The organism is Sphingomonas degradans (genome assembly GCF_053502645.1).
Genome location: NZ_CP177172.1, coordinates 4,409,179 through 4,466,849, shown reverse-complemented (window position 1 = coordinate 4,466,849; position 57,671 = coordinate 4,409,179). Strand labels below are relative to the sequence as shown.

The 57,671-nt window shown below is 68.3% G+C and carries 43 protein-coding genes (2 of these 43 only partly in view); 37 read left to right on the top strand and 6 right to left on the bottom strand.

Translation table 11 applies throughout. The features are described from left to right. The 3 genes from ACG3SL_RS20475 to ACG3SL_RS20465 form a co-directional block, all read left to right on the top strand. Positions 1-672, top strand: partial view of an efflux RND transporter periplasmic adaptor subunit gene (locus ACG3SL_RS20475; protein WP_448662985.1) — the 3' portion only. It extends 519 nt beyond the left edge of the window; only the last 672 of its 1,191 coding nucleotides appear in the window; its start codon lies off the left edge, out of view; the stop codon is at positions 670-672. Between the two features lie 12 nt (positions 673-684). Next, positions 685-3,831 (top strand): efflux RND transporter permease subunit, encoded by a 3,147-nt coding sequence (locus tag ACG3SL_RS20470; RefSeq protein WP_448662984.1) that lies wholly within the window; start codon positions 685-687, stop codon positions 3,829-3,831. 88 nt (positions 3,832-3,919) lie between these two features. Beyond that, complete coding sequence (locus tag ACG3SL_RS20465) at positions 3,920-5,125, top strand: DUF445 domain-containing protein (protein ID WP_448665188.1); 1,206 nt, start codon at positions 3,920-3,922, stop codon at positions 5,123-5,125. Between the two features lie 7 nt (positions 5,126-5,132). Here the strand turns inward: ACG3SL_RS20465 and ACG3SL_RS20460 are convergent, their stop codons facing one another. Together ACG3SL_RS20460 and ACG3SL_RS20455 are read right to left on the bottom strand one after the other, a co-directional pair. Beyond that, a complete protein-coding gene (locus tag ACG3SL_RS20460) occupies positions 5,133-5,603 on the bottom strand; it encodes a pyridoxamine 5'-phosphate oxidase family protein (protein WP_448662983.1) in 471 nt (156 codons plus the stop codon). Positions 5,604-5,673: 70 nt separating this feature from the next. After that, entirely contained in the window at positions 5,674-6,345 is a 672-nt protein-coding gene (locus ACG3SL_RS20455; RefSeq protein ID WP_448662982.1) for an HAD family hydrolase, read from the bottom strand. Between the two features lie 82 nt (positions 6,346-6,427). On the opposite strand from ACG3SL_RS20455, the gene ACG3SL_RS20450 reads away from it, so the two are divergent. The 9 genes from ACG3SL_RS20450 to ftsH all read left to right on the top strand — a co-directional run bounded on the left by ACG3SL_RS20450 (position 6,428) and on the right by ftsH (position 17,337). Beyond that, positions 6,428-7,537: an MlaE family lipid ABC transporter permease subunit gene (locus ACG3SL_RS20450; RefSeq protein WP_448662981.1), complete on the top strand. Its 1,110-nt coding sequence runs from the start codon at positions 6,428-6,430 to the stop codon at positions 7,535-7,537. Further along, a complete protein-coding gene (locus tag ACG3SL_RS20445) occupies positions 7,534-8,343 on the top strand; it encodes an ABC transporter ATP-binding protein (RefSeq protein WP_448662980.1) in 810 nt (269 codons plus the stop codon). The genes ACG3SL_RS20450 and ACG3SL_RS20445 overlap by 4 nt, the downstream gene beginning before the upstream one ends. 7 nt (positions 8,344-8,350) lie before the next feature. After that, positions 8,351-9,319, top strand: coding sequence for an MlaD family protein (locus ACG3SL_RS20440; protein WP_448662979.1), 969 nt, complete (start codon positions 8,351-8,353; stop codon positions 9,317-9,319). 8 nt (positions 9,320-9,327) lie between these two features. Next, positions 9,328-9,906, top strand: coding sequence for an ABC-type transport auxiliary lipoprotein family protein (locus tag ACG3SL_RS20435; RefSeq protein ID WP_448662978.1), 579 nt, complete (start codon positions 9,328-9,330; stop codon positions 9,904-9,906). Positions 9,907-9,963: 57 nt separating this feature from the next. Further along, positions 9,964-12,240 (top strand): phosphoenolpyruvate--protein phosphotransferase, encoded by a 2,277-nt coding sequence (gene ptsP / locus ACG3SL_RS20430; protein ID WP_448662977.1) that lies wholly within the window; start codon positions 9,964-9,966, stop codon positions 12,238-12,240. Positions 12,241-12,352: 112 nt separating this feature from the next. Continuing rightward, positions 12,353-13,258, top strand: a complete 906-nt coding sequence (locus tag ACG3SL_RS20425) for a helix-turn-helix domain-containing protein (RefSeq protein ID WP_448662976.1) — start codon at positions 12,353-12,355, stop codon at positions 13,256-13,258. 92 nt (positions 13,259-13,350) lie between these two features. Next, positions 13,351-14,295 (top strand): hypothetical protein, encoded by a 945-nt coding sequence (locus tag ACG3SL_RS20420; RefSeq protein ID WP_448662975.1) that lies wholly within the window; start codon positions 13,351-13,353, stop codon positions 14,293-14,295. Between the two features lie 4 nt (positions 14,296-14,299). Next, on the top strand, positions 14,300-15,304 hold the full coding sequence (tilS, locus tag ACG3SL_RS20415; RefSeq protein WP_448662974.1) for a tRNA lysidine(34) synthetase TilS: 1,005 nt from the start codon (positions 14,300-14,302) through the stop codon (positions 15,302-15,304). A gap of 68 nt (positions 15,305-15,372) precedes the next feature. Next, positions 15,373-17,337, top strand: coding sequence for an ATP-dependent zinc metalloprotease FtsH (gene ftsH, locus ACG3SL_RS20410; protein WP_448662973.1), 1,965 nt, complete (start codon positions 15,373-15,375; stop codon positions 17,335-17,337). 87 nt (positions 17,338-17,424) lie between these two features. On the opposite strand, the gene ACG3SL_RS20405 is transcribed toward ftsH, so the two are convergent. Continuing rightward, entirely contained in the window at positions 17,425-18,480 is a 1,056-nt protein-coding gene (locus ACG3SL_RS20405) for a DUF3667 domain-containing protein (RefSeq protein WP_448662972.1), read from the bottom strand. Positions 18,481-18,529: 49 nt separating this feature from the next. Here ACG3SL_RS20405 and ACG3SL_RS20400 point away from each other — a divergent pair, with 49 nt between their 5' ends. The 9 genes from ACG3SL_RS20400 (at position 18,530) to ACG3SL_RS20360 (ending at position 25,342) form a co-directional block, all read left to right on the top strand. Continuing rightward, positions 18,530-19,789 (top strand): glutamate-5-semialdehyde dehydrogenase, encoded by a 1,260-nt coding sequence (locus ACG3SL_RS20400; protein ID WP_448662971.1) that lies wholly within the window; start codon positions 18,530-18,532, stop codon positions 19,787-19,789. Continuing rightward, positions 19,786-20,409 carry a nicotinate-nucleotide adenylyltransferase gene (locus ACG3SL_RS20395; RefSeq protein WP_448662970.1) on the top strand — a complete coding sequence of 208 codons (624 nt, stop codon included), beginning with the start codon at positions 19,786-19,788 and terminating at the stop codon, positions 20,407-20,409. Before ACG3SL_RS20400 ends, ACG3SL_RS20395 begins: the two co-directional genes overlap by 4 nt. An 8-nt stretch (positions 20,410-20,417) precedes the next feature. Further along, complete coding sequence (gene rsfS, locus ACG3SL_RS20390) at positions 20,418-20,795, top strand: ribosome silencing factor (protein WP_448662969.1); 378 nt, start codon at positions 20,418-20,420, stop codon at positions 20,793-20,795. A 24-nt stretch (positions 20,796-20,819) separates the two neighbouring features. Further along, entirely contained in the window at positions 20,820-21,242 is a 423-nt protein-coding gene (locus ACG3SL_RS20385; RefSeq protein WP_448662968.1) for a 23S rRNA (pseudouridine(1915)-N(3))-methyltransferase RlmH, read from the top strand. A gap of 3 nt (positions 21,243-21,245) precedes the next feature. Then, positions 21,246-22,433, top strand: coding sequence for a murein hydrolase activator EnvC family protein (locus tag ACG3SL_RS20380; protein ID WP_448662967.1), 1,188 nt, complete (start codon positions 21,246-21,248; stop codon positions 22,431-22,433). Positions 22,434-22,519: 86 nt separating this feature from the next. Further along, positions 22,520-23,860: a S41 family peptidase gene (locus ACG3SL_RS20375; protein WP_448662966.1), complete on the top strand. Its 1,341-nt coding sequence runs from the start codon at positions 22,520-22,522 to the stop codon at positions 23,858-23,860. A gap of 3 nt (positions 23,861-23,863) precedes the next feature. Next, the gene (locus tag ACG3SL_RS20370) at positions 23,864-24,346 is read left to right on the top strand and encodes a disulfide bond formation protein B (RefSeq protein ID WP_448662965.1); all 483 of its coding nucleotides are present in this window, start codon (positions 23,864-23,866) and stop codon (positions 24,344-24,346) included. Next, positions 24,343-24,876, top strand: a complete 534-nt coding sequence (locus ACG3SL_RS20365; RefSeq protein ID WP_448662964.1) for a demethoxyubiquinone hydroxylase family protein — start codon at positions 24,343-24,345, stop codon at positions 24,874-24,876. The genes ACG3SL_RS20370 and ACG3SL_RS20365 overlap by 4 nt, the downstream gene beginning before the upstream one ends. Positions 24,877-24,934: 58 nt before the next feature. Then, the gene (locus tag ACG3SL_RS20360) at positions 24,935-25,342 is read left to right on the top strand and encodes a hypothetical protein (RefSeq protein ID WP_448662963.1); all 408 of its coding nucleotides are present in this window, start codon (positions 24,935-24,937) and stop codon (positions 25,340-25,342) included. Positions 25,343-25,349: 7 nt separating this feature from the next. Here ACG3SL_RS20360 and ACG3SL_RS20355 read toward each other — a convergent pair whose 3' ends face one another. Then, the gene (locus ACG3SL_RS20355; RefSeq protein ID WP_448662962.1) at positions 25,350-26,549 is read right to left on the bottom strand and encodes a hypothetical protein; all 1,200 of its coding nucleotides are present in this window, start codon (positions 26,547-26,549) and stop codon (positions 25,350-25,352) included. A 90-nt stretch (positions 26,550-26,639) separates the two neighbouring features. On the opposite strand from ACG3SL_RS20355, the gene ACG3SL_RS20350 reads away from it, so the two are divergent. From ACG3SL_RS20350 to nagE, 8 genes are all read left to right on the top strand, one after another. Further along, a complete protein-coding gene (locus ACG3SL_RS20350) occupies positions 26,640-27,887 on the top strand; it encodes a putative DNA modification/repair radical SAM protein (protein ID WP_448662961.1) in 1,248 nt (415 codons plus the stop codon). A gap of 32 nt (positions 27,888-27,919) precedes the next feature. After that, positions 27,920-28,402, top strand: a complete 483-nt coding sequence (locus ACG3SL_RS20345) for a hemerythrin domain-containing protein (protein ID WP_448662960.1) — start codon at positions 27,920-27,922, stop codon at positions 28,400-28,402. Positions 28,403-28,537: 135 nt separating this feature from the next. Beyond that, on the top strand, positions 28,538-29,917 hold the full coding sequence (locus ACG3SL_RS20340) for a UdgX family uracil-DNA binding protein (protein WP_448662959.1): 1,380 nt from the start codon (positions 28,538-28,540) through the stop codon (positions 29,915-29,917). Positions 29,918-29,991: 74 nt separating this feature from the next. Further along, entirely contained in the window at positions 29,992-30,735 is a 744-nt protein-coding gene (locus ACG3SL_RS20335; RefSeq protein WP_448662958.1) for a copper homeostasis protein CutC, read from the top strand. A 56-nt stretch (positions 30,736-30,791) separates the two neighbouring features. Continuing rightward, complete coding sequence (locus ACG3SL_RS20330; RefSeq protein WP_448662957.1) at positions 30,792-31,838, top strand: SIS domain-containing protein; 1,047 nt, start codon at positions 30,792-30,794, stop codon at positions 31,836-31,838. Continuing rightward, a complete protein-coding gene (gene nagA, locus ACG3SL_RS20325) occupies positions 31,835-32,965 on the top strand; it encodes an N-acetylglucosamine-6-phosphate deacetylase (protein WP_448662956.1) in 1,131 nt (376 codons plus the stop codon). The genes ACG3SL_RS20330 and nagA overlap by 4 nt, the downstream gene beginning before the upstream one ends. A 97-nt stretch (positions 32,966-33,062) precedes the next feature. Beyond that, positions 33,063-35,546: a phosphoenolpyruvate--protein phosphotransferase gene (gene ptsP / locus ACG3SL_RS20320; protein ID WP_448665187.1), complete on the top strand. Its 2,484-nt coding sequence runs from the start codon at positions 33,063-33,065 to the stop codon at positions 35,544-35,546. Then, positions 35,543-37,249 (top strand): N-acetylglucosamine-specific PTS transporter subunit IIBC, encoded by a 1,707-nt coding sequence (gene nagE / locus ACG3SL_RS20315; protein WP_448662955.1) that lies wholly within the window; start codon positions 35,543-35,545, stop codon positions 37,247-37,249. The genes ptsP (ACG3SL_RS20320) and nagE overlap by 4 nt, the downstream gene beginning before the upstream one ends. A 26-nt stretch (positions 37,250-37,275) precedes the next feature. Here the strand turns inward: nagE and galA are convergent, their stop codons facing one another. Further along, entirely contained in the window at positions 37,276-40,185 is a 2,910-nt protein-coding gene (gene galA, locus ACG3SL_RS20310) for a beta-galactosidase GalA (RefSeq protein ID WP_448662954.1), read from the bottom strand. Positions 40,186-40,238: 53 nt separating this feature from the next. Beyond that, a complete protein-coding gene (locus ACG3SL_RS20305) occupies positions 40,239-40,976 on the bottom strand; it encodes a GntR family transcriptional regulator (protein ID WP_448662953.1) in 738 nt (245 codons plus the stop codon). A gap of 247 nt (positions 40,977-41,223) precedes the next feature. On the opposite strand from ACG3SL_RS20305, the gene ACG3SL_RS20300 reads away from it, so the two are divergent. From ACG3SL_RS20300 to ACG3SL_RS20265, 8 genes are all read left to right on the top strand, one after another. Then, on the top strand, positions 41,224-43,545 hold the full coding sequence (locus ACG3SL_RS20300; RefSeq protein ID WP_448662952.1) for a beta-N-acetylhexosaminidase: 2,322 nt from the start codon (positions 41,224-41,226) through the stop codon (positions 43,543-43,545). Continuing rightward, complete coding sequence (locus ACG3SL_RS20295; RefSeq protein WP_448662951.1) at positions 43,542-46,136, top strand: beta-mannosidase; 2,595 nt, start codon at positions 43,542-43,544, stop codon at positions 46,134-46,136. The genes ACG3SL_RS20300 and ACG3SL_RS20295 overlap by 4 nt, the downstream gene beginning before the upstream one ends. Further along, positions 46,133-48,697 (top strand): glycoside hydrolase family 3 C-terminal domain-containing protein, encoded by a 2,565-nt coding sequence (locus ACG3SL_RS20290; RefSeq protein ID WP_448662950.1) that lies wholly within the window; start codon positions 46,133-46,135, stop codon positions 48,695-48,697. The genes ACG3SL_RS20295 and ACG3SL_RS20290 overlap by 4 nt, the downstream gene beginning before the upstream one ends. Next, positions 48,694-50,118 (top strand): glycoside hydrolase family 125 protein, encoded by a 1,425-nt coding sequence (locus ACG3SL_RS20285; protein WP_448662949.1) that lies wholly within the window; start codon positions 48,694-48,696, stop codon positions 50,116-50,118. Before ACG3SL_RS20290 ends, ACG3SL_RS20285 begins: the two co-directional genes overlap by 4 nt. Then, on the top strand, positions 50,115-52,433 hold the full coding sequence (locus ACG3SL_RS20280; RefSeq protein WP_448662948.1) for a GH92 family glycosyl hydrolase: 2,319 nt from the start codon (positions 50,115-50,117) through the stop codon (positions 52,431-52,433). Before ACG3SL_RS20285 ends, ACG3SL_RS20280 begins: the two co-directional genes overlap by 4 nt. A gap of 14 nt (positions 52,434-52,447) precedes the next feature. Then, complete coding sequence (locus tag ACG3SL_RS20275) at positions 52,448-54,364, top strand: alpha-L-fucosidase (RefSeq protein ID WP_448662947.1); 1,917 nt, start codon at positions 52,448-52,450, stop codon at positions 54,362-54,364. Between the two features lie 298 nt (positions 54,365-54,662). Beyond that, positions 54,663-55,661, top strand: a complete 999-nt coding sequence (locus ACG3SL_RS20270) for a N(4)-(beta-N-acetylglucosaminyl)-L-asparaginase (protein ID WP_448662946.1) — start codon at positions 54,663-54,665, stop codon at positions 55,659-55,661. Positions 55,662-55,690: 29 nt separating this feature from the next. Next, positions 55,691-57,671, top strand: partial view of a TonB-dependent receptor gene (locus ACG3SL_RS20265; RefSeq protein WP_448662945.1) — the 5' portion only. Its footprint extends 773 nt past the window's final position; the window shows 1,981 of its 2,754 coding nt (coding positions 1-1,981); its start codon is at positions 55,691-55,693; its stop codon lies beyond the right edge, outside the window.

The following is a 57,671-nucleotide window of genomic DNA, read 5'->3' as shown; positions in this document are numbered from 1 at the left end:
GATATCGACCGCAAGACCGCGGCCCGCGACCAGGCGCTGGCGCGCGTCCGCGTTGCCCAGGCACAGCTTTCCGAAACCTCGGCGCGCAATCGCCGCCTCGACATCCGCGCCCCCGCCGCCGGGCTGGTGCTGACGCGCGGCGTCGAGCCGGGCCAGATCGTCAGCTCGGGGTCGGGCGTGCTGTTCCGTCTTGCCCAGGGCGGCCAGATGGAATTGCGCACCCAGCTCGCCGAGGCCGACCTGCAACGGATCCGGGCCGGCGTTCCCGCCGACGTGACTCCCACCGGCACCACGCAATCGTTCCGCGGCGAAGTGTGGCAGGTGTCGCCGGTCATCGATCCGCAGACGCGCCAGGGCATTGCCCGCATCGCGTTGAACTATGATCCGGCACTGCGCCCCGGCGGCTTCGCGAGCGCGCGGATCGTCGCCGGATCGGTCACGGCGGTCATCCTGCCGCAATCGGCGGTGCAGAGCGACACCAACGGCAATTTCGTGTACACGCTGAACGACAAGAACGAGGCAGTGCGCGTTGCCGTGAAGACCGGTGAAGTCTCCGAATCGGGCGTTGCCATCGCAAGCGGGCTGAGCGGCAACGAACGTGTCGTGCTGACCGCCGGTGCCTTCCTCAACCCGGGCCAGAAGGTCATCCCCAACCTTCAGAAGCAGAAATAAGGGATACGCGCGATGAGCTTTCGCAACATCTCGGCCTGGTGCATCCGGAATCCGGTTCCGCCGATCGTATTGTTCATCGCGCTGACGATCGCGGGGCTGGTCAGCTTCGCGCGCATGGACGTCAACAACAACCCGGACATCGACTTCCCGATCGTGTGGATTTCGATCTCGCAGCCGGGCGCCGCGCCGAGCGAGCTCGAAACGCAGATCACGCAGAAGGTCGAAGCGGCGATCCGCAGCCTGCAGGGCATCGACCAGATCGATTCCACGGTGAGCGAAGGCAACAGCCAGACCGTCATCCAGCTGGCGATCGGCACCCCGATCGATCGCGCCGTCACCGACGTGCGCGATGCGATCGCGCAGATTCGCGGCGACTTGCCCGAAGGCATTCTCGAGCCGCAGGTCGGCCGGGTCGACAGCGCCTCCGATAACGAAGTCGCCAGTTTCACGGCGATCGCCACCGACATGACGATCGAGGATCTCAGCTGGTACGTCGATAACACGGTGGCGAAGGACCTGCTGGGCATTCCCGGCACCGCCAGCGTCAGCCGCAACGGCGGCGTCAAGCGCGAGATCCGCGTGATCGTCGATCCGGCCAAGCTCCAGTCGCTCGGCATCACCGCCAGCCAGATCAACCAGCAGCTGCGCCAGGTCAATCTGAACGCCGCCGGCGGCAAGGCCGAGATTTCGGGTTCCGAACAGTCCGTGCGCGTGCTGGGCAACGCCCGCAGCGCCTATGACCTGGGCCAGACCCAGGTTTCGCTGGGCGGCGGCCGCACCACGCGGCTGGCCGACATCGCCGAGGTCAAGGACCTCTATGCCGAGCAGACCTCGTACGCCCGCTTCAACGGCAAGCAGGTCCTGAGCTTCGACGTCACCCGCGCCAAGGGCGCGTCGGACGTGACCATCTATCACGCCGTCGAAAAGCGGCTGGCCGATCTCGAAAAACGCTATCCCAAGGTGCATTTCGAACTGCTGTCGGCATCGACCAGCAAATATGCCGAAGCCCAGTATCACTCGGCGATGGAAGCGCTGTTCGAGGGCGCGGCGCTGGCGGTGCTGATCGTGTTCCTGTTCCTGCGCGACTGGCGCGCGACGGTGATCTCGGCGCTGGCGATCCCGCTGTCGGCGATCCCGTCCTTCTGGTTCATGGAAATGATGGGCTTCACGCTCAACCAGATGACGCTGCTCGCGCTCAGCCTGGTGGCGGGCGTGCTGGTCGACGACGCGATCGTGGAGATCGAGAATATCGTCCGCCACATGCGGATGGGCAAATCGGCCTATCAGGCATCGATCGACGCCGCCGACGAAATCGGCCTGGCGGTGCTCGCCACCACCATGTCGATCGTCGCAGTGTTCCTTCCCGTCGGCCTGATGCCGGGCATTTCGGGCCAGTTCTTCAAGAATTTCGGCCTCACCGTCGTCGCGGCGGTGCTGATGAGCCTTGCGGTCGCCCGCATGCTCACGCCGATGATCGCCGCCTATTTCCTGAAGGCCAAGGGGCATGCCGAGCATGGCGGCGGCTGGCTGATGGACGGCTATATGGCGGTCCTGAAATGGACGATGATCCATCGCTGGTCGGCGATCGTCGCCGGGGGCGTCGCGTTCGGGCTCACCATCTGGCTGTTCGCCACGCTGCCCTCGACCTTCCAGCCGACGCAGGACCAGGACAGCGTCCAGGCCAATATTGAAATGGTGCCCGGCACCACGCTGGAGCAGACCGATCGCGTCGTCACGCACGTCGCCGAAATCCTGCGCGAGCAGCCGATCGTCGCCAATGTCTATGCCCGCACGTTCGTGGGCAATGGCCGCGTCACTGCGCTGCTCAAGGACAAGCGCGACATGACGAGCGACGCGTTCCAGAAATCGCTGGCCAAGACGCTGGCAGCGATCCCCGATGCGCGCGTGTCGTTCCGGTCGCAGGGCGGCTGGGGATCGTCGGGACGTGACGTGTCGATCGTGCTGGGCGGTGAGGACCCCGAACTGCTGGCGCGCACGGCGAACCAGCTGGTCGGCGAAATGGCGAAGCTCAGCACGCTGGTCGCGCCGCGCGTCTCGGGCGATCTCAACCGGCCCGAAATCGTCATCACGCCGCGCCTCGATCTCGCCGCCAGCATGGGCGTGACTACCCAGGCGCTGAGCAGCGCGATCCGGATCGCGACGCTGGGCGATATCGAGCAGAACAGCGCCAAATTCTCGCTCTCCGATCGCCAGATCCCGATCCGGGTATCGATCAACGAGGACGCGCGCGCGCGGCTTTCGACCATCCAGAACCTGGCCGTCGCCACGCAAAGCGGCGGATCGGTGCCGCTGCGCGTCGTCGCCGATATCAGCTTCGGCGCGGGGCCGACTAAGATCCAGCGGTTGAACCAGCAGCGTCGCCTGGTGGTGGGCGCAGACTATGCCGTCGATCCGAAGACCGGCAAGCCCTATGTCTCGGGCGTGGCAATGGAGCAGATCGCCAATCTGCCGCTGATGAAGAACCTGCCGATGGGCGTGCAGGAACTGAAGGTCGGCAACGCCAAGTGGCAGGCCGAGATGATCCAGAACTTCATCATCGCGGTCATATCGGGCGTGTTCCTGGTCTTTGCGGTGCTGGTCCTGCTCTATCGCCGCTTCGTGTCGCCACTGGTCAACATGGGATCGCTGCTGCTCGCGCCGCTGGGTGGGCTGCTGGCGCTGTGGGTGACGGGCGATCCGGTCTCGATGCCGGTCTATATCGGCATCCTGATGCTGCTGGGCATCGTCGCGAAGAACTCGATCCTGCTGATCGACTTCGCGCTCGAGGAAATGGACAAGGGCGTGCCGAAGATCGTCGCGATCATCGATGCCGGGCACAAGCGCGCCCAGCCGATCGTGATGACCACCGTGGCGATGGTGGCGGGCATGGTGCCCACCGCGATCGGTTCGGGCGATGCGTCGTGGCGCGCGCCGATGGGCATCACCGTGATCGGCGGGCTGTTGCTCTCCACGGTGCTGACGCTGGTGATCGTGCCGGCGGCGTTCAGCCTCGCGCTGGGGCTGGAACAGTGGCTGGGGCCAAAGCTGTCGCGCCGCCTGCTCACTTACCGCCCCGGCGACGACGGCAAGCTGATCGCCGCGCACGGTCCCGCGATCGAGCACCGCCCCGGCGACGACGCGCCGCAACCGGCGGAGTGAACTTCGCGCGATTTGAGGTATTGGGGAGCATGTGACCCTAGCACGTGCTCCCCACCCCGCCGAACCCGTCGCCCCCGGCCTGCGCCGCATGCGGCTGATCGCCACCGGATTGCTGGTCGTGATGGCCGCGCTGTTCCTGGCGGCGCGCTATTTCCAGCCGCTCCATCCCGCGATCGGCTATCTCCGCGCCTTTGCCGAGGCGGCGATGGTCGGCGGGCTGGCGGACTGGTTCGCGGTGACCGCGCTGTTCCGCCACCCGCTCCACCTGCCGATCCCGCACACTGCGATCATCCCGCGCAACAAGGATCGGATCGCCGGCACGCTCGCCGCCTTCCTGCGCGACAATTTCCTGATTCCCAGCGTCGTCGCGCGCCGGATGCGCGGCGTGGACGTGGCCGGAGCGGCCGGCCGCTGGCTCGCCAACCCGCCCGAGGCCAATGGCCGAATCGGCAGCGGCGCCGCGCGCCTCGCCGCCGACATGCTCGAGGCGCTCGACCAGGAACGGCTGGGCGGCATGGCCAAGGGCGCGATCGCCGCCCGACTGCGCGCGATCGAAATCGCCCCGCTGCTGGGACAGGCGCTTACCGCCGCGATGGCCAATGATCGCCATCTGCCGCTGCTCGACGGCATGATCCGCTGGGCCTCGCGCACGCTGGAGGCCAATGAGCATCTGATCCGCGAGATCGTCCATTCGCGCGCCGGATCGGTGATGCGCTGGACCGGGCTGGACGAGACGCTGGCCAAGAAGATCATCGAGGGCCTGCACAAGCTGATTACCGAAATGGCCGAGGACCCCGCGCACCCGCTGCGGATCAAGGCCGAAGAGGGGCTCGCGCGCTTTGCCGACGACTTGCAGAACAAGCCCGAACTCCGCGCCAAGGTGGAGGCATTCAAGACCGAGATGCTCGAGAACCAGGCGTTCCAGCACTGGATCGACGGGCTGTGGGAATCGAGCCGGGCGGCACTGTTGCGGCTTGCCCGCGATCCCGAACGCGCGCTGGGCGGGCGCTTCGGCGAGGCGCTGAAGCAATTCGGCGCGACGCTCCAGACCGACCGGCGGCTGGCCGAGACGATCAATCGCTTCGCCCGCCGCACCGCCGTGGGCGCGGCGTCCGATTATGGCGACGGCATCGTCCGGCTGGTGTCGGACACGATCCGGGGATGGGACGCCAGAACCGTGACCGGACGGCTGGAGAACGCGGTGGGGCGCGACCTTCAGTATATCCGGATCAACGGCACGCTGGTCGGCGGGCTGGTCGGCGTGGCGATCCACGCCGTAGACCGCCTGCTTTAACTCCGCCTCAGCCGGTCGGCGTCGCCATGCTCGTGGCCCCGGCGCCCTGAAGCACCAGCTCGCCCTGTTCCTCGCCGTCCCAGTAATGCGCGCGGACGCCATGAACCTGGATCAGCGTCAGGCCCGGCGTGTCGATGCCCTGCTCGAACCAGCGATCCAGGTCGCTGTTCCAATGCTCGGCAAAGCGCGCCTTGTCGCGGATCAGCGCGGCGCGCCCTTCGATCGAGAGGAACACCGGCTTCATGCCCAGCAGTCCGCCCTTGCCCTGGAAGCCCAGGTTCACGTTCGCATCGCCCTCGATGTCGCGCACCAGCCGGGTGTTCCCGTCGGCGAAGAACCAGTTGTCGCCAGCATAATCGACATCGCGATTGTTGCTCATCGGGCGCGCCGCGATGGTGCCTCCGTCGCTGTGCGTGGACAGCATCGCGAAATCGATGTCGCGCATCATTTCGGCCAGATCGGCAAGCGACTTCGTCATGGGAGAACCTTTCCGTCGGGGTGGGTCCGGATAACGCCCCGCCTCCCGGTTGGTTCGATCCGCCGGCGGGTCAGCGCCAGTCGAGCTGCGGCCACCCCTTTGCCGTGGCCAGCCGCTTCAGCGGGCCATGCGCGTTGACGGCGAAGGGCGCGTCGGCCCATTCGAGCAGCGGCGCGTCCGAAACATGGTCCGAATAGGCGCGGATATGGACGCCCGCCCGCGCGATCCCCTGCTCCGCCATCCAATTTTCGATCATGCGGAGCTTTACGGGCCCGTAACAGTTATACCCCTCGATCAGCGAAAGAATCTTGCCTTGCCCGTCTCGCCTTGCCTGCGTTGCGACCACATCGTCGAAGCCCAGCCGCCGCGCGATCCCGGCGGCGTAATAGCCATGCGACGCCGTCGCCATCACCAGCCGGCACCCCGCCGCCCGATCCGCGGCGATGCAGTCGCGCGCGCCCTGAAGCACGCCCTGTTCGACTTCGTGCTCGGCAAAGCTCTCGGCGACCCGCTCGAGCGCATCGGGCGAGAGCGCGCCGCCGAGCAGCAGCCGCTGGGCGAACTGCTTGAGCGTGCCGCGATCGATCGCCTTGACGAAATAGGCCAGCCCCGCCGCCCCCGCCAGCGGCAGCAGCGCCAGGCGCCACGGCGCGCGGCACCGGGCGGCGTGGATCAGGAAGCGCGTCCAGGTGGGCGCGGCCGTGATCGTCTTGTCCATGTCGTAGATTGCAAGATTTTCCATTGCGGTATCTAGGCCAGCGGTATCCCCGCGTGCCAGAGCGAATCCTTGCCGTATCCGGCAGAATCGCGGAAAGGTGGCCCGCATGAGGGGAAGCGCAGATTTCGAGAAGGTCGATTCCGGGGGTGCAGCCACGCTGCGCTTCACCGGAAACCTGTCGCTAGCCTGCCTGCAGGACCTGCCGCAGCGGCTCGACGCCGTCGAGGGCAAGATCGACAGGCTGGACCTGAGCGACGTCGAACGGATCGATACGGTCGGCGCGTGGCTGATCCATCGGTTCGCCCGCGACCATGAAGCGACTGTCGATGGGCTGGAGCCCGACGAGCAGCATTTGCTCGATCAGGTCGCCGCCGCCGAGCATCCGATATCGATGCCCGCCAGGCCGGCCAATCCGCTCACCCGGATGCTGGGCGAAGTCGGCGATGCCGTGTTCGTTGCCGCGCATACGATGTACGGGCTGCTGGGATTCCTGGGCGCGACGCTGATCGCCTTCTGGAACGTCGCCACGCATCCGCGCCGGTTCCGGTTCAACGCCACTGTGCAGCGCTTCGAAGTCGTCGGCGTGTCGGCGCTGGGCATCATCGGGCTGATGAGCTTCCTCATCGGCATCGTGATCGCACAGCAGGGCGCGGTGCAGCTCCGCCAGTTTGGCGCGGAAGTCTATACGATCAACCTGGTCGGCCGCATCACGCTGCGCGAACTGGGCGTGCTGATGACCGCGATCATGGTCGCGGGCCGCTCGGGCTCGGCCTTTGCCGCGCAGATCGGCACGATGAAGCTCACCGAGGAAATCGACGCGATGCGCACGATCGGCGTATCGCCGATGGAGGCGCTGGTGGTGCCGCGCACGCTGGCGGCGGTGCTGATGATGCCGCTGCTCGGCTTCTATGCCTCGCTGCTGTCGATCATGGGCGGCATGCTGCTGTGCTGGGTCAGCCTGGGCATCACGCCGGTCACCTTCATCCAGCGCATCCGCGAAGTCGTGCCGCTCACCGATCTGTGGGTCGGACTGGTCAAGGCGCCGGTGTTCGGCCTCATCATCGCGGTGTCCGGCTGTTTCCAGGGGATGCTGGTCGAATCGGATGCCGAACAGGTCGGCCGCCGCACGACCACTGCCGTGGTCCAGGCGATCTTCCTCGTGATCGTGCTCGACGCCTTTTTCGCCGTATTCTTCAGCGAAGTGGGCTGGATATGATTACGCGCCGCAAGCGAGACTATGAAAACGTCATCACGGTGCGCGGGCTGCGCAACGGCTTTGGCGAGCAGGTGGTGCACGAGGACCTCGACCTGGACGTGCGCCGGGGCGAGATTCTGGGCGTTGTCGGCGGATCGGGCACCGGCAAGTCGGTGCTGATGCGCTCGATCGTCGGGCTCCAGACGCCGCTGGCGGGCCAGATCGAAGTGTTCGGCGAGAACATGATCGGCCGCGAGGCGACCGAGGCGACCGCGATCCGCAAGCGCTGGGGCGTGCTGTTCCAGGGCGGGGCGTTGTTCTCGACGCTGACCGTGTCCGAGAATGTCCAGGTCCCGATCAAGGAATTCTATCCCAGGATCGACGCCGCGCTGCTCGAGGAAATCGCGGCGTACAAGGTCGTGATGAGCGGCCTGTCGCCCGAGGCGGGGCCCAAATACCCCTCCGAACTGTCGGGCGGCATGAAGAAGCGCGCCGGGTTGGCCCGCGCGCTCGCGCTCGATCCCGAATTGCTGTTCCTCGACGAACCGACTGCCGGGCTCGACCCGATCGGCGCCGCCGCGTTCGACGAACTCACGGCGTCGCTGCAAAAAACGCTCGGGCTAACGGTGTTTCTCATCACGCACGATCTGGACACGCTGTACGCGATCTGTGACCGCGTCGCCGTGCTCGCCGACAAGCGCGTGATCGCGGTCGGCACGATCGACGAGTTGCTGGCACTGGACCACCCCTGGATCCAGGAATATTTCAAAGGGCCGCGCGGTCGCGCCGCGGTGGCCAGCGCCGAACGGGCGCAACCGAGGACATGAGGCCCTGATGGAAACGCGATCGAACCATGTACTCGTCGGCGCCGTGGTGCTGATCCTGCTCGCCGTGCTGGCGCTGTTCATCGTCTGGCTTGCCCAGCTGAGCGGCGGCAACGAGCGCGAGTACGACATCTTCTACAAACAGTCGGTCGACGGACTCAGCCGGGGGTCGCAGGTGACCTTCTCAGGCGTGCCCTCGGGGCAGGTCAAGGACATCGCCTTCTGGCAACCCGATCCCAGCCTGGTGCGCGTGCGCATCAGCGTGCAGGAACAGGTGCCGATTCTGGAAGGCACGACCGCGTCGATCCAGGGCAGCTTCACGGGCCCCAGCACGGTCCAGCTCGACGGCGCGGTCAAGGGTGCGCCGCCGATCGTGTGCCCGCGTGAGAATTCGCGGGCGTCGTGCCCGCTGGGCGTGCCGGTGATCCCGACCAAGACCAGCGGCCTCGGCGCGCTGCTCAGTTCGGCGCCGAAGCTGCTCGAACGCATCTCGACGCTGACCGAACGGCTCGGCAACCTGCTCGACGACAAGAACCAGGCATCGATTTCGGGCATCCTCGCCAATACCAACCGGCTGACCAAGTCGCTGGCGGATCGCGGGCCTGAAATCGCCGCGACGCTGGCGGAGACGCGCACCGCGATCCAGCAGTTCGGCACCGCGACCGAACAGATCGGCCAGCTTGCCGCCACCACCAACGGCGTGGTGACCGAGGATATCAAGCCGACGATCGCCAATCTGAACAAGACCATCGCGTCGGCCCGCAAGAGCATGGAGACGCTGGATTCGACGATCGGCGCGGCACAGCCCGGCATCCAGGTGCTGAGCAAGAAGACGATCCCAGAGATCGGCCAGCTGGTGCAGGACCTGCGGATCATGTCGACGTCGCTCGCCTCGGTCGCCGAAAAGCTCGATCAGGGCGGCGCGTCGAGCCTGATCGGCTCGCCCAAGCTGCCCGACTACAAGCCAAAGAAGAAGTGAGGCCCCCGATGAAGACGCTCGCCCTGCTCCTCGCGGTCCCGCTGGCCGGTTGCATCTCGATCGGCGCGAAGCCGCCCGAGAACCAGCTGACGCTGTCGTCCACCAGCACTGTCGCGGTCGGTGAATCGCAGCGCTCGAACGTGGCGGCGACGATCACCATATCGGTCCCCTCGGTGCCCCAGGAACTGGCGGCATCACGTATCCCGGTGCACGCCAGCGATACGGCCATCGCCTATGTGAAGGGCGCGCAGTGGGTCGAGCGCCCGTCGCAGCTGTTCCAGCGGCTGTTGTCCGATACGGTGACCGCACGCACCGGCCGACTGGTGTTGAGCAGCCGCCAGTCGCAGCTCGATCCGGGTGCCTATCTGTCGGGCGAACTGCGCCGGTTCGGCGTGGATGCCGGCACCAGCGAAGCCGTCGTCACCTATGACGCGGCGCTCATTCGCGGGTCCGAGGCGGTGGTCGAGAAGCGCCGGTTCGAGGCGCGGGTTCCAGTCGCGCAGGTGGAAACCGGCCCGGTCGGCACGGCGCTGAACCAGGCCGCAAACCAGGTGGCGGACCAGGTCGCGGACTGGATCGGCAAGTAGCCGCTTGCCGGGCCACGACGATGGCGCCCGCATGCGCAATCTGGTAGCGACCCAGTCATGGCCCTGACTGCCGTCGCCTCCGCCCGGGAAATCCTCACCCGCCTCCACGATGTGATGGCGCGGCGCCTGCCCGCGCAGTCCAAACTCAATTCGGTGGTCGAGATCATCGGCAGCACGCTGAACAGCGAAGTCTGCTCGATCTATCTGCTGCGCGAAGGCGTGCTGGAACTCTATGCCACGCGCGGGCTGAAGCAGGAGGCGGTGCACGTCACCAAGCTGGCGCTGGGCGAGGGTCTGGTCGGCACGATCGCTGCGAATGTCGAGACGCTCAACCTGGATGAGGCGACCAGCCACCCCAATTTCGTCCACAATCCGGAAACCGGCGAAGAGCGCTTCCACAGCTTTGCCGGCGTGCCGATCATCCGGCGCGAGCGCGCGGTGGGCGTATTGTCGGTCCAGCATACCGATCAGCGCCGCTATGCCGATGTCGAAATCGAAGCGCTCCAGACCGTGGCGATGGTGCTGTCCGAACTGATCGCCAATGCCGAACTGATCGACGCGACCGGCGGCACCTCCACCCGCCTGCAATCCACCGCCGCCACCCGCACCGCCGGCTTCAAGCTGGTGGAGGGCATGGCGAAGGGCGTGGCAGTGTTCCACCAGCCGCGCATCACCATCGAACACACCGTTGCCGAGGATACCGAGGCCGAGCGTCACCGCGTCTATGCCGCGTTCGACAAGATGCGCGAGCAGATCGAGCGCATGGCCAGCCAGGCCGAATTCGGCGGCGGCGGCGAGCATGACGAGGTGCTCGCGACCTACAAGATGTTCGCCTATGACGAAGGCTGGAGCCGCCGCATCAACGAGGCGATCGATTCCGGGCTGACCGCAGAGGCGGCGATCGAGCGCGTCCAGCAGCGCACGCGGATGCGGATGCGCGAGATCGACGACGCGCTGCTGCGCGATCGGATGCACGATCTGGAGGACCTGTCCAACCGGCTGATCCGCATCGTATCGGGCCAGCTCGGCACGGCAGCGCAGATGGGTCTGCGGCAGGATTCGATCCTGATCGCGCGCAACCTCGGCCCCGCAGAACTGCTCGAATATGACCGGCGGCGGCTGAAGGGCGTGGTGCTGGAGGAAGGTTCGCTGACGGCACACGTCACGATCGTCGCGCGGGCGATGGGCGTGCCGGTGCTGGGCCGGGTACGCGACGTGCGCAAGATGATCGCCGAGGGCGACATGCTGTTGCTCGACGTCGGCGAGGAAAGCGTGTTCGTCCGCCCCACGGCGGCGATGCAGGAAGCGTTCGAGGCAAAGCTGGCGCTCAGCCAGAAGCGCCGCGCGGCCTTTGCCCGGCTGAAGGGTGCGGTGCCGATCACGCGCGACGGGCATCGGGTGCAGGTGATGGTGAATGCGGGCCTGCGCGACGATCTGGCCGCGCTGGACCTGACCGGGGCCGACGGGATCGGGCTGTTCCGCACCGAATTCCAGTTCCTCGTCTCCGCCACCCTGCCCCAGCGCGAGGCGCAGCGGCGGCTGTACAAGGATGTGCTGGAGGCGGCAGGCGACCGCCCGGTGACGTTCCGCACCGTCGATATCGGCGGCGACAAGGCGCTGCCCTATCTCAACCACGACGCCGAAGGTGACGAGGAAAATCCCGCCATGGGATGGCGCGCGCTGCGCCTCGCGCTCGAACGCGACGGGCTGATGAAGGCACAGGCCCGCGCGCTGATCGAGGCGGCGCCCGGCCGCACGCTCAACGTGATGTTCCCGATGGTCTCCGAACCCTGGGAGTTCGACCAGGCGCGCGACCTCTTCGAAAGCCAGCGCGCATGGCTGGCGTCGCGCGGGCGCAAGATGCCCAGCGAAATCCGCTACGGCGCGATGCTGGAAGTGCCCGCGCTCGCCGAAGTGCTCGACCTGTTGCTGCCCAAGCTCGATTTCCTGTCGATCGGCACCAACGACCTCACCCAGTTCCTGTTCGCCGCCGACCGCGCGCATCCCAAATTGGCACTGCGCTATGACTGGCTGAGCCCGTCGATCCTGCGCTTCATCAAGCGCGTGGTGAACGAAGCGCAGGCGGCGGGGGTGCCGGTGGGCATCTGCGGCGAGATGGGCGGCCGCCCGCTGGAGGCGATGGCGCTGATCGGGCTGGGCATCGATCGCCTGTCGATCACCCCGGCGGCGGTGGGGCCGATCAAGGCGATGGTGCGATCGCTGGACCGCGCGGCGCTGGTCGGCACGATGCAAACGCTGCTCGCCGACCCGCGCGAGCCGCTGCGCGCGGCGCTGACGGCGTGGGCGGCCGAACATTCGGTTGAACTGGACTGATCCATCGGCAGATTCCCCGGCTGCGCCGTTGACAGCGCGGGCCCCGTGAGGGACACCCCCGCCCGAGAGGCGGGAGTTAACAAGGGCGCAACCCTTCCGCCGGAGGCGATGCATGGAAGGCGATACCGCCGACAACCCGACGTTGTTTCCCACATCCGTGGGAGAAAAACTGCGTGCGGCACGCGAGGCTCAGGGGCTCGACATCGTCGAGATCGCCAGCCGTACGCGTATCCCGCAACGCCATCTGGAGGCGATTGAGGGCTCCAATTATACCGGGCTCCCCTCGATCACCTATGCGCTGGGTTTTGCCAAGGCGTATGCGCGCGCCGTCGGTGCCGACGAAGTGGCCATCGCGCGCGACCTGCGCGCCGAACTGGGCGACAATCCCGAACGCGCCGCGCCGACCCCGTCCTACGAGATGGACGACCCCACGCGCGTGCCGCCACGCGGCATCATGTGGGCGGGGCTGATCGTCGCGCTGCTCGCGCTGATCGGCGTCGGGCTGTGGTATGGCACCGGCCTGTTCCGGGGCACCGCCCCCGCGACCGAAAGCCTGATCCCGGTGGAGGAAACGAACGCCGCCGCCGACAATGCGGCCGTTGCTGCTGTCGCGCCGGCCGCACCCGTCACCGGCGGGCAAGTGACGCTGGTCGCCATCGATTCGGTGTGGCTGCGCGTTACGGACGCGAGCGGCAAGCGCCTGTTCGAAAAGGAAATGGCCCCCGGCGAACGCTATGACGTGCCGGCAGACGCGGATCGCCCCCATGCCCGCACCGGACGCCCGGACAAGGTCCAGGTGCTGATCAACGGATCGCAGGTGGCACCGCTCGGCACGGGCGCCGTCACCGTCGATGCCGATGTCAGCGCCCAGGCGCTCCAGGCGCGCGCTGCGCCGGGCGCCACGCCCTCGCCCACCGCGACGCCAGCAACGTCCACGCGCCGTCGCACGCGATCGTCGGTAGACGCGAGCCCTGCCGACACGCCCCCTGCCCCCGAAAACAGCCTGGCCACGCCTTGAGCGCTGGCGGCGAGGGTTAGCGCTCTGTTATGCACGTTTTTCGTTTTCCTGCCTCATCTGCACCGGGGGGTGTTCATAGCATGCGTATCGTAATGGCAGCCGCGGTCCTGACCGCCACGCTGGGAGTAACCGGCACCGCCCAGGCGCAGACCAGCGCCGTGGAGGGCCGCGTCGACCGGCTGGAGCGCGAGATGCGCGCGGTGCAGCGCAAGGTGTTTCCCGGCGGCGCGGGCCAGACCGTCGAGGCCCAGATCACGCCCGAAGTGAACACGACGATCCCCGGCGCGCCCGCCAGCACGCCGATCACCGATCTTACCCAGCGGGTCGTCGCACTGGAGAGCCAGGCGACGTCGCTCACCGGCCAGATCGAGCAGGACCAGTATCGCCTGCGCCAGCTCGAGGACGCGTTCAACGCCTATAAGCGCTCCACCGACGCGCGGCTGAAGGCGCTCGAGGAAACCGCGAGCACCATCGGCGGCGGACAGGGGCCGGCAATCGATCCGGGACCCACCGGCGACACGACGCCCGGCCGCCCGACACCCAGGCCCGCCAAGCCGGGCCCGACGCCGCCGCCGATCGCGGCGGACAAGCCCAATCCGGCGCGCGCGCAGCAAGTCGCGGCGGTCGAGAAGCCGTCGAGCGGCGATGCCGCCGAGGACGGCTATCTCTATGGCTATCGCCTCTGGTCGGCGAAGCTCTACCCGGAGGCGCGCAAGGAGCTGGAGGCGGTCGCCACCAAATATCCCAACCATCGCCGCGCCAGCTATGCGCAGAACCTGCTCGGCCGCGCCTATCTCGACGCCGGCGCGCCCAGTCTCGCCGCCGTCGCGTTTTACGAGAACTACAAGAAGAACCCCAATGGCGACCGCGCGCCCGACAGCCTCTATTATCTGGCGCAGGCGCTGACCAAGCTGAAGAAGCCGTCGAGCGAGATCTGCAAGGTCTATGGCGAGCTTACCCAGCTGTATGGCGACCGCCTGTCCGAGGAAATGAAGACCGGCGTCGCCGAGGGGCGCTCCGCACAGAAGTGCAAGTGACGCGATGACTGCGCTGCCGGAGGCTGCGGTCGCGCGGTTCCGGCAGGATATGCTGGTGCTGGCGCCGGAGGCCGCAGCGCCGGACTGGCGGCTGGGCCTGGCGGTATCCGGCGGGGCGGACAGCATGGCGATGCTGGTGCTGGCCCGCGCCGCTTTTCCGGGGCAGGTCGCGGCGGCAACCGTCGATCACCAGTTGCGCGCCGCCGCCGCCGCCGAAGCCGCGATGGTCGCCCGGCACTGCGCGGTGCTCGGCATTCCCCATGCGACGCTGCTCCCCGACGCCCCCATCATGGGCGCGAGCATCCAGGCACAGGCGCGCGCGGCGCGATACCGCCTGCTGGCGCACTGGGCGGGCACCCACGGCATATCCGCCCTCGCCACCGCGCACCATGCCGACGACCAGGCGGAGACCTTCCTGATGCGCGCCGCGCGGGGATCGGGCGTGACGGGCCTGTCGGGCATCCGCGCTCGCGCCGTGCTGGCGGAGGGGCCGCCCGCCGTCGCGCTGCTCCGCCCGCTGCTGGGCTGCCGCGCGGCGGCGCTGCGGGCGCTGGCCCATGCGACGGGAACCCCGTTCGTCGACGACCCGAGCAACGCCGACCCGCGCCACGATCGCACGCGGTTCCGGCAGATGCTCGCCGCCAACCCCGATCTCGACGTCATGGGCCTTGCCGCTTCCGCTGCCTTTGCGGTCGAGGCGGAGGCGGCGCTGGCCGCGCTGGCCGATCGCTATTGGTCCGATAATGCGCAGATCGCGCGGGATGCGGTGCGCTTGGCGCTGCACGCGCCTGCCACCCGCGACACGCTGCGCCGACTCGCGCGCCGGGGAATCGGCGAAACGCGCCGAATACTCGCCATTGCCGAGCCGGCATGGAGCGATTCGGCCAATGTCGAGCCGCTGCTCGACGCGCTGGCCGAGGGAAAATCGGCGACCCAGGCGGGCGTGCTTGTCTCCCCCGCCTACAATATATGGGATTTCCGCGGGGCACCGCCGCGTCGATCACACTGATCGGCGTTGTTCCATTGCCATTAACCGGCGCACGCCTATCTTGGGTGGCTGAAAGGTATCATGCGCACATGAACGACAACGACAAGCAGCAGGGCCCGGAGAACGGGGGCGGTAATCCCTGGATGAAAAGCCTGCTGATCTGGGTGGGCATCCTCGCGGCGCTGGCGCTGTTCGTCTCGCTGTTCGGAAACGGCGCGACCCCGGCAACCGGCACGACCGTGGCCTATTCGCAGTTCCTCGACAAGGTCGAGTCCGGCGAGGTCAAGGATGTGAGCCTGCCTGCGGGCGCGGGCGCCGTCACGGGCACTTTCACCAATGATTCCAAGTTCCGCACGGTCAATCCCGGCGACCCCCAGCTCGTCCAGCGGCTGCGCGCCAAGGGCGTGACGATCAATGGCCGGGCCGAGGAATCGCCGTCGATCTGGTTCTATATCCTGTACCAGTCGCTGCCGTTCCTGCTGCTGATGGGCGTGGCGTTCTTTGTCGTGCGTCAGATGCAAAAGAACTCCGGCTCGGGCGCAATGGGCTTCGGCAAGTCGCGCGCGCGGCTGCTGACCCAGAAGGAAGGCCGGGTCACGTTCGACGACGTCGCCGGCATCGACGAGGCCCGCGAGGAATTGCAGGAAATCGTCGAGTTCCTGAAGGACCCGACCAAGTTCGCGCGACTGGGCGGCAAGATTCCGAAGGGCGCGCTGCTCGTCGGCTCGCCGGGTACCGGCAAGACGCTGCTCGCCCGCGCCATCGCGGGGGAGGCGGGCGTGCCGTTCTTCACGATTTCGGGCTCGGATTTCGTCGAGATGTTCGTGGGCGTCGGCGCCAGCCGCGTGCGCGACATGTTCGAACAGGCCAAGAAATCGGCACCGTGCATTCTCTTCATCGACGAAATCGATGCGGTCGGTCGCTCGCGCGGCGGCGGCATCGGCAACCAGAATGACGAGCGCGAGCAGACGCTGAACCAGCTGCTGGTCGAAATGGACGGGTTCGAGGCGAACGAAGGCATCATCATCATCGCGGCGACCAACCGCCCCGACGTGCTCGACCCCGCGCTGCTGCGTCCGGGCCGCTTCGACCGCCAGGTCGTGGTGCCCCGCCCGGACATCGAGGGCCGCGTCAAGATCCTCCAGGTCCATATGAAGAAGGTGCCGCTGGCGCCCGACGTCGATCCGCGCACGATCGCGCGCGGCACGCCGGGCTTTTCGGGCGCCGACCTGGCCAATCTGGTCAACGAGGCCGCGCTGCTCGCCGCCCGTCGCGGCAAGCGCCTGGTCGCGATGAGCGAGTTCGAGGACGCCAAGGACAAGGTCATGATGGGCGCCGAGCGCCGCTCGATGCTGATGACCGAGGACGAGAAGCGGATGACTGCCTATCACGAGGCAGGCCATGCGATCGTCGCGATGCACCAGCCGGCATCCGATCCGATCCACAAGGCGACGATCATCCCGCGCGGCCGCGCACTGGGCATGGTGATGAGCCTGCCCGAACGCGACCAGCTCAGCATGCATCGCGACCAGATGTACGCCAATCTGGCGATGTCGATGGGCGGCCGCGTCGCCGAGGAACTGATCTTCGGCTATGACCGGGTCAGCTCGGGCGCCGCCGGCGACATCCAGCAGGCAACGCGCCTGGCGCGCGCGATGGTGACACGCTGGGGCATGTCCGAAGCAGTCGGCCCGCTCGAATATGCCGACAGCGAGGAAAGCTATCTCGGCTATGGCATGTCCCGTCCGGCGCAGATGTCGAACGAGACGGCGCAACTGATCGATGCCGAGATCAAGAAGCTGGTCGAAGGCGGACTGGACCGCGCCAAGCAGGTGCTGAGCGAGCATATCGATCAGCTCCACGCACTGGCACAGGCACTGCTCGAATATGAAACGCTGACCGGCGAGGAGATCAAGCGGCTGATCGCGGGCGAGGACATGGGTCGCGACGATCCGGGCGCAAAGGCGGCGCCGGTTCCGGCCGGCGGCACGTCGATCCCCAAGATCCGCCGGCCCAAGGGTCCGTTCGGCACCCCAGCACCCCAGGGCGCCTGATCCACCCCACGGACAGAGCCATAAGGTAAAAAGCCCTCCCCCGACCGCTCGGGGGAGGGCTTTTTGCTGGCACCGATGCGACGGGCCTCAGCCGGTGATGCCGAGCAGCAGCAGGATCAGCAGGAAAATCACCAGCACCACTTCGATAAAGACGGCCAGTATCACCGCCCGCAGGATCGCGTAGCGCCAACGCAGCCGATAGGCCTGTTGCAGCTGGCGCGTGATATGGACGAACGGGACCACGCTGGCGGCGAAGGCGAGCACGGTGCTGCCCACGCCCAGCGACGCGCCGATGGTGATCGCGATGAACAGCATCGACATGAACGCGATCGAATAGGTGATGAACACCGTGTGGTCGTAGAGCTTGTACTGCCGCTTCCAGAAGAACAGCAGCCAGACGAACGGCAGCGACAGCGGGATCAGCAGCCACGAGAATTTATATCCCGAAGACTGCAGCTTGTAGATCATCAGCGAAGGGTTTTTCTTCCACTTCTCGACCCCGTGATCCAGCGTTTCCCAGCCGGTATGCGGGTCCATGGAAACGCCCGGGTCCTGCTTGAGCTGCGCCTGGGCGAGGTCGAGCGCCTTCAGCCGCTCGTCGGCCTCGCGGATCGCCGTCACTGCTTCGGCGCGATCGGCCGCATCGACTCCGGCCTTGTCGCGCGTCTTGATGTCCTTCGCGCGCTCCTCGAGCACATGCTCGCGCTCGGCCTTGATCGCCGCCACCGGCAGGTTCGCCGGCCCCTGCATGTCAACGGGCGGCCCGATCCCCGCCCAGGAAAACACCGCGAACATCGCAAAGATCGAGAACAGGAAAATCGCCATGGGCGACACGAACCGCATCCGCTCGCCCGCGATGTAGCGGCGCGTGAGCACGCCCGGCCGCCACACCAGCATCGGCAGCGTGCGCCACAACTTGCCCTCGAAATGCGCGACGCCGTGCAGGATTTCATGCCCGATCGCCCCCAGCGATCGGTGGACATGCGCCGCCTGCCCGCATTCATAGCAATGCGGCCCGATCAGCGCCGTCCCGCAATTGAGGCAGATTGCCTCTGTCCCATGCCCCGCACCGCCACGCGGCTCGACCGCTCGGCCAAGCAGCGCACCGGTCATGAATTCGCCCGCTGCGTCGATTTCCCCCATGGGCCCATGGCTCTACCAGCTTGCGGCAAGTCGTGCTAGCGGGTCGCACATGGCCGATGCTGACCCTTCGATGCTGATCGCCGACATGGGCGCGCGCGCCCGTGCCGCCGCCAATGCCCTCGCCGCGATGACCACGGCACAGAAGCGCGCTGCGCTGCTCGCTGCCGCCGATGCCTTGCGCGCCGCCAGCGACACGATCGTAGCTGCCAACGCCCTCGACATGGAGGCAGGGCGCGCATCCGGGCTGACCGCCGCGCTGCTCGATCGCCTGCGGCTCGACGCCGGACGCGTCGAGGCAATGGCGGCGGGGGTCGAGGCGGTGGCCAACCTGCCCGATCCGGTCGGCGACCGGATCAGCCGCGACGTCCGCCCCAACGGGCTGGAGCTGACGCGCGTGCGGGTGCCGATCGGCGTGATCGGCATCATCTACGAAAGCCGCCCCAATGTGACCGCCGATGCCGGTGCGCTATGCGCGATGGCGGGCAATGCCGCGATCCTGCGCGGCGGTTCGGAGGCGATCCGCAGCAACCGCGCGATCCACGCCGCACTCTCCGCCGGGCTGCAAGCCGGTGGCATGCCGGCGGATGCCATCCAGCTGGTCCCCGTCACCGATCGCGCCGCCGTGGGCGCGATGCTGACCGCGGAAGGGGCGATCGACATGATCGTGCCGCGCGGGGGCAAGAGCCTGGTCGCGCGCGTCCAGAGCGAGGCGCGCATTCCCGTGCTCGCCCATCTCGACGGGCTGTGCCACACCTATATCGATCGCGCCGCCGCGCCCGACATGGCGCGCGCGCTGGCGCTCAATGCAAAGATGCGCCGCACCGGCATTTGCGGATCGACCGAGACGCTGTTGATCGATCGCGGCTTTGCCGACCCCGCCCCCGTGCTGGCCGCGCTGGCGGACGCCGGGTGCGAGCTGCGCGGCGATGCCGAGGTCCAGGCAATCGAACCGCGCGCCGTGCCCGCCAGCGATGCCGACTGGGACACCGAATATCTCGACGCGATCCTCTCGATAAAGCTGGTCGACGGCGTCGATGCGGCCATGGCGCATATCGCGGCCCATGGATCGCACCACACCGACGCGATCCTGACCGAGGACGCCGCCACGGCCGAGCGCTTCCTGAACGGCGTCGACAGCGCGATCGTGATGTGGAACGCCTCCACCCAGTTCGCCGATGGCGGCGAATTCGGGCTGGGCGCGGAAATCGGCATTTCCACCGGCCGCCTCCACGCGCGCGGGCCCGTCGCGCTCGAAGGGCTGACCACCTATAAGTGGCAGGTGCGGGGGACCGGACAGGCGCGGCCTTGAAGCGCATCGGCCTGCTCGGCGGCTCGTTCAATCCCGCGCACAAGGGGCATCGCCAGCTTTCGCTCCACGCGATCCGGGCGCTGGGGCTCGACGAAGTGTGGTGGCTGGTCTCTCCCGGCAATCCGCTCAAACCGGTCAAGGGCATGGCGCCCTTTCCCGCGCGGATGGCATCGGCGCGGGCGATGGCGCGCCACGCGCCCATCCGCCCCAGCGCGATCGAGCTGCGGCTCAAGACGCGCTACACGGCGGATACGCTCACCAAATTGCCGCGCCTCTATCCCAAACACCGCTTCATCTGGCTGATGGGGGCAGACAATCTGGCCCAGTTCCATCGATGGGAACGGTGGCGCGATATCGCGCGGCAGGTTCCGATTGCGGTTATCGCGCGTCCAGGCTATGATAGCGATGCTCACGCAAGTCCTGCGATGGGTTGGCTGCGGCGCGCTGTGCGGCCCGCAGGCCAGGCAAAGAACTGGACGCGATGGAGATTGCCGGCCCTCGTGCTGCTGCGCTTTCGCCCCGATCCGACTTCTGCGACAAGCCTTCGGGCTGCCGATCCCGCCTGGCATCGACGTTTTGCGTCGTCCCCACAAAACAGCACAACCTTAGTCAAACCCTAGGAGGCCCCTTGGCCACATCCCCTGCCGTCCAGCGCCCGACCGACCCCGATGGGGTAGAAACGCTGCACCAGATCATCCTGACCTCGCTCGATGACGATCAGGCGGTGGAAGCCGTGTCGATCCCGCTCGCGGGCAAGAGCAGCATCGCCGACTATATGGTCGTCGCCTCCGGCCGCTCGACGCGGCAGGTCGCGTCGATGGCGATGAAGCTGGCCGAGAAGATCAAGGCCGAATCGGGCCGCAGCCCGCGCGTCGAAGGTCTGCCGACCGCCGACTGGGTGCTGATCGATGCCGGCGACATCATCGTCCATCTTTTCCGCCCCGAAGTTCGCAGCTTCTACAATCTCGAACGGATGTGGTCGTTCGGCGAAGCCGGCCAGGCGTGACGGCACAGCGGCGCTAGCGACACGATGCTGCTTCATATCGTTGCGCGCGGCCGCATCGGGCGCAGCCCCGAGGCCGATCTGGTCGACCGCTATCTGAAGCGCGTCACCTGGCCTACGCGCGTCACCGAACTGCCCGACACCGGCGGACGCGTGCCCGAGGTGCAGGGGGCGACGCGCATCGTCGTCCTCGACGAGACCGGCGACAGCCTGCCCTCGCGCGTGCTGGCGGAGCGGCTGGGCGCCTGGCGCGACGACGGGGTGCGCGAAGTCCGCTTCCTGATCGGCGCCGCCGACGGATTCGGCGATGCCGAGCGCGCGCAGGCCGACCTGCTGCTGTCGTTCGGGCGCGCCACCTGGCCGCACATGCTGGCGCGGGCGATGCTCGCCGAACAGCTTTGGCGGGCGGCGTCGATCCTCGCCAACCACCCCTATCACCGCGAAGGCTAGGCCATGGGCCCGGGGCGTGGCGCCGCGCTGACGCTGGCGCTGGTGGCGATGCTCGCACTGGGCACGCTCGCCCGCGCCCAGGCGCCGGACGCCGCCCGGCAACAGGCCCGGCTGCGCGCCGCCGATGCCGCATCGAAAGCCGCGCAGGCGCGCGCCGACCAGCTCGAACGCGCCGCCGCCGCCGAGCGCGACCAGGCGGCACAGGCCCGCGCACAGGAAGCCGCCGCCGCCGAACGGATCAAGGCAGCCGAAGCCGACATTGCCGCCGCGCTGGCCCGCATCGCGCTGGTCGATCGGCAACTGGCGGATCGCCGCGCCGAACTGGGCATGCGGCAGGCCCCGATCCTCCGGCTGATCGCGGCGCTGCAATCCATGGCGCGCCGCCCGCCGGTGCTCGGCCTCGTCCAGCCCGGCTCGACCGAGGACATGGTCCACGTCCGCGCGGTGCTCGCCACTGCCGCGCCGGTCATGGCCGCGCGCACCGCCGCTGTGCGCAGCGAACTGTCGCGCGTCCGGCTGCTCCGCGGCATGGCACAGGATGCCGTGGCGAGCCTGCGCGCCAGTCGCGCCCGGCTGGAGACCGAGCGCGTGGCGCTGGTCAAGCTGGAAGCCGCGCACCGGCTGCGCTCGACTACGCTGGGCCGCAGCGCGCTCGCCGAATCGGACCGCGCGCTGGCGCTGGGCGAGCGTGCCCGCGCGATCGTCGACCAGATGGAAAGCGCCGGCGATGCCGCACAGGTGGGCGCCGCACTGGCCGCGCTTCCCGGCCCGCTGCCCCGCCCGGCAATCACCGGGGACGCCACGCCCGCCCCAACGGATCGCCGCCCCCCCGCCTATCGCCTGCCGCTGGCCGGCCCCGTGCTGACGGGCATGGGCGAGCTTTCCGACAACGGCGTGCGTGCGCGCGGCGTGACGCTGGCGGCGGCGCCCAACGCCCCCGCGATCGCCCCGGCGGCAGGGCGCGTGCGCTATGCCGGTCCGTTCCGGGCCTATGGCGGCGTCGTGATCCTCGATCACGGCAAGGGCTGGACCACCCTCGTCACCGGGCTGGGCGGTATCGCCGTGCGCGTCGGTGACCGCGTAGCGCAGGGCGCAGTGATCGGCCGCGCGGGCAGCGGCGAGGGGCCGCGCGTCACGGTGGAGCTGCGCCGTCACGGCCAGCCGATGGACCTCGCCCAGTTGCTGGGATAACGCTAGGCGGGTTGCTTTGCTACGCCGTGTAAATGCCGCTATCGCTTACTACCTTGCGCGTACCGCTCTTCCCGGAAAGTCGTTTGATGCTTCGTTCGTTTCTGCAGGTTACCGCCGCCGTCAGCGCGCTGGCACTCGTTCCCATCGCATCGGGTGCCATGGCGGGGGTCGACACGAGCAGCTATCGCGAACTCGACACCTTCATGGAGGTGTATAACCAGGTGAAGGCGAATTACGTCGACAAGGTCGACGACAAGACGCTCGTCGAAGGCGCGATCCAGGGCATGCTGGCCGCGCTCGATCCGCACAGCAGCTTCGCCGACGGGCTCGAATTCGACAATCTGAAGATCCAGACCGATGGCAATTACGGCGGGCTGGGGCTGACCGTGACGCAGCAGGACGGCGCGGTGAAGGTCATCGCCCCGACCGAGGACAGCCCCGCCGCGCGCGCCGGCATCAAATCGGGCGATTTCATCACGCATCTGGACGGCAAGTTCATCGTCGGCGGCAGCCTGGACGAAGCGATCGAGCAGATGCGCGGCCAGCCGGGGACCAAGATCACGCTGACGGTTGTGCGCCCGGGCGCCGAAAAACCGCTCCAATTCACGCTGACGCGCGAAGTGATCGTGCAGAAGCCGGTGAAGTGGGACGTCAAGGACGGCGTCGGCATCATCAACATCAACACTTTCACGGCGCAAACCGGCGCGGACACGATCGCGGCGATCCAGGCGATCGACAAGAAGCTGGGCCACAAGCCGATCGGCTATATCGTCGACCTGCGCGAAAATGGCGGCGGCCTGTTGAGCGAGGCGATTGCCGTGTCCGACGTCTTCCTCACCCGGGGCGAAATCGTCTCGCAGCGCGGGCGCGAAAAGACGGATATCGAGCGCTATTATGCCGAATCGATGGTGCCGGGCGATCTGGCGCGCGGGCTGCCGGTGATCGTGCTGGTCGATGCGGGCACGGCCTCCGCCTCCGAAATCGTCGCCGGCGCGCTTCAGGATCATCACCGCGCGCTGGTGATGGGCGTGCGCAGCTTCGGCAAGGGATCGGTGCAGACCATCCTGCCGATGGGCCCGCGCGCCGCGCTGCGGCTGACGACCGCACGCTATTACACGCCGTCGGGCCATTCGGTGCAGGAAGGCGGGATCAAGCCCGACCTGATGGTGCCGCAGATTTCGGACCCCGATTACAAGGATCGGCCGGTGCTGCGCGAGGCCGACCTGCGCCGCCATCTGATCAACTCCGAAAAGACCGACGACGCCGTGCTCGAGGAAGATACCCGCGCCGATCCGCGCTTCGCGGCAACGGCGGAGCAGCTGAAAAAGCAGGGCATCGACGATTTCCAGCTCCACTATGCGCTCCAGACGATCGCGCGCGTCGGGCCGGGGTCGCCGCTGCTCGCCACCACGGCAAAGGGGCGCTGAGCGATGCACCGGGACCGTCTTCGCGCCGCACAGTGGATCGCGCTGCTTCTCCCCGCCGCGCTGGTCGGAGGGGCACTGTTCTCGCAGCTGTTCGGACTTATCCCGTGCGAGATGTGCATGTGGCAACGCTGGCCGCACTATAGTGCCATCGCCGTCGCCGCGCTGTCGTTCGTCGTGCCGTGGCGCCCGGCCCGGCTCGCGCTGGTGGTCATCGCCGCGCTGCTGGTCGCGGTGAGCGGCGGGATCGGCATCTTCCACGCCGGAGTCGAATATCATTGGTGGCCGGGCATCACCGCCTGCACTGCGCAATCGACCGTCGCCGATCCGATGGAAATGCTGAACGAAGCGCTGCGTCGGCCGTTGATCCGGTGCGACGTTCCGCAATGGACGTTGTTCGGCATCAGCCTGGCGGGGTTCAACGCCGTGTTCTCGCTCGTCGGGGCGGCGGTTATCCTGGGGTTTGCAGCGAAAGGAACACGGCGATGAGCTGGAAACCGGGCGACCCGCGCGAGGCGATGCACACCATGGTCCGCGTCGACCAGGCGGGCGAATATGGCGCCACGCGCATCTACGCCGGGCAGTTGGCGGTGATGGGCGACCGTACGCCCGCCGCGCGCCAGATCGCGGGCATGGCGATCCAGGAAGAGCGCCACCGCAAATTCTTCGACGCGATGCTCGCCAACCGTGGCGTGCGCCCGACCCTGCTCTCGCCCTTCTGGGACGTCGCCGGCTTCGCGCTCGGCGCGGCGACCGCAGCGATGGGGCCGGAGGCGGCAATGGCCTGCACCGCCGCGATCGAGACTGAAATCGATCTGCATTATCAGCAGCAGCTGGCCGAGCTCGACGACAGCGACCCCGAGCTTCGCGACGCCGTGGCCGAGTTTCGCGACGAGGAACTGGAGCACCGCGACACCGCTTTCGCATCGGGCGCGGAGCAGGCGCTGGGCTATCCGGTGCTGGCGGGCGCGATCCGGCTGGGGTGCCGCGCGGCCATTGCGCTGTCCAAACGGATATGACAGGCCCCGTTCAGCGTTGAACGCGCAGAGAGGCGCAAATCGTGGTGGAGGAAATGGCGTGAGGATCAAGACGATCGCATTGGGCGCGGTGCTGGCTGCAGCCCCCCTGGTGGCCCCTTCTGCCGCACAGGCACAGAACGCCGCCCAGAACGGCGTGCTGCTGATCTATGGCAACGACAAATGCCCCACCAACGACAATGGCGAGGAAATCGTCGTGTGCCAGCGGCTCGACGAAGCCGAGCGGTTCCGTATCCCCAAGACGCTGCGCGAGCAGCCGGTCCAGCCGCGCAACCAGAGCTGGGCGGTGCGCTCGCAGGACGCGCTGGAAGCGGGTCAGACCGGCACCGGCAGCTGCTCCACCGTCGGCGCGGGCGGCCAAACCGGATGCTTCGTGCGCCAGGCGACGCGGGCCAAGGCCGATGCCAAGGCGCGCAAAAAGGCCGAGACCGACCTGCCGCTGCCCTGAGGCGCGGCTATCGCTGCGGCGCGGTCACCCATCCGGGGGCGTCCCGCCGCACGCAATCGACGATGATCCACAGCATCGCCGCCGCCCGGAACGTGGCGGCAAAGGCGATGGCGGTCGGCGTGGCGCTGGGCCAGGCGCCTTCCATGCCGGCAAGCCACCAGAATTCGGCGAAATAGGCGGCAAGGTCCGCCGCCGCGAACCACAGCACAGGCCATAGCCGGGGCGCCAGCAGTACGATCACGGGATAGAGCCACAGGTCGAATTGCGGCGAATAGACCTTGTTGGTCAGCATGAACCACGCCAGCACCGGCGCGAACAGCACCCACAGATGCGCGCGGTGCCGCCGCCATCCCAGCCCGATCATCGCCGCCGATCCGCCGACGAACAGCACGGTGGCGTAGAGGTTGCGATCCTGTACCCAGGTCAACAGCACGCCCATATTGGCCAGCACGTCCCAGGTCGCGGCGGCGGTGCCCGAACGCTCCTGCGAGAAACGATAGAATTCGCTCCAATTGTCGGGCGCGAACAGCGCGACGGGCAGGTTGACCAGCACCCAGGCGCCGATCGCCGCCACCGACAGCGCCGTCGCGCGCACCAGCCGCTGCGACCAGGGCCGCGTATCGCCGAACAGCGCCGACAGCCCGATCAGCGGCAATGCCAGCACCGGAAACAGCTTTGCCGCGGTCCCCAGCCCCGCCGCCGTCGCCGCGCGCACCAGCCGCCCCCGCCACGCGAACATCAACGCCGCCACCGCGAGGGCAGCGGCGGCCAGGTCCCAGTTATGCCCGACATACAGCACCAGCGGTGGTGCTGCGGCCCACAGCCAGAGCCGCCGCCGCTCCACCCCCATGCGGATCATCATCCACAGGATCAGCCCCGCGAACAGCGCATTGACGATCGTCACCACGCCCAGGAAATGCGCGTCGAGCGCGCCGCGCCCGAAGAGCAGCCGGGCGATCGCCCCCTCGATCCAGATCTGCGCGCCGGTCAGCACCGGATATTCCATCCGCGCCTGGAAATAGGGCAGCTGCCCCTGCGCCACCCCGCGCCCGAACCAGAAGGGCACGACATCGCTATAGCAGCCGGTGGTATATTGTTCGGCGCCGGTCCAGCCGCCGACCAGGCAATGGCCCTTGAACAGCCAGCCCATGCTGCATGTCACAGCCAGCGTGAGCCACAGCACACGCCATTTCGGATCCCGCAGCATCGCCCACCCCATGCGCGCCTGTCTATCCGCCGGGGAGCGCTGCGTCCATGGCCGCTGGACTTGGCGGAGGCGAGAACATACAAGGAACGAATGGCCCAGCTAGACCTCCGCGCAAAGCTCGCGATCCTCGCCGATGCGGCGAAATACGACGCCTCCTGCGCGTCGTCGGGGACCGCCAGGCGCAACTCGGCGGACGGCAAGGGGCTGGGGTCGACCGAGGGGATGGGAATCTGCCACGCCTATGCGCCCGATGGCCGGTGCATCTCGCTGCTCAAGATATTGCTGACCAATTCCTGCGTGTTCGATTGCCATTACTGCATCAATCGCAAAAGCTCGAACGTCCGCCGCGCGCGCTTCACGCCCGAGGAAGTCGTGGACCTCACGCTGCGCTTCTATCGCCGCAATTATATCGAGGGGCTGTTCCTTTCCTCGGGCATCATCCGCTCGTCCAACTACACGATGGAGCAGCTGGTCCGCGTCGCGCAGAGCCTGCGCGAGGACCATGATTTCCGGGGCTATATCCACCTCAAGACCATCCCCGATGCTGATCCCGAACTGGTGCGGCAGGCGGGGCTGTATGCCGATCGCGTCTCGATTAATGTCGAGCTGCCCACGGTCGCCGGGCTGACTCGGCTCGCGCCCGAAAAGTCGGCGCCCCGGATCGAAGGGGCAATGCGCGACGTGCGTACCGCGATCGACGACCGCGCGGACGCCGGCAAGCGCTATAAATCCGCGCCGCGTTTCGCCCCCGCCGGGCAGTCGACGCAGATGATCGTGGGCGCCGACGCCGCCACCGATGGCGACATCATCACGCGCGCGGCGGGGCTGTACGATCGCTTCCGGTTGCGGCGCGTCTATTATTCGGCGTTCAGCCCGATCCCCGATGCCAGCGCGGTGCTGCCGCTCCAGCGCCCGCCGCTGATGCGCGAGCATCGGCTGTACCAGTCGGACTGGCTGATGCGCTTCTACGACTATCAGCCCGGTGAAGTCGCCGCCGCCGCCGATTCCGCCACTGGCATGCTGCCGCTCGACATCGACCCCAAGCTCGCCTGGGCGCTCAAGTTCCGCGATCGCTTTCCCGTCGACGTCAACCGCGCCCCGCGCGAGGCGCTGTTGCGCGTGCCCGGGCTGGGCGTGAAGGCCGTCAACGCCATCCTCGCGACGCGGCGCTTCCGGCGGCTGCGGCTGGCGGACGTGGCGCGGCTGACCGTGTCGATCGCCAAGCTGCGCCCGTTCCTCGTTGCCGAGGACTGGCGCCCGGTCGCGCTGGCCGACCAGGCGGACCTGCGCCCGCTCGTCGCCCCGCGTCGCGAGCAACTGGAGCTTTTCGCAGCGTGAAACGGTTGTGTTCCCGAAACCAGGAGGGCTCCATGGCCGACGCACGTATTTTCGAGGATCTGAAAGCCGATCACGACCGCCAGCGCGCGCTGCTCAAGCGCGTCGGCGACCATCCCGGCACCGGCGAGCCGCGCCGCGAGGCGTTCGAGACGCTGCGCCTGGAGCTGCAGGCGCATGCCGCCGCCGAAGAGGAATCGCTCTACGCGATGATGCTCGGCAAGCCCGATCTGCGTGAGGATGCGCGCCATTCGGTGTCCGAGCACAAGGAAGTCGATGATTATCTGGGCGAGCTGCTCGACCTGTCGTTCGGCTCGGACGAATGGGACGCGAAATTCGCCGAGATGCGCCACCGCTACGAACACCATATCGAGGAGGAGGAGGAAGACATGTTCCCCGCCGCCGCCGAAGGGCTGAGCGATGCCGAAACCGCGCGCCTCGCCACGATATTCGAGCAGCGCAAGCCGCGCGAGCTGGCGCGTGCCGAAGACCATGCCCCCGGCGACGACCGGGACTGATTGTGAAGTCGCGGTGCCCGCGACGCAGACCACCCGCCCCACCTCCCCACCCGACCACCAAGGATACCATCAGGCTATGGTGGTCAGGTGGGGAGGTGGGGCGGGTGGCGGGCGCTACGCCAAACGAGGCCGGCGATGCGGCGCGTAGCGCTGGCGGACGAGGATGATTTCGACGGGTGGCGCGATGCCGCAAGGGCACTGGCCCAAGCGCGCGTGCCGCCCGCCGACATCGTCTGGCAGGTGGGGGAAGCGCGCGCCGACCTGTTCGGCAATACGACGCCGCTTGCCCCCTCCGGCGCGCCATTCACGGTGCCGCGCGCGTTCGTCGATCTTGCCCAGACGGCGATCCTCCACGCCGATCCGCAACGGTTCGCGCTGCTCTACACGCTGCTCACCGGGCTGATCGAGCAGCCGCGCCGGATCGACGACCATGCCGACCCGCTGGTCCGCCGGCTCGAGGAAATGGCCAAGGCGGTGCGCCGCGACATCCACAAGATGCGCGCCTTCCTGCGCTTTCGCGAAGTCGCCGACGGGAACGACATCCGCTACGTCGCGTGGTTCGAGCCCGAACATCACATCGTCCGCGCCAATGCGCGATTCTTCGTCAATCGCTTCGCATCGATGCGCTGGTCGATCCTCACCCCTGAACTGGCGCTCCACTGGGACGGCGAGACACTGACCGAGGGGCCCGCCGCCACGCGGAGCCAGGCGCCCGACGGCGATCCGGTCGAGGAAATGTGGAAGACTTATTACGCCTCCACCTTCAATCCCGCGCGGCTCAAGACGGGCGCAATGCTCAAGGAAATGCCCCGCAAATACTGGCACAACATGCCGGAAACCGCGTTGGTCAGGGAACTGGTGGCCGGCGCACGGCAACGGGAGACGGCGATGGTGACGCGCGCGCGCGACCAGTCCGGCGGAAATCGCGACGCCGCTCTTGCCGCGCTCCGCGACGAGGCGGCGGCCTGCACCCGTTGCCCGCTTCATCAGGGCGCGACGCAGACCGTGTTCGGCGAAGGGCCCGTCGATGCGCGAATCATGATCGTCGGCGAACAGCCCGGCGACCAGGAGGATCTGGCCGGCCATCCCTTTGTCGGCCCGGCGGGGCAGGTGTTCGACCGCGCGCTCGCCGCCGCCGGGATCGATCGCGCGGGGCTCTACGTCACCAATGCGGTCAAGCATTTCAAGTTCGAGCCGCGCGGCAAGCGGCGCATCCATGCCCGCCCCGACGCGGGCGAGATCGCCGCGTGCCGATGGTGGTACGAACAGGAACGGATGCTGGTCCGCCCGGCGATGACGCTGGCGCTGGGTGCCACGGCGGCGCGGCAGATGCTGGGAAAGGCCGTGACGATCGGTCGCGCACGCGGCCACGCAATCGAACTCGCCGAGGGCGGGCTGGGCTGGGTCACCATCCACCCCAGCTATTTGCTGCGCCTGCCCGACAAGGCGCAGGCGGAGGAGGAATTCGCCGCCTTCGTCGCCGATCTTCGGGGCGCGGTCGCAGCGGCAGGCTGACACCGGGGCTTGCGGACGCGCGCATCCTGCGCCACCTGCGCCGCCATTGCCCCACGCCCGGAAGGAACCACTGCATGCTCGAAGTCTGCGTCGATAGCGCCGCCGGGATCGACGCCGCCGTGCAGGGAGGCGCCGACCGGATCGAGCTGTGCGCCGCGCTCGCCGTGGGGGGGCTGACCCCGCCGCTGTCGCTGATTCGCCAGGCGGCAGGCGCGCCGATTCCGGTCCATTTGCTCGCGCGCCCGCGCGACGGCGATTTCCGCTATGGCGCCGCCGATTCCGCGCTGGTCGCGGCGGACATCACCGCCGCCGCCGAAGCCGGGCTTGCGGGTGTCGTGATCGGTGCCAGCGCGCCCGATGGCACGCTCGACGCCGCGCTGCTGGCGCAGTGGATCGCGCATGCCCGTGCCGAAGGTGCGCGGCGGGGGGCGCCGCTGTCGCTCACGCTGCACCGCGCGTTCGATCTGTGCCCCGATCTTCCCGCCGCGCTCGACATCGCGGTCACGCTCGGATTCGACCGCGTGCTCACGTCGGGCGGGCAGCCGCGCGCGATCGATGCGCTCGACATGCTCGCCGCGCTGGTGCGCCGGGCGGGCGACCGCATCGGCATCCTGCCGGGCAGCGGGATCGACACCGCGACGCTCCCCGCGATCCTCGCCACCGGCGTGCGCGAGGCGCATGCCTCGTGCCGCTCCCCCGCCGCCCAACCCGGTGCACAGGAAGTTCGTTTCGGATTCCAGAGCGGCCCGCGCATGGAAACGGATGCGGCAAAGGTCGCCGCGCTAAGGAAGTTGCTCGACGGTGTCGTAGTACCTTGAACAATACCAATATGTGACTTATCCCGCTCTTTCTTGCGAAGGATAGAGTGGGCACGATGGGGGTTGAATTCGACGCGGCGCGCGCGACCGGCACGACGCTGATGGAATCCGAGGCGAAAGAGGCCGCAGCCGCAGTGCGGCGGCTGATCGACAGCAGCGGCCCGGCGCTGATGGCGCTGGCACGCACGCTGCGCGCATCGCCCCCGGCGCGGATCGTCACCTGTGCGCGCGGCTCTTCGGACCATGCCGCCAGCTATGGCAAATATCTGATCGAGACGATGATCGGCATCCCGGTCGCCTCCGCCGCCCCCTCGGTCGCGTCGATCTTCGCGGCGCCGGTCTCCGCCGCGCCGTCGCTGTTCATCGCGATTTCGCAGAGCGGCCGCAGCCCCGATCTGCTCGCCACTGCGCGCGCGCACCAGGATTCGGGCGCGCATGTGCTGGCGTTCGTCAATGACGAGGACTCGCCGCTCGCCGCGCTTGCCGACACCTGCGTCGGGCTCAAGGCCGGGCCGGAACGTTCGGTCGCCGCCACCAAATCCTATATCGCCTCGCTCGCCGCGTTCGTCGCGCTGGTCGCCGAATGGGCATCGGACGATGCGCTGGGCGCGGCGCTGGTGCGGTTGCCCGAACGGCTGGAGCAGGCCCAGGCGCTCGACTGGAGCAGCGCCGTCGAGACGCTGCACGGCGCGACCAACCTGTTCGTGATCGGTCGCGGCTACAGCTTCGGCATCGCCCAGGAAGCGGCGCTCAAGTTCAAGGAAACCTGCGGCCTCCATGCCGAGGCGTTCAGCGCGGCGGAAGTACGCCACGGCCCGATGGCGATCGTGGGTGAGGGCTTTCCCGTGCTCGGCTTCGCGACCTCCGACACCGCCGGCGACAGCGTGCGCGAAGCGGCGGCGGACTTTGCCGAGCGCGGCGCGCCGGTGTGCCTGGCCGACGCGCGCGGCGCGGGCTCGCTGCCCGCGCTCGCCGATCATCCCGCGATCGAACCGATCCTGATGGTCCAGAGCTTCTATCTGATGGCCAACGCGCTGTCGCTGGGGCGCGGCCACGATCCCGATCGCCCGCTGTACCTCAAGAAGGTGACCGAGACGCGATGAGCCGGGTTCGTTTCGTCAACGGTCATATCGTTACTGCCGCCGGAACCCTGGATAGCGCGACGATCGAAATCGATGCCGGCCGGATCGCCGCCATCGGCGATACGGGCGCCACAGAGACCATCGACCTCCAGGGCGGGTGGATCGTCCCCGGCTTCATCGACACCCAGGTCAATGGCGGCGGCGGCGTGTTGTTCAACGACGCGCCGACCGTAGAGGGCATCGCCGCGATCGGTCGCGCGCATGCCCCGTTCGGCACCACGGCGTTCCTGCCCACGCTCATCAGCGACGTGCCGGACGTGGTCGAGCGCGCGCTCGATGCCGCGGATGCCGCGATCGAGGCGGGGGTTCCCGGCTGCGTCGGCGTGCACATCGAGGGGCCGGTGCTCAACACCGCGCGCAAGGGCATCCACGACGCCGACAAGTTCCGCCGGCTCGACGATGCGCTGATGCCGCTGCTCACGCGCCCCCGCCGGGGCAAGGTGATGCTCACGCTGGCGCCCGAAATGGCGTCGCTCGACGATATCCGCCGGCTGCACGACGCGGGCGTGATCCTGAGCATCGGCCACAGCAACGCCGAGTACGAGACCGCCACGGCGGCGATCGCGGCGGGGATGACCGGCGTCACCCACCTGTTCAACGCGATGTCGCCGTTGCTCCACCGCGCGCCCGGCGTCGTCGGTGCCGCGCTGGAGGACCAGAGCGTCTATTGCGGGTTGATCGTCGATGGCTTCCACGTCCATGACGCGCCGCTGCGAATCGCGCTGCGCGCGCGGCCGCACCATCGCTTCCTGCTCGTCACCGATGCGATGCCGTGCGTCGGCGCCGACATGTCGGAAATGATGCTGCACGGCCAGCGCATCCTGGTTGAGGGTGGTCGCTGCGTCGGCGAGGACGGCACGCTAGCCGGCTCCGCGCTCGACATGGCGGGCGCGTTCCGCAACGCCGTGGCGCGGATCGGCGTCACGCCGCAGACCGCCGCCGCGATGGCCGCGACCAGCCCCGCCGCTTTCCTGGGCCTGGAGGGCGAGCGCGGTGCGCTGGCGCCCGGCCTGGTTGCCGATTGGGTCCAGCTGACCCAGGATCTCCATCCGGCGGGCACCTGGATCGCCGGCGCCCGCACTGCCTGATTTCTCTCCCGGGAGACACGCCCTGAGCACGTTACCGCCGACCCCGCCGATCGACGACACTGCCGGGGCGTCCGTCGCCGCCGGCGCGCAGGCGGGCATTCCCATCGCCGCCCCGCTAGCCGGATGGCTTTCGGCGCTGGACGAAGTGCCCGATCCCGTATTCGCCCAGCGGATGCTGGGCGACGGCATTGCGATCGACCCAACGGGCGATTGCCTGCACGCCCCCTGCGACGGCGAAGTCACGGCACTCCAGCCGAGCGGGCACGCGATCACGATCCGCGCCGCAGAGGGTGCGGAAATCTTGATCCATATCGGGCTGGATACCGTCGCCTTGGGCGGCGAGGGATTCGCACCCTGTGTCGCGCTGGGCGATAATGTGCGGCGCGGCGATCCGCTGATCCGGTTCGATCTCGATTCGATCGTTTGCGGCGCCCCTGCCGTGGTGACGCCGATCGTGCTGCTCGCAAGCGAAGGCTATGCGCTGGCCCGCACCCGCGCCGATGGTCCGGTCGCGATCGGCGACGCGATCTTCACGCTCACGCCCGTCGCTGCCGCCACGACCGCCAGCACCGCCACCGGCCCGCGCGTCGAGCGGCAGGTTTCCGTCCCGATGGCGCACGGCATCCATGCCCGCCCGGCGGCCCGCATCCGTGAGGCAGTCGCCGCGCTGGACGCAGAGGTCATGCTGGCCAAGGGTGATCGCAGCGCCGGGGTGCGCAGCCCGGTGGGGCTGATGACGCTCGGCATCGGCTTTGGCGACACGATCACCGTTGCAGCGCAGGGCGCGCAGGCGCAACAGGCGGTGGATACCGTGATCGCGCTGATCGAAAGCGGGATGGGGGAAAAGGGTCACGCCCCGGCCCCCGCCCCCGCGCCGGCCCCCGTCCGCACGGCGGCGCCGGTCGACGGCGCGCTGCCCGGCGTCACGGCGGCCCCCGGTCTTGCCGTGGGCCAGGCCCGCGCGTTCCGCCTGCCCGAAATCACCGTCGATCCCGTCGGCAAGGGCGTGGCCGAGGAGCAGGCGCGGCTGGACGATGCCCGCCGCACGCTCGACGCCCGCTTCGCGGCGGAAGCGCGCCACGCCACGGGGCCGCAGCGCGCGATCCTGGAGGCACATCGCGCGATGCTCGACGATAGCGGACTGGTCGACGCCGCCGCGCAGGCGATCCGCGCAGGCGCCAGCGCGGGCCATGCCTGGCGCGAGGCGATCCGACCGCAAGCGGACGCACTGCGCGCCTCGGGCGACGCGCATCTGGCCGAGCGCGCCGACGACATGCGCGACCTCGAACGCCGGTTGCTCGCGGTGATCGAGGGGATCGAGGATGCGCCGCTGGTCTTCCCGGCGGACACCATCCTGATCGCCGAGGACCTGCTGCCCTCGCACCTGATGGCGCTGGACACCACCACTGTCATTGGCCTGTGTATCGAGCGTGGCGGACCGACCTCGCACGTCGCCATCCTGGCGGCCAGCATGGGCCTGCCCGCGCTGGTGGCGATGGGCACCGAGCTGCGCGGGATCGAGGACGGCACGACGCTGATCCTCGACGCGGGCGCCGGGCATCTGCGCATCGCACCCAACGCCGACCAGCTTGGCACGGCGCAGGCCGCAGTCGCCGAGCGCGCCGCGCGCCGCGCCGCCGCGCACGCCGCCGCCGCCCAGCCGTGCCACATGGCCGACGGCACGCGGATCGAAGTGTTCGCCAATCTCGGCTCGCGCACCGATGCCGAGCTGGCGATGGCGAACGGCGCCGAGGGATCGGGGCTGCTGCGCACCGAATTCCTGTTCCTCGAACGCGATACCGCGCCCGACGTGGACGAACAGGCCGCCGAATATCAGGCGATCGCCGATACGCTGGCCGGGCGCCCGCTGATCGTGCGGCTGCTCGACGTGGGTGGCGACAAGCCCGCGCCCTATCTGCCGATCGCGCCGGAGGAGAATCCGGCGCTGGGCCTGCGCGGCATCCGCGTCGGCTTTGCCCACCCGGACCTGCTCGATGCGCAGCTGCGCGCGATCCTGCGCGTCCAGCCGGTCGGTCAGTGCCGCATCATGGTGCCGATGATCGCCAGCGTGGATGAACTGCGCCGCGTCCGCGCCGCGCTGGACCGCATCCAGGCGGAGATGGGCATCACCGAGCGCGTCGAGCTGGGCGTGATGGTCGAGACCCCGGCCGCCGCCGTGACGGCGGACCTGCTCGCCGCAGAGGCCGATTTCCTGTCGATCGGCACCAACGATCTCACCCAATACGCGCTGGCGATGGATCGCGGAAACCCCGCCGTGGCGGGCGCGATCGATGGCCTGCACCCCGCAGTGCTGCGGCTGATCGCCGAGACGTGCCGGGGTGCCGCGTCGCAAGGACGCTGGACGGGTGTGTGCGGCGGTCTGGCCTCCGATCCGCTGGCCGTGCCGATCCTGCTCGGCCTGGGCGTCACCGAATTGTCGGCCACTGCCGCGATGGTGCCCGAGATCAAGGCGCTGGTGTCGGGCCTCTCGCTCGATACCGTCCGCGCCCATGCCGCCGCCGCACTGGCCTGTGCCACTGCCGCCGACGTCCGCACGCTTGCCCGGGAGTTCACTGCATGAAGTCGATCCTGGAGACGCTCCAGCCGCTGGGCCGCGCCCTGATGCTGCCGATCGCGGTGCTGCCGGTGGCGGGGCTGCTGCTGCGGCTGGGCCAGCCCGACCTGCTCGACATCGCGTTCCTCAGCGCGGCGGGCGATGCGCTGTTCTCGCATCTGGGGCTGTTGTTCGCGATCGGCGTCGCGACCGGCTATGCCCGCGACGGCAACGGCGCCGCGTGCCTTGCCGGCATCGTCTGCTTCCTCGTGACGACCGAGGCGGCAAAGGTGCTGCTGACGGTTCCCGCCGATGTCGGTGCCGGACTGACCGGGCCCGCGCTCGACGCCGTGGTCGCCGCGTGGAAGGCCAAGGCGATTTCGCGGCTGGACGTGCCCGTCGGCATCCTGTCGGGGCTGGTCGGGGGCGTGTTCTACAACCGCTTCTCGGCGATCAAGCTGCCCGAATATCTCGCCTTCTTCGGCGGGCGGCGCTTCGTGCCGATCGTCAGCGGCGTGGTGGGCGTCGGCTTTGCCGCAATCATCGGCGTCGGCTTTGCGCATCTGAGCGCCGGGATCGACGCGCTGGGCCATGGCATCGCCAGCCTGGGCGCGTTCGGGCTGTTCGCGTTCGGGCTGCTCAACCGGCTGCTGCTGGTGACCGGGCTCCACCATATCCTCAACAACGTGTTCTGGTTCGTCCAGGGCGATTATCACGGCACGGCGGGCGACCTGCGGCGCTTCTTCGCAGGCGATCCGACGGCAGGCGGATTCATGGCCGGGTTCTTCCCGGTGATGATGTTCGGCCTGCCCGCCGCGTGCCTCGCGATGTACCGGACTGCCCTGCCCGAGCGACGCAAGGCCGTGGGCGGCATGTTGTTCAGCCTCGCGCTCACTTCGGCGCTCACCGGCGTGACCGAGCCCATCGAGTTCAGCTTCATGTTCCTCGCCCCCGCGCTCTATGCGGTGCATGCGGTGCTGACCGGCATTGCGATGGTGGTGATGGACGTGCTGGGCGTGAAGCTGGGCTTCGGCTTTTCGGCGGGGCTGCTGGATTACATCCTGAACTTCGGCAAATCGACGCGGCCGCTGCTGCTGCTGCCGGTCGGCATCGTCTATTTCCTGCTCTATTACGCGATCTTCAGCTTCGCGATCCGCCGCTTCAACCTCCAGACGCCGGGCCGGGAGCCGGTGGCGGCGCCCGCTGCTGCCGAGACCACGGCAGGACCGCGCGGCGCGGCGTTCGCCCGCGCGCTGGGCGGGGCGGAGAACCTGACGAGCGTCAGCGCCTGCACCACGCGCCTGCGCCTGATGGTCGCCGACCAGGCGCAGGTGGACGAGGCCGCGCTCAAGGCATTGGGCGCGCGCGGGGTGATCCGCCCGTCTGCCCATGCGCTCCAGGTGGTGCTGGGCCCGATCGCCGATTCGGTCGCAGTCGAGATCCGCGACGCGCTGGCGCTGGGCGGCGGCGCGCTTGCCCCGGCGGCGGCTGCTGCACCCGAGCCCGCCATCGCACTCAACGCCGCCACGCTCGCCGCACTTGGCGGCGCGGCGAATGTCCGCGACGCGAGCCTGCACGGCGCGCGGCTGCGCGTGGCGCTGCACGACGCGGCACAGGCGGCGGAACCGGCGCTGGCGGCGCTGGGCGTCCGCTCGATTGCGCGGCCCTCGGACGGCGTACTGCACCTGTTGCTCGCCCCCGGCGCGGCGCAGGGGCTGCTCGCGGAGTAACGCCGCCGCCCCCGGGGACGGCGCGCCTAGTCGGCGTCGATCGCAACGCGCCCCAACAGGCCGGACGGCGTGCCGGCATCGGCCTCGACCAGCAGGACGATCGTGCGCGGACCGCCGCCCGCCGGCAGCGCGGCGGTGATCGGGCCGGGCGTTGCGCCCGTCTTGTCCGCCAGCTTCACGCCATCGACCCACAGCTCGGCGCGTCCGCCGACCGAATCGAACCGGATCGTCCCGCCCTGTGCCGCGATCCGCTTCCACGGCGTCACGCGCGTGCGATAGACGCGCCAGCCACTCGCGCTGTCCGCCGGCGTGGGCGTGCCGCTGCGCACGAAATCCCAGCTGTTATTGTCGCCATCCGCCGGCGCCAGCGTCGGCGCAGGCCGCGCATCCAGCCGCATCGAGCGCCGCCAGTCGGTGACGACCATCCGCTGCGGCGTCACGCCCACTTGCGCGCGTGGCGCCACATCGGCGCGATCGAGCAGCAGCGTCGCCGGCTTGAGCCCATCGGCGCTGGCACGGATCGTGATTCGCCCCCGCCCCGCCGCTGCCTGGACGATCATCTGCGCCAGCCCGTTGAACAAGGATCGCGAGCCCGCAGGCCCTGCGAACTGTTCGGGCTCGTGGCAATTGGGATCACCATTGCCGACCCCGAGCAGCGCAGCGCCCTCCACCGTAAAGCGCGTCATCAGGTTCGCCGTTGGCACATGCCGCCCGCGCGCATCGACGGCGGCGATCGTGATCGCCTGCACATCCTCGTCGTCGCCCGCCATCACCGTGCGTGCCGGCGTGAGCCGCAGCGCCACCGGCGCGCCCGCCGTTTCATGCAGCGCAGTCGCGACCACCTTGCCGCCGCGCATCGCCACTGCCTCGATCCGGCCCGGGGCATAGGGCACGCTCCATTCATTGCCCATGATCCGGTCGACCTTCTGCACCCCCAGGTCCCGACCGTTCAGCCGCAGCTGGACCGTCTCGGCATTGCTGCTGACAAAGACCTTGATCGGCTGCCCCTCGCGCCCGGGCCAGGTCCAGTGCGGCGCGATGGCCACCACTGCGCGGTCATCGATCCAGTGCGCGCCGTGGATGTCGAACGCGGTCTTGGGAAAGCCGCACAGGTCGAGGATGCCGAAAAAGCTCGAGATGGTCGGCCAGTCATGCGGCGTCGGCTCGCCATGATAGTCGAACCCGGTCCACACGAACCCGCCCGCCACGAACGGGCGCTCGGCAATCGTCTTCCACGTATCGCGGTGGGTGCCGCCCCAGCTCGCGGCTTCGGTATCGTACGACGTGATGACATGCCCCGCCGAATCGGTCGCAAAGGCGCCGCGCGTCTCATACGCGCTGGTATCCTCCGAACTGGTGATCGGCTTGGTCGGGTTCAGCCGGTGGAACTTGTCGTAATCGGCCTGGTAATAGTTGAACCCCATCACATCGACTACGGTGGAGACGTTGACCGGATTATAGAACGATCCGTTCATCGCCGCCGTGACCGGGCGGCTGTCGTCCAGCCGATGGACGGCGGCGGACATGCGCCGCACCATCTCCACCCCCGCCTCGGTACCCTGCATCGGTTCTTCGTTGAAGACGGACCACAGGATCACGCTTGCGTGGTTGCGATCGCGCCGCACCAGCCATTCCAGCTGGGCGAGATAGTCGGGCGCGGGGTTGAAATGGCGGTTCTCGTCCATGACGAGGAAGCCCATCCGGTCGCACCAGTCGAGCAGTTCCGCCGTAGGCGCATTGTGCGACATGCGGATCGCGTTGCACCCCATCGCCTTCAGCCGCTCCAGCCGCCACGCGAGCAGCGCGTCGGGCACGGCAACGCCGACCCCGGCATGGTCCTGGTGCAGGCACACGCCCTTGAGCTTCACCGGAGCATCGTTGACGAACAGCCCCTTGTCGGCATCGAACCGCACCGTGCGGAAACCGATGGCGACATCGCGCCGATCGGTCTCGGCGCCGCCGCGCAGCACGCGCGTTCGCACCGTGTACAGCGTCGGCCGCTCGACCGACCAGCGTTCGGGCGTGCCCGCGTCCAGCACCATCGCCGCATCGGCGCGGCCCAGTACCGGCACCGACACGTCGGCGCTTGCCCGGGCAACCACGCGCCCCTGCGGATCGACCAGCGTCGCCTCAACGGTCACGGCCACGGCTGCGCGCTCGATATTGGCCAGCGTCGCGGTCACCGGCACGCGCCACTGCCCGTCCGACCCGATCCGGGGGTCACAGTGTACGCCGTCGCTGATGATCGCCACGGGCGCGCGGCGGATCAGCCAGGCGTGGCGATACAGCCCCGCGCCTTCGTACCACCAGCCTTCCTTGGCATCAGCATCGACGCGGATCGCGATCACATTGGCATCCTCGCCAAAGCGGGCAAACGGCGTCAGGTCGACATGGACGCTGTTATAGCCCGACCAGTTGTGCGCGACGATGCTGCCGTTGATCCAGATCGTCGCGTTGGTGGCGATGCCATCGAAATGCAGCTCGATCGTCTTGCCCCGGTCCGCCGGGTCGAGCGTCAGCGTGCGGCGATACCAGCCGATCCCGCGCGGGCGATAGCCCTGCGACACGTTCGCGCTTTCGACAAAGGGCTGCGCCGCCGCCCAGTCATGGGGCAGGCGCACCTGCGCCCAGTCGCTGTCGTCATACAGCATCGCCGCCGCGCCGCGTGCGTTGCCGGCCTTGACGCTCAGATAGGTATCGTGGTGCCCCTGCGGCTCGGGCATCGGCACTTCGCCCTCGTGGAACCGCCAGCCCAGTTCCAGCAGCGTGCGCGACGGATCGGTCTCGGGCAGGCGCGCGGGCAGGGTCCGGGTCGGGGCGGGCATCGGAAACCCGTCCCCCGCCGCCTCGCGTCGCGCCGGTGCCGCCGGAACCGCCGGCGCGGCCAGCAATGCGCCGACGCCGACGCCCCCCTGAAGCAGTTGGCGACGATCCATGGCGATACTCCGGGCACGGGGCCGCGCGCTGCGGCCGGTTCTTCAAGAATGGGTTAGATGTCGCTCAGCTCGGCGACGAAATCATAGGCGTCGCCGCGATAATAGGACCGCGTCACTTCGGCGGCGCGCCCGTCGCGCAGGAAGGCGCGGCGCTCGATCAACAGCCCGGCATGGCCCGGATCGACGCCGAGCAACCGGGCATGTTCGCTGCCAAAGGGGACCGCGCGCAGCCGCTGGAGCGCGCGCACCGGGCGATTGCCGACCTTGTCGAGCGCGCCGTACAGCGAATCCTCGACTGCATCGACCGAGGGCAGGCAGTATCCGGCGATGGTCGAGAATTCGAGCGCCATCGGCTCGTCATCGGCATAGCGGACGCGCGCGAAGCGCAGCACGGGCGCCCCCGGCGACAGGCCCAGCATCATCGCCTCTTCGGGGTTCACTTGCCCCGGCGCGCGCGAGATCCAGCTGCTGCTGGCCTTGCGCCCGCGCGCTGCCATGTCCTCGGTAAAGGACGACAGCTTGGAAAAGCTCTTTTCGACGCGGCCCGCGACGAAGGTGCCGGCACCCCGGCGGCGCGTGAGCAGCCCTTCCTCGACCAGCCCGCCGATCGCCTTGCGCACGGTGATGCGCGACACGTCATATTCGGTCGCCAGATCGCGCTCGGGCGGGATCGCGTCGCCCTGGTTCAGGATATTGCCCGAGATGCCGTCGCGAATGAGCTGCTGAAGCTGCAAATATAGCGGGGAGGGATTGTCTTCGCGAAAACGCCCGACCTGGTCCGAAAACGACATCAATTCCCCCAGACGCTGCCCCTGCGCCCCCGTTATGTGAATCCGCCGACGCTATCGCAACGCGCCCTGTCGGGCAACGGTTTCACGCTGGTTTATATTGGTCTTTACCCTCTTATCAAATATCTGGCGGGAAACCGCAAGATGCTTGCGCCGAAAGCGGAAAGCGCAACGCAGCTATTGTGCCGAAGGACTTATATTGGTTACATCCCTGCTGCCGTAACATGCGGCGCGGAGCGGGAGGCAGCGGATGATCGGTTTCAAAGCTGGACGGATACGGCATCTCTGCTGGGCCGCGCTGCTGTCGAGCACCGCTGCGTTGGCGCAGGGTGCCGGCACGCCGCCGCTCACGCCGCTGCCCGCCTCGGTCGTGCCCGGCAGCGGCAGCTTCACCGTTGCGAACGGCGCCGCGATCGGCATCCCCGCCGGGGATGCAGGCGCTGCGGCGGCTGCCCGGCTGCTCGCCGCGCATGTCCGCACCGAGCGCGGCATCACGCTGGCCCCGGCCGAAGGCGCCGGCGCGATCCGGCTGGTGCGCGACGCCGCAATCCGGGGCGACGAGGCCTATCGCCTGACAGTCGACGCCAGGGGCGTGCGTATCGCCGCATCGGGCGACCGGGGGCTGTTGTACGGCGCAATGACGCTGGCGCAGCTGCTCAGCCCCGACCATGGGTTCGGCAAGCCGGTGAAGCTCGCCGCCCAGACGATCGAGGACGCGCCGCGCTTCGCCTGGCGCGGGCTGCTGGTCGATCCCGCGCGCCATTTCCTGCCCATCGAAACGCTCCAGGCCATCGTCGACCAGATGGCGTCGGTGAAGCTCAACACGCTGCACCTGCACCTGACCGACGATCAGGGCTGGCGCTTCGAAGTGAAACGCTACCCCAAGCTCACCGATATCGGCGCGTGGCGCACCCCGCCCTCGACCGGCGGCGCGCCGGGTCCGAAGCATGGCGGTTTCTATACGCAGGAGCAGCTGAAGGGCCTGGTCGCCTATGCCGCCGCGCGCGGCGTGACGATCGTCCCCGAAATCGACTTGCCCGGCCACGCCACCGCGCTGGTCGCCGCCTATCCCGAACTCGGCGTGCTCGGCGACCAGCCGGCGGTGTCGAACCAGTGGGGCGTCGCGCCCTATCTGTTCAATCCCGGCCCGCAGGGCATCGCCTTCGTCAGGGAAGTCCTCGACGAGCTGATGGCGGTGTTCCCCGGCACCTATATCCACCTGGGCGGTGACGAGGCGGTCAAGGACCAGTGGGAGCGCTCGCCGCAGGTGCAGGCACAGATGCAGGCACTGGGCATCAAGACCGAGAACGCACTGCAAAGCTGGATGATCGACCAGTTCGGCGCCTATCTGGAGCAGCATGGCCGCCGCCTGATCGGCTGGGACGAAATCCTGGAGGGCGGCGTCCCCGCCTCGGCATCGGTCATGTCGTGGCGCGGGGAAAAGGGCGCGGTCGAAGCCGCGAACAAGGGGCATGACGTGGTGCTCTCCCCCGCCCCGATCCTGTATCTCGACAATCTCCAGAGCGACCGCGGCGACGAGCCGCCGGGGCGCCTCGCAGTCCAGTCGCTCGCCACGGTCTATGGCTATGAGCCGATGCCCGCCGGGATCGCCGCGGACAAGGCGCACCATGTGCTGGGTGCACAGGGCAATGCGTGGAGCGAGTATCTCGTCACCCCCTATCAGGTGCAGCACGCGCTGTTCCCGCGCGCGGCGGCCGTTGCGGAAATGACCTGGACCGCGAAGGACAAGCGCGACTTTGCCGGCTTCGTCACACGCCTCCAGCCCCAGATCGCGCGCTGGCGCCGCTCGGGCATCGAAGTCGCCGACAGCGCCTTTGCCGTGGGCTATCAGGTCCAGGGCGGCGCGGGCGCTGCGCTGCGCGCCAGCAAGGTGCCGGTCGCGCTGGCGACCCAGGCGAACGTCGGCACGATCCGCTACACGCTGGACGGCAAGACGCCGACCGCCAGGTCGATGGCGTACAAGGCACCGCTGGCGCTCAAGCCCGGCACCATCGTCACCGCCGCCGCGTTCGACTCCGCCGGAATTGCCATCGCCGCCCCGCGCCGGTTCGACACCAGCCGCGCCGCATTGCTCACCCGCACAACGTCGGAACTGGCGCCCTGTCCCGAGGGCAAGCCGCTGATGCTGCGCATCCCGCTCAATGCCGATGCGACCGCCAACGGCCCGGCGTTCAACGTCAACATCTTCAACACGTGCAGCATCTACAAGGCCGCGCCGCTCGACATCGCCACCGGCTTCACGGTCGACGTCGCCCGCCTGCCCCGCAACTGGGCGCTGGCACACGACTATGGCGCGGTCCGCCAGCACTATAACGTGACCGCCCATGGCGAGCTGATCGTCACGGCCCGCTGCACCACCCCCGCCGCCAAGCCGATCGTGGTCGCCAGCTTCCCGCTGCCCGACCCCGCCACCGCCCCGCAGCAGTTCCGGTTGAACGGAACGCTGCCCCAGCTCGCAGGAGACGAGGACCTTTGCTTCACATTCACATCGCCGCTTTCGGACCCCTTCTACGCCGTCGAGCGCGTAACGCTGACGGAGGTCGGCAAGTGAAGGCCCGCGCGCTGGCATTGCTGCCGCTGCTCCTCGCCGGCACCGCCGCCTGGGCCGACCCGCGCGAAACCGTGTCGCTGGACGGCGCGTGGCAGGTGCGGATCGACCCCGCCGATGGCGACGCGGCAAAGGCGCACCCGAAGGAAACGGCCTGGTTCCCCGCGCGCGTTCCCGGCAGCGTCCAGCAGGACCTGATGGCCGCCAAGCGCGTGCCCGATCCGTATCAGGGGATGAACGAAGCCGCGATCCAGTGGGCCGGCCTGACCAACTGGCAGTTCCGCCGCGTGATCGACGTGACTCCGGCAATGCTGGCGCGCGACCATGTCGAGCTGGTGTTCGACGGGCTCGACACCTTCGCCACCGTGTCGGTCAATGGCAAGGTGCTGTTGACCACCGCCAACGCCCATCGCCGCTGGCGCGTGGATGCGAAGGCCGCGCTGAAGGTCGGGCGCAACGAACTGCTCGTCACGATCGCCTCGCCGATCCGCACGCTCCAGCCGATGGTGCTGGCCGAGGCGAACCCGCTGCCCGGCGAATATGATTCCGCGTTCGGCGACGAGCCCAAGGGCAAGCAGACGTCGCCCTATATCCGCAAGCCGAAATACCATTACAGCTGGGACTGGGGCCCGCGCACGGTCAATATCGGCCTGTGGCGCCCGGTCCGGCTGGAAGCATGGGACGAGGCCCGAATCGATGGCTTCCGCGTCGACCAGGAAGCGCTGAACAACGCCGAGGCGCGGCTCGTCGCGCGCTATCGCATCGTCGCGGGCGGCGATGCCCAGCTGACGCTGCGCACCACGATCACCGCGCCCGACGGCACGCCGCAGACGGTGGCGCGCACCGTGCGCGTCGCGGCGGGCGTGAACGAGGTCAGCGTGCCGCTCACCGTCGCCTCGCCGCAGCGCTGGTGGCCGGTCGGCTATGGCGCGCAGCCGATGTACGGCGTGACGGGCGAGCTGGCCGATGCCGGCGGCACGGCGGACAGCGTCCGGCACCAGATCGGCCTGCGCACCGTCGAGCTGCTGCGCAAGGACGGCAGCTTCGGATTCAAGATCAACGGCGTGCCCATTTTCGCCAAGGGCGCGAACCTGATTCCGTTCGACAATTTCCCCTCGCGCGTCCCCCGCGCGCAGATGCAGGACATCCTGCAAAGCGCGCGCGACGCGAACATGAACATGATCCGCGTCTGGGGCGGCGGCTATTATCTGGACGACGCCTTTTACGAGATCGCCGACAAGCTCGGCGTGATGGTGTGGCAGGACTTCATGTTCGGCGGCGCGGTCACCCCGCCCGACGCAGCGTTCCGCGAGAATGTCCGGATCGAGGCCGAGGAACAGGTCGAACGGCTCCAGCCGCACCCCTCGGTCGTCCTCTGGGCGGGCAACAACGAAGTCCTGTCGGGCTGGGAAAACTGGTCCGATCGCAAGGCGTTCAAGAAGCGCGTCGGCGCGGACGAGCAGGAGCGGATCGGCGTCGGCATGGCCGTGCTGTTCGATCGCGTGCTGCGCGACGCGGTGCTCACGCGCGCGCCGGGCCTGCCCTATTGGCCGGGCTCGCCCTCGACCGATTATGAAGGCCCCACCGACACGGACAAGGATGGCGATCGCCATTTCTGGGATGTCTGGTCCGGGTCCAAGCCGGTCGAGCGCTATCTCGATTCGTGCCCGCGCTTCATGTCCGAATATGGCTTCCAGGGGATGCCGGACCTGTCCACGATCCGCGGCTTTGCCGGCAACGGCCCGCTCGCGCTCGACAGCCCGGTGCTCAAGGCGCACCAGCGGTTCCTGGCGGGCGAGGGCAATGAGCGGCTGAAGCTGTATCTCGACCAGCGGCTGCGCCCGGCAAAGGATTTCGCCGACCTCGTCTATCTGACGCAGGTGAACCAGGCGCTGGCGATCGACATGGCCGCGCGCCACCACCGCTCGTGCCGTCCGACGACGATGGGCTCGCTGTTCTGGCAGATCAACGATACCTGGCCGGCGATTTCCTGGGCCAGCATCGACTATCACGGGCAGTGGAAATTGCTGCACTATGCTGCACGCCGTTTCTTCGCGCCGCAGGCCGTGGTGACCGAGTATAAGGACAGCGCCACCCGAGTCGCGCTGGTGTCGGATGCGACCACGCCGATCGTCGGCGAACTGCGCATCCGCGCGTTCGACATGGCGGGCAAACCGCTCAGCACGCACGAAACCAAGGTGACGCTGGCCCCGCTCTCCGCCCAGGACATTGCGCGCTTCTCTGACGCCGACCTGTTCGCCGGTGCCCCCGCCAATGCCAGCTACGCGGTCGCCGAACTGCTGGTCGACGGGCGCAGCGTGTCGCGCAGCATCGTCGAGCGTGCGCTGCCCAAGGACATGGCCTATCCCGCGCCCGGCCTGTCCGCGCGCTGGGACGGCAATCGCGTGACGATCACTGCGTCGGCGCTTGCCCGCGCCGTGATGCTCGATTTCGGCGCTATCGCCGCACAGCCGAGCGACGACGGGTTCGACCTGCTACCGGGTGAGAGCGTCACGCTCGACATCCGCTCCGACGCCAGCCCCGCCGCGCTCCGCCGCGCCCTCACGCTCCGTACCCTGGGACCGCAGCAATGATTCCTTTTCTTCTCCTCGCCACTGCCGCCCCGGCGCCCGATCCCGATGCCGTGGCAAAGGCGATCGCCACGATGACGCTCGCGGAAAAGGCCGCCCAGCTGCAAAGCACCGCCCCCGCCGACAAGGAAGCGGGCATCCCCGCCTATGACTGGTGGAACGAAGGGCTGCACGGGCTGGCGCGCAACGGCCATGCCACCGTGTTCCCGCAGGCGATAGGCATGGCCGCGACCTGGGACGTGGACCTGCTGAAAAAGGTCGGCGACGTCGTCGCCACTGAAGCGCGCGCCAAGTTCAACGCGCGCCCGATCGGCGCGGACCGGCGGATCTATGAAGGGCTGACGATCTGGTCGCCCAACATCAACATCTTCCGCGATCCGCGCTGGGGCCGGGGGCAGGAAACCTATGGCGAGGACCCGTATCTGACCGGGCGCCTCGGCGTTGCCTTCATCCAGGGGCTCCAGGGCCCCGACCCCAAATATCCCAAGGTCATCGCCACGCCCAAGCACTTCGCCGTGCACAGCGGGCCCGAGGCGGGGCGCGACGGGTTCGATGTCGATCCCAGCCCGCAGGATCTGGAGGCGACCTATCTCCCTGCCTTCCGGTTGGCCGTGACCGAGGGGCAGGCGCGATCGGTGATGTGCGCGTATAATTCGATCCACGGCACGCCGGTCTGTGCGCTGCCGTCGCTGATGATCGACCGGCTGCGCACCGATTGGGGGTTCAAGGGGTTCACGGTGTCCGATTGCGACGCGGTGTCGAACATCCATGCCTTCCACCATTATCGCCTCGACGGCGCGAGCGCGGCGGCGGCGGCGATACGCGGCGGCAACGACCTCAACTGCGGCACTGCCTATGCGGCGCTGCCCCAGGCAGTGGCACGCGGGCTGGTGACCGAGGCGGAGATCGACACCGCGCTGACCCGCGCGCTCTCGGCCCGCTATGCGCTGGGCACGCTGTTCGGCGGCGACAGCCCGTGGAACCGCATCGCGCCGAGCGCGGTCGGCACGCCCGAACACCGCGCGCTGGCGCTCGAGGCCGCGCGCAAGGCAATCGTCCTGCTCAAGAACGATGCCGATCGCCTGCCGCTCAAGGCCGGCAGCCGCATCGCCGTGATCGGCGCCGATGCCGATGACCTGAACGTGCTGGAGGCCAATTACCACGGCACCGCCGTCGATCCGGTCACCCCGCTGGCGGGCATCCGCCGCCAGTTCGGCGCAGCCAATGTCGTCTATGCCCAGGGCTCGGTGCTGGCCGATGGCGCTCCTGTGGTACTGCCGGAGACCGCGCTGGCTGCCGATGGCAGGCCGGGGCTCAAGGCCGAATATTTCGCCGGCCGGGTCGGTGGCACCCCCGTCGCCACGCGCCAGGATGCGCGCATCGATTTCAACTATACCCGCGTGGCCCCGCTGCCGCAGCTCGACGCCCGCAATTTCGGCGTGCGCTGGTCGGGCGAGATCGTGCCCCCCGGCGCCGGCACCTACACGCTGGCGATCGACATTCCGGCCTGCTGGAAGGATTGCACCGCGCACGATTCCGTGCGGCTGTGGATCGACGGCAAGCCCCTTCACGACGGCGTGCTCGGCAAGGGCCGCGTCGAATTTGAACTCACCAGCGACGGCAATCGCCACGCCATCCGTCTCGAGCTTGATCACAAGGGCCAGGACGAAGGCATCAGGCTGCTGTGGCTCCCCCCTGCCGAACCGCTGCTGACGCAAGCAGTGACGGCGGCCCGCAACTCCGATGTGGTGGTGGCCGTGCTCGGCCTCTCGCCCGATCTGGAGGGCGAAGCGTTGCAGGTGAGCGTGCCCGGATTCGTGGGCGGTGACCGAACGGATATAGCGCTGCCGCTTGCCCAGCAGCGCCTGCTTCGGGCGCTGCGCGATACGGGCAAGCCGGTTGTGCTGGTGCTGACAAGCGGCAGCGCGGTGGCGGTGGATCCGGCGATGGCCGATGCGATCCTCGCCGCATGGTATCCGGGAGAGGCCGGCGGCACTGCGATCGCCGAAACGTTGGCGGGGCTCAACAACCCCTCGGGTCGCCTGCCCGTCACGTTCTACAAGGCCGTCTCGGACCTACCGGCATTCATCGATTACGGGATGAAGGAGCGCACCTATCGCTACTTCACCGGCACGCCCCTGTGGGGCTTCGGCCATGGGCTGAGCTATACCAGCTTCGGCTATAACCGCGCGTCCACCAGCGCCAGCACGACCACCGCGCCGGTGACGGTAAGCGTGGAAGTCGCCAACACCGGCAAGCGCGCGGGCGAGGAAGTGGTGCAGGCCTATCTGGTGCCGCCCGCCGCCAAGGGCGTGGGCTTCACCACGCCGGTGCTCCAGCGCGAACTGGTCGGCTTCCGCCGCCTCGCACTGAAGCCCGGCAAGCGCGCAACGGTGCGCTTCACGCTCGATTCGCGCAGCCTCGGCACGGTCGCCCGCGACGGCACCCGCAGCGTACAGCCCGGCGTCTATCGCCTGTGGATCGGCGGCGGCCAGCCCGGCGACGGCGCAGGCAAATGGACCGACTTCACCCTGACCGGCGCCGCACAGGAGCTGCCCAAATGATGGATCGCCGCACCCTGATCGGCGCAGGGCTAGCGCTCGCCGCCACCCCTGCCTTTGCGCAAGCGGCCCCCCCCGTCGCCAGCCGCCGCCCGGCGCCCGGCGATCGCCGCTTCGTCAGCAAGGCCGTGGAGCGCGAGATCGCCCGCGTGTCGAAGCAGATCGCCGACCCCAAGCTGCGCTGGATGTTCGGCAATTGCTATCCGAACACGCTCGACACCACGGTAAAGATGGGCACGGTCGACGGCGCCCCCGACGCCTTCGTCATCACCGGCGACATCAACGCGCTATGGCTGCGCGACAGCTCCGCGCAGGTGAAGCCCTATCTGCACCTGGCGAAGCAGGACCCCGCGCTGCGCACGCTGTTCCGCGGGCTGATCGCGCGCCAGAGCCGCTGCATCCTGATCGACCCCTATGCCAACGCCTTCCTCGAAGACCCGACCGCGCGCACCGAACTCAGCTGGGCGCTGAAGGACGAGACCAGGATGCTGCCCGGCGTGGCGGAGCGGAAATGGGAAATCGATTCGCTGTGCTATCCGATGCGCCTCGCGCACGGATACTGGCAGGCGACCGGCGACGCCGCCCCCTTCGACGCGCGCTGGGCCGAGGCGGCGCGGCTGAGCATCGCCACCTTCCGCGAACAGCAGCGCAAGACCGGCAAGGGCCCCTATCGCTTCCTGCGCGCCAGCAACCGGCCGACCGAGACGCTGATGCTCGACGGCTATGGCGCGCCCAGTCGTCCGGTCGGGCTGATCCATTGCGGCTTCCGCCCCTCCGACGACGCCTGTGTCTATCCCTTCCTCATCCCCGCCAATTATTTCGCAGTCACGGCACTGAACGAGCTGGCGGTGGTGGCCAATGCGGCGCGGCAGGACGCGGCGCTGGCGAACGACGCGACGGCGCTGGCCGACGAAGTCGCCGCCGCGCTCATAGACTATGGGACGATGCGGCTGCGCGATGGGCGCGAAGTCATGGCCTATGAAGTCGATGGCTTCGGCAACGCGATCTTCATGGACGATGCCAATGTGCCGTCGCTGTCGAGCCTCGCCTATCTCGGCTGTGTCCATCCCGCCAACCCGCTTTGGCGCCGCACCGCCGATGCGGCGTGGAGCGACGTGAACCCCTATTGGTCGCGCGGCCGCGCGGTCGAGGGGATTGGCGGGCCCCATGTCGGGCTCGGCCAGGTCTGGCCGATGTCGCTGGTGATGCGCGCGCTGTCCTCCAGCGACGACGCGACGATCCGCCAGTGCCTGCGCATGGTGCGCGACAGCGATGGCGGCACCGGCTTCATCCACGAAGCGGTCGACCACGACGATCCGGCCAAGTTCACGCGCGACTGGTTCGCCTGGGCCAACGGCCTGTTCGGCGAGCTGATCGTACATCTGGCCGACACCCGGCCCCGCATATTGTCGGAAGCGCTATGAACCCCACCCGCCGCCAGCTTCTTGCGACCAGCGCAGTCGGCCTCGCCGTCGCCGCTTTGCCCGCCGCCGCGCGCGCCCGGGCCGGGCAGACCCCGGCCAATTTGTTCATCGGCACCGGCGGCACCGGCCATACCTATCCCGGCGCGACGCTGCCGTTCGGGATGGTCCAGCTGAGTCCCGACACCGGCGTCGAGCGGTGGGAGACCTGTTCGGGCTATCACCGCGACGACACGTCGATCCTGGGCTTTTCGCACACGCATCTGTCGGGCACCGGCATCGGCGACATGCTGGATGTGCTGGTCGTCCCCACCACCGGCCCCGTCCAGCTGCTCCCCGGCTCCGCCGAAGATCCCGCGGCCGGCTATCGCCAGCGCTTCACCGGCGAACAGGCCGAGCCCGGCTATTACCGCGTCACGCTGGAAAGCGGCGTCCAGGCCGAGCTGACCGCGACCGAACGCACCGGCTGGCACCGCTATCGCTTCCCGGCGGGCAAGGGGCATGTGCTGATCGACCTGTCGCACCTCGTGCTCGAAAAGCCCGGTTCGCCCCCGCTGATCGACGAAGCGCTGCTCGAACTGGCGGCGGACGGCACGCTCACCGGCACCCGCCGCACCTTCCGCTGGGCCAAGGGGCGGCGCATCTTCTTCGCGATGCAATTCTCGCGCGCGCCCGATCGCGTGACCTTCTACGGCGACGACGATGCCGAACAGACGGCGGGCACGCGCAAGGTCGCGGGCAAGCGGCTCAAGGCCGTGCTCCACTATGACGATGCCGGCGCCGCACCGCTGCTGATCCGCTGCGGCATTTCCGCCGTGGATGCCGCCGGCGCGCGCGCCAATCTGGCGGCGGAGGCGCGGCACTGGAATTTCGATCGCGTGCGCAGCGCCGCCGGAGCCCAATGGCAAAAGGCGCTCGGCACCGTCCAGGTCGAAGGCGGCACGCCCGACCAGCGCACGATCCTGTCCACTGCGCTCTACCATGCCCAGCTCGCGCCGACGCTGCTGTCCGACACCGATGGCCGCTATCCGGGGCTCGACGGCAAGACCCACATCGCCCCGGCGGGCGGCGCGGCATTCAGCACCTATTCGCTGTGGGACACCTATCGCGCGCTCCACCCCCTGCTGACGCTGATCCAGCCCGCGCACACCAAGCAGCTGGTCGACGACCTGATCCGCCAGACCGCGCAATCGCCCTTCGGCCCTCTCGTCTGGCCACTCCAGGGCAAGGAAACCGGCACGATGATCGGCTGGCACGGCGTCGTCCCGCTGGCCGAGGCGCAGGCCAAGGGAATCAAGGCCGACTATGCCGCCGCCTGGCCCGCGATCCGGCGCCGCAGCTTCGACTTCACGGCACCCGACAAGGTGAACAGCCTGGGCCGCGACCTGTACGACCGGCTCGGCTATATCCCCGCCGACAAGGTGGCCGAAAGCGTCAGCCGGACGCAGGAATATGCCTATGACGACGCCGCCTCCGCGCGCCTTGCCCGCGCGATCGGCGAGAGCGGCGACGCGGCGCGGCTGGAAAAGCGCGCGGGCAACTGGCGCAACGTCATCGACGGTCGCATCGGCTTTGCCCGCCCGCGCTTTGCCGATGGCAGCTGGTGGACGCCCTATGACCCCGTCCAGTTCGGCCATATGCCCAAGCCCGACTGGCGCGACTATACCGAGGCGAATGGCTGGCAGGCGACGTTCCTGCACCAGCACGACGTCTATGGCCTGATCGCGCATATGGGCGGCGATGCCCGGTTCGAGGCGCGGCTCGATTCGCTGTTCAACGCGCCCTCGACGCTGCCGGCCAACGCGGCGCCCGACATTTCGGGGCTGGTCGGCCAATATGCGCACGGCAACGAGCCCGACCAGCACGCCCCCTATCTCTATGCCTATGTCGGCGCACCGTGGAAGACGCAGGCGATGGTGCGCCGCCTGTGCACCGAGATGTACCGGAACGACCCCGACGGCATCATCGGCAACGACGATTGCGGCCAGATGAGCGCGTGGTTCGTCTTCTCCGCGCTCGGCTTCTATCCGGTCGATCCGGTCGAGGCGGCCTATGTGTTCGGCTCGCCGCTGTTCGAGCGTGCGCAGGTGCGGATCGGCGACCGGACGCTGGTGATCGAGGCCCCCGGCAACCGTGCCGACACGCCCTATGTCACTGCCGTCATCTGGAACGGCCGCCCCTGGACCCGCAGCTGGATTTCCCATGCCGAGCTGGCAAAGGGCGGCACGCTGCGCTTCGCCATGTCGGCCACCCCCAACCCCGCCTTTGGCCGCGCGCCTGCCGACCGGCCGCCGTCCAACGGCCACACGCCCGCCTGATCCGGAGCCCCTTGATGACCCAGATTACTCGCCGCACCCTGCTCGCCACCGGCGCGATCGCCTCTACCCTGCCCGCCGTGCCTGCCTTTGCCGCCGTCAAGGCGCCGGCGCCCTATGGCGCGGTGCCCAGCGCGCGCCAGTGGAAATGGCACCAGCGCGAGCAATACGCCTTTGTCCATTTCGCCATGAATACCTTCACCGACAAGGAATGGGGCTATGGCGACGAAGACCCCAAAACGTTCAACCCCACCGATTTCGACGCCGACCAGATCGTCGGCGCCGCCAAGCTGGGCGGGCTGCGCGGGATCATCCTGACCGCGAAGCACCATGACGGCTTCTGCCTGTGGCCCAGCCCGCTCACCGAGCATTGCATCCGCAACAGCCCGTACAAGAACGGCAAGGGCGACATCGTCCGCGAATTCGCCGATGCCTGCGCGCGCGCCAACATGCCCTTCGCGATCTATCTCTCGCCCTGGGACCGCAACCATGCGGACTATGGCCGCCCCGCCTATATCGACTATTACCGCGCCCAGCTGACCGATTTGTGCACCAATTACGGCCGCCTGTTCGAAGTATGGTTCGATGGCGCGAACGGCGGCGACGGCTATTATGGCGGCGCGCGCGAGACGCGCAGCATCGATGCCCCGGCCTACTACAACTGGCCCTCGATCGTCGCGCTGGTGCACAAGCTCCAGCCCGATGCCTGCACCTTCGACCCGCTGGGATCGGACATCCGCTGGGTGGGCAATGAAGACGGCGTCGCGGGCGATCCGTGCTGGCCCACCATGCCCAACCACCCCTATGTCCAGAGCGAAGGCAATTCGGGGGTGCGCGGCGGCGCGCTGTGGTGGCCGGCGGAAACCAACACCTCGATCCGCCCGGGCTGGTTCTATCATTCGGACGAGGATTCGCGGGTGAAGAGCCCCGAGCGGCTGATCCAGTTCTATGACGAATCGGTCGCGCGCGGCACCAATATGAACCTCAACATCCCGCCCGATCGCCGCGGCCGGATTCCCGATCAGGACGTGAAGATCCTGAAATCGTTCGGCGACGCGATCCGCGCCACCTTCGCGCACGACTGGGCGCAGGGCGCGATCGCCCATGCCAGCGCCACGCGCGGCCCCGGCTTCGGCGCCGACCGCGTGCTCGACGGCAACCGCGAGACCTATTGGAGCACCCCCGACGGCGTGACCACGCCGACGCTGACGCTGGACCTCACGCCCGGCACGCGCTTCGACGTGATCCGGCTGCGCGAATATCTGCCGCTGGGCGTGCGCGTGACGCGCTTCGCCGTCGATGCGGAGGTCAACGGCGTGTGGAAGACGCTGGGCGAGCATCAGTGCATCTCGGCCCAGCGCATCCTGCGCCTGCCCGACTCGATCGCCCCGCGCCGCGTGCGGCTGCGCATCCTGGAGGCGCCGGTCGCCCCCGCGATCAGCGAATTCGCGCTGTTCCAGTCGGTCGCCCCGGTGCCGGTGCCGGCAATCGTCTCGACCGATCCCAGCGTGCTCGACGTGACGCAGTGGAAAGTGGTGAACGCCAGCGCGCCGGGTGCGGAGAAGCTGCTCGACAATGACGCCGGCACGATCTGGATCCTGCCCAGCCCCAAGCCGGGTGCCCCGGCGCAGGTGACGCTCGACCTGGGCGCAGACACGCCGCTCGCCGGGTTCAGCCTCACGCCGTCGCGCCAGGTGATGACCAATGCGGCCCCGCCGCGCGGCTATGTCGCCGAGACCAGCATTGATGGGACCAATTGGGAACCGGCGGTGCGTGGCGAGTTCTCGAACATCGCCTATGCGCTCTCAACTCAGCGAATCGCGTTCCCGGCGCCCCGCCGCGCTAGATACCTGCGGATAACCTTTGCCGAGACCGCGGTACCCGCGGCCCGGCTGGCTATCGCAGGCGTGGGCGGGTTCATCGCGAAGCGCTAATTCGCAACTGCAGCACGACCAGGATGGCGGCGGACCCCGGGGTTCGTCGCCATAACTGTCTGATTTATAACGCACCGCAACAGGTTTATCGATATAGTGTTGCGCGAAAACCGCAGCCGCAAACAATTGTTTCGTGCGCGCCCCGATCTGCGCGATAACATAACACCAAAGCGCTTTTTGGTATTGAATTGATCTGACACCTATGACAACTTCATTGCGCTCCACGGACGTTTCCATGACGCCCGCTGGATGCCCATACCCCGCCGAAGAAACGGGGTAATATGTGGGGGTTGCGTTGATGAAGACGTCTCGCCGGGGGGCAATGGCGCTGGGGCTTGGCGGAGCTGCCGTCACTGCATCCGCACCTGTTTTCGCACAGCCGCGCCAGCGGGCGCTCATCGTCTCGACCTGGGATTTCGGCGCTGCGGCCAATGCCGCCGCCTATGCCCAGTGGAAAGCCACCCACAACCTGATCGACGCCGTCGAGGCCGGGGCAAAGGTGCCCGAGGCGGACGCGAGCAACCACTCGGTCGGCTATGGCGGCTATCCCGATCGCGACGGCCATGTCACGCTCGACGCGATCATCATGGACGATCGCGGCAATGTCGGCGCGGTCGGCTTCCTCGAAGATTTCATGCACCCCATTTCGATCGCGCGCCGCGTGATGGAAAAGACGCCGCACACGATGCTGGTCGGCGAAGGTGCGCACCAGTTCGCGCTGGAACAGGGGTTCAAGCCGATCAAGCTGCTGACGCCCGAGGCCGAGGCGACGTGGCGCGAATGGCTCAAGACGGCCAAGTATCAGCCGATTGCCAATAGCGAGAACCAGCGCGGGTCCGCGCTCGATCACGACACGATCGGCATCGTCGCATGCGCCCCCGATGGACAGCTGGCGGGCGCATGCACCACCTCGGGCATGGCGTTCAAACTGCGCGGCCGGCTGGGCGATTCGCCCCAGGCGGGCTCGGGGCTGTTTGTCGAGGCAGGCGTCGGCGCCGCCACCGCGACCGGCGTGGGCGAGGAAGTCACCCGCATCGTCGGCACCGCGCGCGTCGTCGGATCGATGCGCGCCGGCATGACGCCCCAGGCCGCCTGCCGCGAGGCCGTGCTCCACATCGCCAAGCTGCGCGGCGACGCCGTCAAGGATGCCCAGGTCGGCTTCCTCGCCATCGACCATCACGGCCAGGTCGGCGCCTTCGCGCTCCAGCCCGGCTTCACGTTCGCAGTCACCGATCTCGACGGGAACACCAAAATACACGCCGCAGAGAGCCTGAAAAAGGCCAGCGGCACCAACTGACCTGCGGGTCAACTCTGAGGGGGGTTAATATGAAGGCATTTCGTCAATCGCTGCTGCATTCCGCAGGCGGCTTCGCCCTGCTGGCATCGGCATCGTCGCTGCTGCTCGTCGCCACGCCGGCCGCCGCGCAGTCCAGCGACTCCACCCAGGCCGACGACTCCAGCGAGATCGTCGTCACCGGCATCCGCAAGAGCATCGAGGACTCGATCCGCGCCAAGCGCAACGCCGACTCGATCGTCGACGTGATCAGCGCCGAGGACGTCGGCAAGTTCCCCGACAACAACATCGCCGAATCGCTGTCGCGCCTGCCCGGCGTCACGGTCGACCACCAGTTCGGTGAAGGCGAGCAGCTCTCGATCGCCGGCGTCGAGCCCGCGCTCAACCGGCTGACGATCGATGGCCATTCGGTCGCCTCGGCCGACTGGGGCGGCAACCCGTCGGATCGCTCGAGCCGCACCTTCAACTATTCGCTGCTCTCGCCCACGATCATCAGCCAGGCCGTGGTCTACAAGACCCCCGAGGCACGGCTTCAGGAAGGCGCGATCGGCGCCAGCGTCGACGTCGTGACGCGCAAGCCGCTCGACCTCAAGCCGAACACGATCGCTGCGACCGGCGGCTACGAATATAACGACCGCGCCGACAAGGGCAGCATTCGCGGCTCCGCGCTGTACAGCTGGCACAACGACGCCGGCACGATCGGCATCCTGCTCGGCGCCAACTATGACAAGGAACAGCTGAGCCGCGCCGGCGTCGCGTCCTATTGGTATCGCACCGGTGCCGCGCTGCTCGAAAACGCGCCCGGGACCGCAACCGTCAACGGCAAGGCGATCAACACGCTCACCGACGCCGAAAAGACCGCGTTCAGCAACGCGCGCTATGCCTCGTTCCTCGCCCGCGAATATTTCCGCCAGGAACGCGAGCGCATCGGCTTCAACGGCGCGATCCAGATCAAGCCGGCCGACAACCTGACGCTGACCGGCACCGCGATGGTCATTCGCGGAAATTACGACAATATCTCGAACTCCATCTACACCTATGGCTATGAAGGTTCGCGGATGACCGCCGCGACCTATGTCGCCGGCAAGGACGGCAGCCCCGGTGTGGTGGATTCGGCCACCTTCGCGGGCATCACCAGCGGCACCGGCTCCACCGGCCAGCTCGACACCTATTATCGCCGCACGCGCATCAAGAACGACAGCTACGCCATGCTGCTCGACTGGAACGCGAACGGCTGGGCCGTCACCGGCAACGCCGGCTATACCAAGGCGTCGGGCGGCAAGGATCCCGAGTATCTGCTCGATTTCCGCACGCAGCAGGGCTTCACTGCCGGTGCGAACGGCCAGAGCACGATCGTCAACTGGCAGTCGCCCGCGACCGACGCGACCAAGTGGCTGAGCAACTATACCGCCAATGGCGGCGAGACGATCACCGCACCCGACGGCCGCACCTTTGTCGGTCGCCAGATTGGTGGCGTTCCGACCCAGTCGGGCTTCACGGTCGACAAGGAGTGGTTCGGCGAACTCAACGTCAAGCGCGACGTCGAATGGGGTCCGATCAAGGCGCTGCTGTTTGGTGCCCGCTATAGCGATCACGCCAACAGCAACACCACCTACACCAACGCCGTCTACACCAACATGAACTTCACCGTGGCGGATCTGAACCCCACCGTGCGGAGCGCCGATCTGTACAGCGGCCTGGGCACGTCGGGGAACGGCACGCCGTTCGTCGGGCTCGACAAGGACGCGATCATCGCCGCGCTGACCAAGTACGGCAACTTCACGATCGATCGCGGCCTGTCGCAGAGCGATTATTGGCTGGTGAAGGAAAAGATCGCAGCGGCGTACGTCCAGGCCAATTTCGAAGCCGGCAAGTTCCGCGGCAATATCGGCGGCCGCTTCGTCCATACCAAGGACGAGTCGAACTTCTACATCGGCAGCAACAACGTCTACGCTCTGACGCGGATGACCAGCGACGACAACCGCTTCCTGCCGTCCGCCAACCTGATCTTCC

Coding starts and splice junctions, on each gene's coding strand:
- ACG3SL_RS20470 (WP_448662984.1), top strand. CDS start 685: ATGAGCTTTCGCAACATCTCGGCCTGGTGCATCCGGAATCCGGTTCCG.
- ACG3SL_RS20465 (WP_448665188.1), top strand. CDS start 3,920: ATGCGGCTGATCGCCACCGGATTGCTGGTCGTGATGGCCGCGCTGTTC.
- ACG3SL_RS20460 (WP_448662983.1), bottom strand. CDS start 5,603: ATGACGAAGTCGCTTGCCGATCTGGCCGAAATGATGCGCGACATCGAT.
- ACG3SL_RS20455 (WP_448662982.1), bottom strand. CDS start 6,345: ATGGAAAATCTTGCAATCTACGACATGGACAAGACGATCACGGCCGCG.
- ACG3SL_RS20450 (WP_448662981.1), top strand. CDS start 6,428: ATGAGGGGAAGCGCAGATTTCGAGAAGGTCGATTCCGGGGGTGCAGCC.
- ACG3SL_RS20445 (WP_448662980.1), top strand. CDS start 7,534: ATGATTACGCGCCGCAAGCGAGACTATGAAAACGTCATCACGGTGCGC.
- ACG3SL_RS20440 (WP_448662979.1), top strand. CDS start 8,351: ATGGAAACGCGATCGAACCATGTACTCGTCGGCGCCGTGGTGCTGATC.
- ACG3SL_RS20435 (WP_448662978.1), top strand. CDS start 9,328: ATGAAGACGCTCGCCCTGCTCCTCGCGGTCCCGCTGGCCGGTTGCATC.
- ptsP (WP_448662977.1), top strand. CDS start 9,964: ATGGCCCTGACTGCCGTCGCCTCCGCCCGGGAAATCCTCACCCGCCTC.
- ACG3SL_RS20425 (WP_448662976.1), top strand. CDS start 12,353: ATGGAAGGCGATACCGCCGACAACCCGACGTTGTTTCCCACATCCGTG.
- ACG3SL_RS20420 (WP_448662975.1), top strand. CDS start 13,351: ATGGCAGCCGCGGTCCTGACCGCCACGCTGGGAGTAACCGGCACCGCC.
- tilS (WP_448662974.1), top strand. CDS start 14,300: ATGACTGCGCTGCCGGAGGCTGCGGTCGCGCGGTTCCGGCAGGATATG.
- ftsH (WP_448662973.1), top strand. CDS start 15,373: ATGAACGACAACGACAAGCAGCAGGGCCCGGAGAACGGGGGCGGTAAT.
- ACG3SL_RS20405 (WP_448662972.1), bottom strand. CDS start 18,480: ATGGGGGAAATCGACGCAGCGGGCGAATTCATGACCGGTGCGCTGCTT.
- ACG3SL_RS20400 (WP_448662971.1), top strand. CDS start 18,530: ATGGCCGATGCTGACCCTTCGATGCTGATCGCCGACATGGGCGCGCGC.
- ACG3SL_RS20385 (WP_448662968.1), top strand. CDS start 20,820: ATGCTGCTTCATATCGTTGCGCGCGGCCGCATCGGGCGCAGCCCCGAG.
- ACG3SL_RS20380 (WP_448662967.1), top strand. CDS start 21,246: ATGGGCCCGGGGCGTGGCGCCGCGCTGACGCTGGCGCTGGTGGCGATG.
- ACG3SL_RS20375 (WP_448662966.1), top strand. CDS start 22,520: ATGCTTCGTTCGTTTCTGCAGGTTACCGCCGCCGTCAGCGCGCTGGCA.
- ACG3SL_RS20370 (WP_448662965.1), top strand. CDS start 23,864: ATGCACCGGGACCGTCTTCGCGCCGCACAGTGGATCGCGCTGCTTCTC.
- ACG3SL_RS20365 (WP_448662964.1), top strand. CDS start 24,343: ATGAGCTGGAAACCGGGCGACCCGCGCGAGGCGATGCACACCATGGTC.
- ACG3SL_RS20355 (WP_448662962.1), bottom strand. CDS start 26,549: ATGCTGCGGGATCCGAAATGGCGTGTGCTGTGGCTCACGCTGGCTGTG.
- ACG3SL_RS20350 (WP_448662961.1), top strand. CDS start 26,640: ATGGCCCAGCTAGACCTCCGCGCAAAGCTCGCGATCCTCGCCGATGCG.
- ACG3SL_RS20345 (WP_448662960.1), top strand. CDS start 27,920: ATGGCCGACGCACGTATTTTCGAGGATCTGAAAGCCGATCACGACCGC.
- ACG3SL_RS20340 (WP_448662959.1), top strand. CDS start 28,538: ATGCGGCGCGTAGCGCTGGCGGACGAGGATGATTTCGACGGGTGGCGC.
- ACG3SL_RS20335 (WP_448662958.1), top strand. CDS start 29,992: ATGCTCGAAGTCTGCGTCGATAGCGCCGCCGGGATCGACGCCGCCGTG.
- ACG3SL_RS20330 (WP_448662957.1), top strand. CDS start 30,792: ATGGGGGTTGAATTCGACGCGGCGCGCGCGACCGGCACGACGCTGATG.
- nagA (WP_448662956.1), top strand. CDS start 31,835: ATGAGCCGGGTTCGTTTCGTCAACGGTCATATCGTTACTGCCGCCGGA.
- nagE (WP_448662955.1), top strand. CDS start 35,543: ATGAAGTCGATCCTGGAGACGCTCCAGCCGCTGGGCCGCGCCCTGATG.
- galA (WP_448662954.1), bottom strand. CDS start 40,185: ATGGATCGTCGCCAACTGCTTCAGGGGGGCGTCGGCGTCGGCGCATTG.
- ACG3SL_RS20305 (WP_448662953.1), bottom strand. CDS start 40,976: ATGTCGTTTTCGGACCAGGTCGGGCGTTTTCGCGAAGACAATCCCTCC.
- ACG3SL_RS20300 (WP_448662952.1), top strand. CDS start 41,224: ATGATCGGTTTCAAAGCTGGACGGATACGGCATCTCTGCTGGGCCGCG.
- ACG3SL_RS20290 (WP_448662950.1), top strand. CDS start 46,133: ATGATTCCTTTTCTTCTCCTCGCCACTGCCGCCCCGGCGCCCGATCCC.
- ACG3SL_RS20285 (WP_448662949.1), top strand. CDS start 48,694: ATGATGGATCGCCGCACCCTGATCGGCGCAGGGCTAGCGCTCGCCGCC.
- ACG3SL_RS20280 (WP_448662948.1), top strand. CDS start 50,115: ATGAACCCCACCCGCCGCCAGCTTCTTGCGACCAGCGCAGTCGGCCTC.
- ACG3SL_RS20275 (WP_448662947.1), top strand. CDS start 52,448: ATGACCCAGATTACTCGCCGCACCCTGCTCGCCACCGGCGCGATCGCC.
- ACG3SL_RS20270 (WP_448662946.1), top strand. CDS start 54,663: ATGAAGACGTCTCGCCGGGGGGCAATGGCGCTGGGGCTTGGCGGAGCT.